A 57,671-nucleotide genomic window follows, 5' to 3' on the forward strand; every position below is an offset into this window, starting at 1 on the left:
AGTGGGATAGTTTCAGATGCAGACAAAGCACTTACGGCGTTAAGAATTTGCTCTTGGCCTTGTTTCACTGATAAGAAAGCGGGTGATAGCGTATCGCAGCACGCTGCCTCTTTCTTAGGGCTAGAGGTATCTGGGCTAACATAATTTAGGATGAACCTTGTGATGGCGTCTAAATCATTGATGCTCATTGTTGGTAGTGACACATCCAACTCACTATCACTAGCGATAGCAATAATATTCTCATCACTTGGGTGTAGCCAAGGTTTGCCGACTTCTTTACGGTTGAGCTCAATCTTAGGGAAAGCGATGTTCTTGCAACCTTCAACTAAAATCAAATCCAGCGCTTGATGATCAAAGCGCGTCAACAAGTATTCAAAATTTGCTTCAGCCTCAGGAGTTTCCGTCATCAATGCATGTCGATATCGAGAAGAGATCAACATTTGGCTCGCACCAGCTTTACGAAGGCGATAGCTGTCTTTTCCTGGTTTATCTACATCAAAGTTATGATGCGCATGCTTTAACACACCAATTCTTAGTCCGGTATCGGTTAGTTTTGGAAGTAAGGCTTCCAATAATGTTGTTTTACCAGTACCGCTATAAGCAGCGAAACCCAGAAGCGGGACATTATTAATGGATTTGATGGTCATAGAGTGCTCTTCTGTGAATGCTCAATGGTTGCTGATAGTTTCGACAGCTCTTCTGGTGTATTTAGATTAACAAAACAATCGGGATTATCTGAAAAATCAACGTACTTGGTATTGCACTCTTTGTATAACAAAATGATTTTTCTATCGCCACGCTCTAAAAATGCTTCCAATTTAGGTAGAACTCGCTTGTGAAACATGGTGAAAACAGGCTGATGAAAATCGCCATCATGTGCCACAAGAATGTCGGTCGAGTCTTCGACAGCATGACAAAAACGTTCAACAATACGTTCATCAATAAACGGACTATCACATGGGACAAAGCCAACCCAGTCAGTTGACGAAGCGGCTAAGCCAGCGTGCATTCCACCAAGAGGTCCCGGATAATCTTTATACGTATCGCTAATAACGGGAGCATATCGACCATATTGGTCTACATTGCGGTTGGCGTTAATGGTAATGGATGAAGTTTGTGTGGTGAGCCGTTGTAAAACATACTCGATTAAGGGCTTACCATTAAATTCTACTAAGCCCTTGTCATTTCCGCCCATACGAGACGCTTGGCCTCCGGCGAGGATAACCCAACTAGTCTGAGTTGGATGCAACATAATCACTCTCTTGATCGGTTTGTTTTTTATCAATAATTTGTAGCAGTGGAGATTCTATCAAGGTGCAGTCTTTTATCCACCATTGTTTTCGACACAACTTAGTTAACGCATTGGATTGATGGCTCGTAACTACAATACTAGAACCGTGCTTTAACAGATCCTCAGCCATGAAAACCAAACGTTCTATTGACTCCTGGTCAAGGGAAGCGCTTGGTTCGTCCATCAACAAAATAGAAGGTTTTAGAACCCAAGCGCGAGCCATAGCAACTCGCTGTTTTTCACCACCAGATAACACTGATACATGCTCGTCAGCGAGCGTTTCAAGCCCGACTAATCGCAACGCCGCAATCACTTCTGCGCGCTTATCATGAGCTTCAAGTCGCTTATGCTTAATGCCATACGCGACATTTTGATAGACCGAGCCATCAAAAAGGTAAGGGGATTGGTGAAGATAGATAACGTCTTTACGACCAGAACTACCAAACATGCGTGAAATGATGCTTTGGCAACTTGGAAATACTTCACCTGATGTAGGTTTTAATAAACCAGCCAAGATCTTTAGTAGTGTAGTTTTACCGACGCCATTATCGCCTTTTAAGTAGACGGCTTCGTTTGGTCCGATCGTTAACGATGGTATATGGAATAAGACACGGTCTTTGAACCGCATGGAAACCTGCTTTGCCTTAAGCTGTATTGTCATTATTGTCCCTCAAGCAGAGTCTTGAATTAATTATAGTGTTTGAAACAAAAAACGTTGAGCAAGTTAAGTTCTTAAAACGCCTTTACCACGCATTGATGACAGCATAAAGTTGAGCACTAATGCCAACACCAACAGGACTATTCCTAAGGCGACGCCTTGTGCGAAAGCTCCTTTGTGACTTTCCATAGCAATGGCGGTAGGGATATTTCTGGTAAGGCCCATGATATTGCCACCAACCATCATTGAGCAGCCCACTTCAGTTACGATTCGAGAAAAACCTGCAATCACAGCAGCCATTAACGGAAAACGCGACTCCCAAATGAGTGTCATAAGTGTTCTAAAACGAGATACACCTAGTGTTACAGAGGTTTCCATTGCTCTTCGGTCAGTGCTTTGTAACGCGCCATGCATCATTGACACCAAAACTGGAAAACAGATCAGTATTTGACCCACAATCATGGCTCGTTGAGTAAACAGCATTTCCCAGTCACCTAAAGGTCCCGAGCGTGATAGCAGCATATACAAAAGCAAGCCAATCACAACGGTGGGTATCGCTTGCATGGTGTTCACCAATGAGAGCAGAAACCACTTGCCGGGGAAATTACTGTAGGCCAGAAGATATGAGGCAATAATAGCGGGCAAAACAACCAGTGATACAGCTGATATAGATACGCTGAACGAGACGGCTACGATACGCCATAGGTCTTTATCGAGGCTAAATAGGAGGCTTAACGCCTCCATAGTGGTTTCAGTGATGCTCATTAACTGTTCGTTTTCTTCGCATCAGCTACAAACAATTGTTCGCCCATTTTACGGTAGCTATTGATCATAGATTGTCCCTTATCTGATACCAACCAATCACTCAGTACGCGAGCGCCTTTGGTATTAAGAGTAGGGTAACGTTCTGGGTTTACAATAATGACTTGGTACGGGTTGAAGAGTTGCTTGTCACCTTGGAACAAGATTTCAAGGTCTAGCTTAGCTTGATAGGCAAGCCAAGTCCCTCTGTCTGTCATTGTATAGCCTTGCATTTCTGAGGCCATATTAAGTGTTGGCCCCATACCTTGACCTACAGAACGATAGCCGCCGAAGTTAGGTTCAATCTTGGTTTGTTTCCAGATTTGCAGTTCTTTTTTATGAGTACCAGAGTCATCACCTCGAGAGATAAAAATGGCGTTAGTTTTAGCGATATGCGAGAACACTTCTTCTATGGTTTTCTGATCGTGTACGTCAGCGCTGTCTTTCTCTGGTCCTACGATTACGAAGTCGTTATACATTACGCTACGCGGTTCTATGCCATAGCCGGCATCGACAAAGTTCTGTTCCGCTTTAGGAGCGTGTGTCATCACGACATCAACATCACCATTTTCTCCCATTTTCAGAGATTTACCCGTACCAGCTGCAATAATATCAACTTGATAGCCAGTATCAGTAGTAAATTCTGGGAGTAGGTAGTCGAGAAGACCTGAGTGGTAGGTACTGGTTGTCGTTGCGAGACGGATGCGAGATTGGTCGGTATCTGTACCATCTGCATAAGCCGTTGCAGACAGTGCCGCTAGAGACACAGCAGAAACCATTAATCTTGAGAATGTCATAGTATTGTCCATTTTGGTTATTTTTATCATTAATCTACGTAAACGCATGACAGCTTGGTGAAGAACAATGCCACCAGCACGATTCATACACTAGGTACCGTCGTCATGCTTATGGTACCTGTTTCTATACGCGTGGTACCCTTAAGCAAAGACAATGCCATAATTTCCTTAGAAAAAAAGCGGCAAAGTGCGACATTTTGCTAATATTTCTCGCAGTTAAACTACAATTAGTTTGAGCTGGGACAAAATGTCTCAACTTAACCCATGATGTTTTGTAGCAGATTGGTACACTCTGTCTCAAATAGGAACGAATACATATATTTATGACTTTTTTTCAAACCTCTGAAATTACCAACCAATTGACGTCACCATATCTCGCATTCTCTGTACTTGTCGTTGATGATGAAGTCGGCATGCAAGCCATTCTTAAAAAAGCATTGAGTAAAGGGTTTGGGCAAGTCGACACTGCTGGAAGTGTTGAAGAAGCCGAACAGCTTAGGATCAACCATCACTATGATCTGATTATTCTGGATATTAACCTACCTGGTAGGTCTGGTATTGAGTGGGAAGAAGCGTTTAACGACTTAGATCGTAAAGCCGACGTGATATTTATGACTGGTTACGCCGACTTGGAGGTCGCAATCAGTGCGTTAAAATTAGGAGCGTCTGATTTTATCTTAAAGCCCTTCAACCTAGACCAAATGCTACAAGCCGTTAAACGCTGTATGGATAAGCGATTGGCTGAAAGAATTAATGTCGCTTTGAGTCATGACATTAGCCGACGTGTTAGTAAAGAAATTATCGGTCTTTCTGAAAAGACCAAGAACTTAAAACAACTCATTGGCCAATTTGCACCATCTAGAGCGTCAGTGTTGATAGAAGGTGAGTCGGGAACGGGCAAAGAGTTAGTAGCTAGAGGTATTCATACAGCCAGTAAACGCCAAGGGCCGTTTGTTGCCATAAATTGCGGTGCGCTAGCTCCAGAGCTGTTGGAAAGTGAATTGTTTGGTCACGCCGCAGGTGCTTTTACAGGTGCTAAAAAGAATCGAGAAGGGCTTTTTCGGGTAGCCAGCGGTGGAACATTATTTCTAGACGAAATAGGTGAAATGCCTCTAGCTATGCAGGCATCGCTACTGCGTGTACTGGAGCAGAGAACGGTTAGGCCTGTGGGTACAGAAAAAGAGATCAGTATTGATGTTCGAGTCGTTGCCGCAACTAATCGCAACTTACAAGAAGAGGTCGATCAAGGGAAGTTTCGACAGGATCTTTATTACCGTTTAAATGTTTTGAAAATAGAAGTGCCGGCGTTAAGAGAACGCCTTGCTGACTTATCAGACTTGGTACCTTTCTTTACTCGATCACTTGCCAAAGAGCTTGGTGTTTCAGAACCAAAATGGGCTCATGAAGATATGCACTCTATGCAAGATTACGATTGGCCAGGTAATGTGCGTGAACTTAAGAACTTGTTAGAACGCTGCATTGTTCTCAATAAACCGCCAGCTCACTACTTTAATGAGTTAAAAGGGGCACCGGTTAACACTTCTATCACTATGTCTGTGAACGATTTGACCACGATGCCCGCGAATTCGACGATTCAAGATGGCCAGTTTGGCTATCCTAATTCATGGTCTCTAAAAGATGTCGAAAAATCTCACATTCAACAAGTGGTAGAAGCACATTCCGGCAATAAATCGGCAGCGTCGCGAGATCTTGGTGTTGCACGAAAGACGTTGGAGCGTAAGTACAAAGAGTGGGACGAAGGCTGCGCAGATGAATAAATTGATGCGCCTATGGAGTAAATGGCGCTACAGAACCAAATCAATGGTTCGATACCGCCTGTTGTTTTTAACGTCAGCACCTATTTTCCTCACCCTAATCGCACTATTTGGTATAACGGCATACTGGTCTATTCACTATACATGGCAGAGTGCGCTGATCGACGTATCCGAGCGCTTGAGTATCGTTGGCGACAAAATCGATAGCTTGCAAGATGAACAATTCGACCACATCCAAGCCTTCTCTGAATCGTATGAATTTCGGACTCGCTTGAATCATATTCAAACCAATAACGAATTTGATGTGTGGGTGAGTTCCCAACGCGAGCGTTATCAACTGGACTTCTTGCGTTGGATGCCGGCCAACAAAATTAGTCAGTCAGAATACCGAAAAATGGCACAGCAACGCTCTTTCTTTGATGTGTTGTCGAGATCTGCTGCTTTTGAAATGGAACCGTCACTGGCGGAACACTCAGAAGTTTGGCAGCAAGAAAATCACGTGCTTGAGGAGCGCTCTTTGGTGAGCCGTTCTATCATCGCTGTGTTTGACGACAACAGTCACCTGTTAGGCTATTTGGATGGTGGCGTCCTGATGAACAACAACTTGGCGTTGGTGGATCGAATTCGTGACACTATTTATCCAGTGAGCAATCTTGAACGTCATATACAAGGGACGGTGACCTTGTTCTTGGACGATTTACGAATTGCGACTAATGTACCGATGGATGAGTCATACACGGGTAGACGAGCACTTGGTACCTTAGTGTCCCAAGAGGTTAGCAATGCAGTGTTAATCAAGGGAGAGAGTTGGATAGATAAAGCGTACGTTTACGACACGTGGTACATCGCTGGTTATAAGCCTATTCGTGATATCGATAATAACATTGTGGGCATTGCTTACACTGGATATCTAGTTTGGCCATTGATTAAAACTTATATCACTAATATTGGTGAGGTAAGCGTCATCATCATTGGCTTGCTATTGGTTTCGGGCTTTATTGTTTATCGTGGTGCTCGCGATCTATTTAGACCCATAGAACAGATCCACCGTGTGGTGAAAATGGTTCAGTTAGGCAAAGATGAAGAACGCATTGGTGAGTTAGGGCTGGATGATAAACACGAACTAAGTCAACTCGCTAAGCAGTTTGACAACATGCTTAATCAACTACAATTCCGTAATGAGCAGATTCAAGAAGCGGCCCATGAACTTGAAGGTAAAGTGCATTCTCGTACCGCTAGCCTAAAAGAGAAAACGGAGCAACTTGAGTTACATATCAAGCTGTTAAACCAAACTCGAAATAAACTGGTTACCAATGAAAAGCTGGCCGCTTTGGGGGAGCTAACTGCGGGCATTGCCCATGAGATTAACAACCCAACGGCAGTTATTCTGGGTAATGTTGAGCTTATGCGCTTCGAATTGGGATCCGATGTATCTCGCGTTGAAGAAGAAATTGATGTCATATTGGCTCAAATCGACCGTATTCGAAACATTACTCGAAGTCTACTGCAATACAGTCGCCAAGGTGGTGTGCAAGATGAAGTAACATGGCAGCACGTGAATCCAATTGTGGATGAAAGCGTCACTTTGGTAAGAACTGGAGCGAAGAAACGCGACGTGGAATTCATCGTAGACCTTAATGCGAAAACGCCAGTTGAAGTGAATAGACATCAACTCCTGCAAATACTAGTCAACCTACAAATGAATGCCATTCATGCTATGCAAGGTAAGGGGCGTTTAACCGTCTTAACAGAAGATTGGGTAGAAGCAGGGCAAAGCATCGGTTCGCTTATTCATGTTATCGACGAAGGTTGCGGCATTTCTGATGCCAATATCAAACGAATTTTCGATCCATTTTTCACCACTAAGCGAGATGGTACTGGATTAGGTCTTTCTGTATCTCAGAGTATTCTGAGTCAAACGGGAGGTGAGATCCGTGTGAAGTCGAAAGTTGGCGAGGGTAGCCAGTTTACACTCTATTTGCCGCAAAAAGCAGATCATCATTTACTGGTTAGCGCTTAACGTAATAAATATGAGTGGAGTATATAAAGCGTATTACCACCAAGGACGTTCCTAACGATTGCTTAAGTTCCAAAGCTAAGGGATTGGTTCCCAGATTAGACGTTCTTGCATCACAAGGGAGTAATTTAAGCTATGCCACTTACAAGGAAGTAAAGTTCATCATCTGTATAAACGTCATTCTTTCACTACCATTAAGAGGATGAGCACTTTGTCTATATGAAGAGGGAACAAAATGAAATCAATGACTTGCAGACAACTTGGTGGGGCTTGCGATGTGGTGTTTGAAGCAGAAACATTCGAACAAATTGCTGAGTTAAGTAAGCAGCACGGGATGGAAATGTATCAGAAACAAGAGCCAGCACACCTTGATGCAATGAATAAGATTCAGGCGCTGATGCAAAATCCTGAGGAAATGAAAGCGTGGTATGAAGAAAAGAAACGTGAGTTTGACGCTCTGTAATATGAGAGATGCTTGTAACTATTCACAATAGATATCTCGATGTATATCGAGATATCTTTGCAAACGGTCGATGTTAATGTGGCTTGAAGCTACATACAGATAGCGACAGTTCCAGCAACCATTAAAGTGATAATGGCATACCACACAAATTGTGTTTTCTGATCCGCTACATTGATTCGAATGTAGTTAATTTCGTCTTTTGCCATTGCTTCGAAATCACTAAAGCTAACTTGAAAGTCACGGCTTGCGTTTACAACGTCGTTTTGCAATTTGTTAAACGTCGCTTCAATAAAATTCTTTGCTTCTCCCAGTGGTGCAGAAGAAAGTGCCATGCGGTCCCATACCGCCATTCTTGATTCAAACTCACTGTCACTAACACAGTTCAGCTTTAATAAATCATGTTCACGCTTGATGCGTTCTTTACCCATTTTATCGTAATTCAGATTCTGAAATTTGTTCACGACAATTACTCCAAAGGTTTCAGATAGGTAGTAAGCGTTATCACGCCTACTACCGTAACTGCCCGGAATAGTAGATAGGTCGTTGTGGCACATCAACTTGCAGTTTTTATCTAAACGACAAATTTCATTTGCTTAGTATGATCGTGCGGACGTTGTTAGCTTGATCTGACAGCGATTTGTGGTGGGTTAATACCATGCTTTTTAAATTCTTCCATAACTCTCAGAGTAATATCAGTTTCAAATAGTTTCTCGTAAGCGGTATCAACAACATACGCCTTACAAGTCAACTGAATCGCTAGATAATTGTCAGTGATGGTCTGTTTCACTAGAACGGTAACAGGTTTAGGCAGGTGAATGTAACGACTAGAGGAGGCCGCTTCTTGAATCAAGTTTCTCGCCAAGACGATATCTTCATTCATTCCAATATAGAACGGAATCACAACTTGCATATCGAGTGCACCGTAGTTTCCGCTAACCGTCACCTCATTAAGGAACTTGTTGTTTGGAATGGTAATGATGTCATCATTTAATGTTCTCATACGCACAGAACGCAGCCCTATAGTCAAAATGTCGCCATAGTTACCTTCGAATGTGACGCGGTCACCTACTTGGAAAGGTCGGTCAATCATCACTGTTAGGCCTGCAATAAAGGAGGCTGCAAGGTCTTTCATCGCGAAACCTACCGAAACGGCAAGCGTACCACCTATAAGGGCAAGAATGTGGTCGTTAATTCTAAAGCTCAACATGAAAACTACGATACCAGCGGTCATGTAGATGAAGAATTGTAAGAAGGACTGTAGCTTTTGCAATAGCATTCGATATTGCACGAACTGACTACCAATGCTGTCCACCAAGGAGTTCATAAACTTAATCAGCAACCAAGTTGCCATTATGATGATGACACTGAGAACGACACCGGACCAACGAATCAAGGTGGCAAATTGAGTAATACTGTCCACAGAAGCTACTTCTTCATTGGCAAAGCTGACAGAAGGCAGTAATAACAAAACAATGATGTAGATAAGCTGTTTCATGTAACCTTCTATTTAACCAGCAAATGTTGGCGATCCAACACGTTAGTAATGTGTCTAAACCAGTGATCGGAAATACGAGCCTTGTCCTCTTTCCACTCTATGTAACCTCGGCTTTGAAAATAACGCAATGTGCCAATAACTTCAGAGATAGTAAGTTGGGTGCAGTCGGACACATCCTCAGGAGAAGCTGCTTCCAGTTGAACGATGGAGCGTAGTATGGCCAACATCGGTTTTGGCATTTTATCGAGTTCTTCGGATTCAGGAGCATGAAAGAGGCGGACTACTACGGCATCGGTGTCTTTATTTCGTCGTAGTGAGAACCTAAAGAAACGCAAAGCAACCGTCGGGTTGCCATCGGAGTAATGCCACAAAATACGGTAGAAACCTTGTTTCGCTCGATCTTCTTCAGACTCACTATCGTTATCCCATTGCTTAGGCACAACAAGACCTTCAAAGCCAACCTTATGCTCGGGGCCTTGGTTAATTCGGCTATCTAACAAAGCGCCAATTTGCTCTTCTGACCATTTAGGAAGAAATGCAACCCAATCGAAAAGCAGACGCTCACCTCTGGCTCTATCAACAAATCGCCAACTAGCCTTCTCAATGGAAAACACCGCTCTATGGCTCTTTTTGGAACGACGCAGTAAATTGGTAAAGCGGATGAGATCGTTGAGTCCGCCCACCTTGGGCTTTACGAGTCTTTGGCAGTTATCAATTGCGATAAGATAATTGGTATTGCTTTTACGCAAATGACTGAGGATTTTCATTTCGCTTGCGTCTTCTTCCAATCCAATGCTTACAGCAAAGTGAATTAATAGCTGGTTATAACCTGCTAGAGGGCAGTTTACATAAACTGGCTCAGCGTTTTTTACTTTATGCAATACCTGCTTCAGAAGCCTAGTTGCCCCAACACCTCGTTCGCCAGTGATGACGCATATAGCAGGGCTATTGGTGAGCAGGTATTTTGACAGTTGTTGAAATTCATCTTTGGCATATTCTACTAAAGGACTGAAATCATCGCCGGGTAGGACATAATCAAACGCAGAATCTCCTTTAATTCGAACTAGGTTACTGTCTGCACTGCTACCGGTTTGTTTTGCGACCTCTATTTTAAATAGGTAGGTGAGTCCCTGATTGAATACCGTATATTGAGATAAGAGCCCAATAAGGCGGTTTTTAAGGTGATGCAGTGCAATCCATAACGTCGCGAGTGAGGTGGCGATGAGGCCGACTATAAATATATCTTTTTTACTTGTCGCCCATGTCACCCATAGTGGCTTCTCGGAGATCTTCTCTAACGAACTAAAAACAGTATCTTTCCACATTACGATTACCGTGATGGTAATCAACGCGAACCACAAAGAAAAAAAGCTCGATATCCAGTAATAAATGGTTCCTTTGCCAAGAGTTTGAGCCGCTATTTGCAATACAAGACCCGCAACGATAAAGCTCCAAACGTAACGTCTAACAGTGGAAAGTCGTAGTGCGACGATCTCTTTACTGGTCGCGAAGCTATTGCGATGAACAAACTCCAAAATAAAGGAGATCGCAATAGAGCCTCCAAGTATCCACCAAGTAAATAACTCTAGATATGACAGTTGAGATAACGCTTCGATGCTACTAAGAACACGTAAAGAGACAGTAATAGCGATCAACCAAGCAATTGCTATACTTGCACGACCAAGATACCAGATAAATCGAACCCAAATCGGTGGCTTGCCTACCACAGATGCAACATGTGATTTTAGTTGATCAAATAATCGCCTTTGATTAGTCAGCCACCACATTAGAACGCAATAAATAAAGAATACCTTGATACCTACCCAAATAACGGGGACAGGGGAGATAAATATCTCCGTCACCAGGGTCTTCAAACTTCTTAACTGAAAGAAGATAAAGTATTCGGCGTTCAGAGTGGTAATACGCCACTCTTGTTTAAACTGAGTTACGCCATCTGGACCGAACCCGGTGAGTTGATCGAATGTCTTGTCTGAGGCGAGTTCTAACAAAGTTTGTTTACTATGGCTCAAACTGTTAAGTGTGAGATATTGCGTTTCAACGTCAAACCAATGTTCGTCAGTTACATCATCGCGAAACACCGCAAGTGCTTCATCGTAAGACAAGATTTCACGATCTTGTTGATCTAACGTATAAGCGAGTAGACGTCTTACCTTATTGTTGTCTTGAGGCGTTAAGAATAACTTCGCAGGTAACGCAGCGATTTCAGTAGCCAGTGATTGGGCGTCTTCAGAGGGGACAGGATTATCGTCATCTTGGTAATCCCATCGTGCAGAGGCTGGAAAGCTAAGGCAAAGCGTTAACACTGCTATCCAGAGAGATTTATTGATCATTATTAGCACACCACTGTTCGTAACTAGTTGTAACTATTTAAATTCTTAATTTAGTGTAGTTAGCGTCGCCACACTCTGCACGTGACAGCCGATAAAAAGATAGAGAATATTGCTTCACAGCTAAAAAGATGCACGTCTAGTCACCAGAATCCTACGCATCAATAGGGCGGGAATGCAGTTGTCACTTGCATCTGAAGGCAAGAGACTGTAGGGTTGCGCAGTTTTGTTTAATCTCAAAGGTAACGCTTGTGCTATCAACCGCAAATATCACTCAACAGTTTGGTGCTAAACCACTGTTTGAAAACATTTCTATCAAGTTTGGCGAAGGTAACCGTTATGGTCTGATCGGCGCGAATGGCTGTGGTAAGTCTACATTCATGAAAATCTTGAGCGGCGAGTTGGAGCCAACAAGCGGTAACGTTTCTTACGACCCTAACGAGCGAGTAGCAAAACTAAACCAGGACCAATTCGCCTATGAAGAGTTCACGGTTGTAGACACTGTTATTATGGGTCACAAAGAACTTTGGGCCATCAAGCAAGAACGTGACCGTATTTATTCTTTGGCTGAAATGAGCGAAGAAGAAGGGATGAAAGTTGCGGACCTTGAAGTTCAGTTTGCTGAGCTTGATGGTTATATGGCGGAAGCAAAAGCAGGAGAACTGCTACTTGCGGTTGGTATTCCTGAAGAACAACACTTTGGATTAATGAGTGAAGTTGCTCCAGGTTGGAAGTTGCGTGTTCTATTGGCGCAAGTGCTGTTTGCAGACCCACACATCATGCTACTTGACGAACCAACCAATAACTTGGATATGGATACGATTCGTTGGCTAGAGCAGGTACTTAACCAACGTAATTGCACCATGATTATCATTTCGCACGACCGTCACTTCTTAAACAGCGTGTGTACACATATGGCTGATTTGGATTACGGTGAGCTACGTGTTTATCCGGGTAACTATGATGAATACATGTTTGCAGCTACACAAGCTCGTGAACGTCTGTTAGCTGATAACGCTAAGAAGAAAGCTCAAATTGCTGATTTACAAACGTTTGTTTCTCGTTTCTCAGCTAACGCATCGAAAGCGAAGCAAGCGACTTCTCGTGCTAAGCAAATCGATAAGATTCAGTTAGAAGAAGTGAAAGCGTCAAGCCGTCAAAACCCATTTATCCGCTTTGATCAAGAAAAAGAGCTGTTCAGAAATGCTTTGAACGTGGAAAACCTATCTAATGGTTTTGAAGAGGTATTGTGGTCTGACTTTAACGCTATCTTTGAAGTTGGCGAGCGTGTTGCAATCATCGGTGAGAATGGTGTAGGTAAAACAACGCTACTTAACACGTTAGCCGGTGAACTTGAACCGAAAACGGGTGAGTTTAAATGGTCAGAAAATGCCAATATCGGTTACTACGCCCAAGACCATGCTCATGATTTTGAAGAAGACATGAACCTGACTGATTGGATGGGTCAGTGGCGACAAGAAGGCGATGATGAGCAAGTGGTACGTAGTTTCTTAGGACGGATGTTGTTTGGCCAAGATGATATTAAAAAGTCAGTAAAAGTGCTGTCTGGTGGTGAGCAAGGTCGTATGCTTCTAGGTAAACTTATGATGCATAAGCCGAACATGTTGTTGATGGATGAACCAACTAACCACATGGATATGGAATCTATCGAATCCTTAAACTTGGCATTAGAAAACTATAAAGGTACGCTGTTTTTCGTATCACATGACCGTCAGTTTGTATCGTCAATCGCGACACGTATTCTCGAAATCAAAGACAACAAGATCTCGGATTTCAAAGGCACATACGAAGAGTTCTTAAAAGCTCGCGGTGTTTAATCATCTAGAGTACTGACCTCAGAGTCGTAATTCCTAAGTAAAACAGGAACCTCTTATAGCGACATTCGAACCAAACAAAAAGGAGTCCTAGGACTCCTTTTTTTGATATCTCAAGCAACTATTATGCTTGCTCACCTTTCACATCAAACTCAATCTTCTCCGCCCCAGTAAACACTTGAAAACGTAGCCCCTTAGCTCGAGCAATGGTGGTAATACCAAATTGTTTAGCAAGGTCTAAGCCCATTTGAGTAACGCCAGAGCGAGATAACAGGACTGGAATACCCATCTGTGCCACTTTGATAACCATCTCTGAGGTCAAACGTCCTGTGGTGTAAAAAATCTTATCCTCACCGGTTTCTTGGTTTATCCACATTTCTCCGGCAAGTGTGTCTACGGCATTGTGTCGACCAACATCTTCCACGAATGACAGTACTTTATCTTGTTGGCAAATAGCACATCCGTGAACGGCCCCCGCTTTTTTGTAGGTGTCGTTGTAGTGCGTTAGTGCTTCTAAAGTCGCATAGATTTGAGACTGTTTTAGAGGCGTTTGCGGAACTTGATAACCTTCGAGCTGTTTCATCACATTGCCGTACATTGTGCCTTGACCACAACCTGAAGTGACGGTTTTTTTCTTCAACGCTTCGTCGAGGAAATCGGTATTTTCTTTGGTAATGACGGCAGCAGAGTGAGTTTCCCAGTCGATTATCAATGATTCAATGGCATCAGGGTCAGACAAGAAACCTTGGTTTTTCAGATACCCCAGAACTAATGAGTCTGGCCTTGAGCCAAGAGTCATAAGAGTGACGATCTCTTTCCAGTTCAGCATAACGGTAAGAGGTCGTTCACAGGCAATCTGTTTGGTTAGCTTTTCTCCATATTCGTCATAGACATCGACTTCAATGGTCTGTAGGGGATTTTCGCTTGTTCTAATAATGTTGGGTTTAACCACGCGTTTATCCTTTTTGTTGGTCGCTAGCATGAGGCTATTGGCTTGATTATTGCTAAGATTGATTAAGTAAGCAAATACCAAACGCTAAAATTAGGGACATGAAATGCATCCAGAATCACCTGAATCCATTCCTAACCAAGATTCTTTGGTAGACGGTCTGATTATCGAGAAAAACGAGCATCAATGGCCGCTACAAATCGATCTTTCCATCGTTGAAAAACAAGTGGGTCGCTGGACGACAACACAGCGAGAACTCGATGGATTTAAATTAGAAGTTACAGATATCAGCAAGCCTCATGCCACTTTGGAGCTTTATCGCGACGAGCGTACTGATTACCGATTTAACTTGAGCTCGCAAAATCCAATGTTGTTCGTTGTTTTAGATTCACATGAGGAAACCAGTTTAACGCCAATTATGGTTACGGCTTCACAGGCAGTTGCTGGCTCATTTATGGACGGTGATTATCTTGTGTTGTCAAAACCAATACCATTACCCATTCAAGCTTGGATGGAGGCTTTCATAGGTCGTCATGGAGAGTTATTGGAAGTGAGACGTAAAAAGCGTAAAGGAGCGGGGCGTTCAAGTGGCCAGTAGTTTTCTATCACGTTGGTCGCAGCGCAAGCTCGACGAGAATAAAGACGAATTAGAGCTCGACGCATTGCCAGAAAGCAATGAAGCTGATGCGGTCGCTGAGGGTAACGTAGAGTCAGAAGTTGAGCGAGAGCAAGCAGAACATGAAGAGTGCAGTTCGGAAGGTGAAAAGTCACTCGATTCTGAGGTTCCTGAGAAACCCGAAGAGCTTTCAGTCTCTCAATTACTGGCTAATCCAGAGGTAGATAAAGCTGTCAAAAAGGCAGCACTGCGTAAGATGTTCATGAGTCCTGAATATAATGTTGTAGATGGACTCAACGATTATGACCATGATTATTCAGCGGTAAAACCGTTGGCGTCTGATGTGGCTGAAACATTGCGTGGCTGGATAAAAAATGTGGCGGATGAGACAGATCCTCAAGAACCAGTTGCTTCAGCTCAACCTGAACAAGACCACAAAGACATCGAAACTCTACACACAGAAACTGAAGGGCAGGATGATATAGAGAAGTCTGAGGCGGATGCAGATTATTTCGACAACCAAGGTTTTGATGACCACGAACCAAATGACAAGACTTCGTAATCAATTGATTATGAGACAAAATTTACCACACAAAATATAGGTACATTTTGTCTCATAATATTTTCTCACCAAATGAGACATTTTGTCTCACGCGACATTTCTCCCTAATTTTCACAATGGTATTTAAGCTAATTTACTAATAAATCAGTAAATTTGGCTTTTGTACGAGTTGGAACAGATATTGCAAATAGTGATATATGGTTCATATAAAACCAATAGCTATGGAGCGTCAAGACTCCTGCACTGGAAGCAAGCAATGATAAAACAACTATTACAACAATCGACGACTCAAAATGGGCGCGCCAGAAGTTTCGCGTTTGAAAATACCGTTGAATTGTCGAATCTCATACCACCCACTGTGAGTTATGAAAGTCACGGTGATACATTAATCGTTGGTCCTACTGCCATCATAACAAGTACCGCTGAGCAGCTGTCTACTATGCATTCAGTCACTTTGTTATCGACAGATGGAGAACCATCGGACAACGGTAATCTCTATTACGCCGATAGTATCGAAATTTCCGGGTTTCTCGGAACCTTCAGTGTCCACATTCAAAATAATCAATCAGCGGTTAATCTTGCTGAAGTCTCCATTGGCCGTGATGTGTTTGATGTGGTTCTGGACTTATCTCTAAATGGCTGTATGTCGGAAGAAGTGCCTGTCCCGGGTTATTATCCAGTGGGGCGCGGGTATCCTAAACTTGCTGATGCTCTGGAGGAAATACCAGGGCTAATGGGTACGTTCGATAAGCCAAAGTTCTTTCGACTTAATACGGATTTGTGCGCGCATAGCTCTCGAGGCGTTAAAGGCTGCGAGCGTTGCGTGGATGCATGTCCAGCAGGTGCATTAAGTAGTGAAGGTAATGATAAGATCGGCCATAAGATCGAAATTAACCCTTACCTATGCCAAGGCGTTGGAACTTGTGCAACCGCTTGTCCAACCGAAGCCATTCACTATGCGCTGCCAACCCCTCAGGAGACGCAGAAGTTTATCGAACGAACTCTCGCTAACTACCATAACCAAGGTGGGGAGAAAGCGATTGTCCTTATCTGCAGCTCTCGCCACGAATCTTACAACGTTATGGCCTTGAATGTCCTTCCTGACAATGTAATTCCCGTTGTTGTCGAAGAATTACCTTCTGTGGGTATAGATACTTGGTTTGCAGCCTTGGTAAATGGCGCAACACAAGTGCTGTTTGCTGCTAGTAAGCATATGCCGGAAACGATTCAAACGGTGTTAAATCGCGAAGTGGGTATGGCTCAGCAACTGCTTGATAGTTTGGGTTTGGCCCGTGAAACCATCGACATTCTTTATCTTGAGTCTTTAAGAGAAGGGCTTCCGACTCTTACTGAAGAAGACCTTGGTCTTAGACTCGGTGATATTCAAGGTGATAAAAGGGCGCGTTTGTACCACGCTCTTGATGCCTTAGTAGAACAGCGCCACGTTGAACAGAGCATCTTGCCACTACCAACGACCGCACCATACGGCACTGTAGAGTGTGTCACAGACAAATGTACGTTATGTATGGCTTGTGTGGCCGTTTGCCCAACCAAAGCATTACACAACGATGGTGATCGACCAGCCTTAGACTTTATAGAACAAGATTGTATTCAGTGTGGCATGTGTGAAAAAGCCTGTCCTGAATCTGCTTTGTCGTTAACCCAACGTATCAATTGGGACAGTGAATCCCGCCGCTCAGCTGTGGCGCTTCATGAAGAAAAAGCGGCCGAATGCCTGCGCTGCGGTAAACCATTTGCTCCTCAATCCATGATAACAATGCTACAAGATAAGTTACGCGGTCACTCACATTTTGATAATGAAGAGTCACTAAGACGTATCGCTATGTGTGAAGACTGTCGAGTGGTGGATGTGTTTGAAAGCATGGCAGAAAACCCATCTGAGCAACTGAAATACTAGGAAGAAATGTCAATGGATAACGAATACAACGAGCTTAGAAGTGACATTTATTTGCTTATCTCAACGCTTTGTCGTGGAGCACCAGAACGTGAAACGATCGATTTTCTATCGTCCTTAGAGATCGAAGTTGGGATCAATCAAATGACGGCGGCTTGGGAACTGCTTTCTAAAGCAGCTCAAAAAGCTGAAGTCAGTGCTTTAGAAGATGAATATCAAGATTTGTTTATAGGAGTAGGAAGAGGTGAAGTTGTCCCTTTCGCTTCTTGGCACCTGACAGGTTCTTTGATGGAGAAGCCTTTAGCACTAATTAGACACGACCTAAATCAACTGGGTTTGGAGCGAGATGAATCCGTCAAAGAGCCGGAAGATCATATCTCAGCAATCAGTGAAGTGATGGCGTATTTGATCAGTCAAAACCAAGAAGAGCAAGCGAAGGCGTTTTTCAATAAACACCTTTCTCCTTGGTATCAAGATTTGTGTAGACAGATTGATTGCGCAAAAAGTGCGCAGTTTTACCGAGCTGTTTCTACACTTATGGAAGCGTTTTTCGATGTGGAGCAGGTGAAATATGCTGAAAGCATAAGCTCTACGCAGACGAAAATGAAGATAGACGTTAAGAACATAACCACGAAGTAATGTCCGCGAACTAGAGATGCCATCTCACGGATAGGCATCCACTCAGGGAGCAATATATGAGCAAAGCAAAACAAAACGGCGAACAGCCACAACTTAATGAAGGTCGCAGAAATCTCTTAAAGGGGTTAACGACAGCGGCTGTAGCCGGAGCCGTAATTTCTGGCACTGCGAAAGCAGCAACAAATACTGAACTTGTTGATGTTAAGCAGGATGACCAAGACAAAAGTGGTTATCGTGAAACGCAACACGTCAAAGACTATTACGACACACTCTAGGAGCATCTCATGAAATTGACCAAACGCTCCGAGAGCGTCAGCAAAAATGAAAACAAGTTAGGTCTAAGCCGCCGAGCTTTCATGCGCAATTCATCCATTGCCGCTGGTGGTTTAGCGGCAGGTGCCTATACGTTTGCACCAGGAATGATTAAAAAAGCCGAAGCGAAAGAAGTGCCAATCGATGCGAAAACAGAAGTAAAACGTACTATCTGTTCTCACTGCTCGGTAGGTTGCGGTGTATACGCAGAAGTTCAAAATGGCGTTTGGACCGGCCAAGAACCCGCTTTTGATCACCCTTTTAACGCCGGCGGTCACTGTGCGAAAGGCGCTGCTTTGCGTGAGCACGGACATGGCGAACGTCGTCTAAAATACCCGATGGTATTGGAAGGTGGTAAGTGGAAAAAGCTCTCTTGGGACGAAGCTATCGAACAGATTGGTAACAAGGTCCTTGAAATCCGCAAAGAGTCGGGCCCTGATTCGGTTTATTGGTTGGGCAGTGCTAAGCACAACAATGAACAAGCCTATATGTTCAGAAAGATGGCATCGCTTTGGGGTACGAATAACGTCGACCACCAAGCCCGTATTTGTCACTCTACAACCGTATCAGGTGTTGCAAACACTTGGGGTTACGGTGCGATGACGAACTCTTTCAATGACATGCATAACTGTAAATCTATGCTGTTCATTGGTTCTAACCCAGCAGAAGCGCACCCTGTTGCAATGCAGCACATTCTGATCGCTAAAGAAAAGAATGGATGTAAGATTGTTGTTGCGGACCCTCGTCGAACCCGCACAGCTGCAAAATCTGATCATTTTTGCTCACTGCGTCCGGGTACCGACGTAGCGTTCATCTGGGGTATTTTGTGGCATGTCTTTGAGAACAACTGGGAAGACAAAGAGTTTATTCGCCAACGTGTATTTGGTATGGACGAAATCCGTACGGAAGTCGCGAAATGGAATCCGAAAGAAGTCGAGCGTGTAACAGGTGTGAGTGAAGCAGATGTCTACAAAGCTGCGAAGATCCTGTCTGAAAACCGTCCAGGAAGCATCATCTGGTGTATGGGTGGTACTCAACATACGACGGGTAACAATAATACTCGTGCTTACTGTGTTCTGGAGTTAGCGTTAGGTAATATTGGCCGTTCTGGCGGTGGTGCTAATATCTTCCGTGGTCACGATAACGTTCAAGGTGCAACAGACCTTGGTGTGCTATCTCATACGCTACCAGGCTATTACGGTCTAGCAGACGGCTCATGGAAGCACTGGGCTAAAGTATGGGACGTTGACTACGAATGGATCAAAGAACGTTTTGACCAAAACGAGTATCGCGGCAAGAAACCGATGAACAACATGGGTATTCCTGTTTCTCGTTGGATTGATGGTGTTCTTGAAAATAAAGACAACATCGAGCAAAACGATAATATTCGCGCAATGTTCTACTGGGGTCATGCGGTTAACTCGCAAACTCGTGGTGTTGAGATGCAAAAAGCAATGCAAAAACTCGACATGATGGTTATTGTTGACCCATATCCAACACACGCTGCGGTTATGAACAACCGTACTGATGGTGTGTATCTTCTGCCAGCAACGACTCAGTTTGAAACTCACGGCTCAGTAACAGCTTCAAACCGTTCACTTCAGTGGCGTGACCAAGTCATTGAACCTTTGTTCGACTCAAAACCTGACCACGAGATCATGTACCTTCTGACTAAGAAGCTTGGTTTTGAACAGCAGTTATTCAAGAACATTAAAGTCGAAAATAACCAGCCAAACATTGAAGACATTACTCGTGAATTCAATAAAGGTATGTGGACCATTGGCTATACCGGTCAAAGCCCAGAGCGTTTGAAACTGCATCAACAAAACTGGCATACGTTCCACAAAACTTCACTGGAAGCCGAGGGCGGTCCTATCAATGGTGAAACCTACGGTCTTCCATGGCCATGTTGGGGTACACCTGAGATGAAACACCCAGGTACTCATATTCTTTATGATACTTCGAAACCTGTGGCACAAGGTGGTGGTAACTTCCGTGCTCGCTTTGGTGTGGAATTCGAAGGTAAGAGCTTGCTTGCAGAAGACAGCTACTCGCTAGGCTGTGAACTTGAGGATGGCTATCCAGAGTTCAGCGACAAGCTCATTAAACAATTGGGTTGGTGGGGCGATCTAACACCAGAAGAGCAAGCCGCTGCAGAAGGCAAGAACTGGAAGACCGACCTATCAGGTGGTATCCAGCGCGTCGCGATTAAGCATGGTTGCATGCCATTTGGTAATGCTAAAGCTCGTACAATTGTCTGGACGTTCCCTGACCGTGTTCCTTTACACCGTGAGCCGCTTTATACGCCAAGACGTGATCTTGTTGTTGACTACCCAACATGGGATGACAGCGAATCAATTTACCGTCTACCAACCATGTATAAGTCGATTCAGGATCAGGACAAATCGGAAGAGTATCCAATCGTACTCACTTCTGGGCGTCTGGTTGAATACGAAGGTGGTGGTGAAGAAACACGTTCAAACCCTTGGCTAGCTGAACTACAACGTGAAATGTTTGTTGAAGTTAACCCTAAAGATGCCAATGACATCGGTTTTAAAGATGGTGACATGGTATGGGTTGAAGGTGCAGAGAAAGGACGAATCAAAGTCAAGGCGATGGTGACACCTCGTGTGAAACCAGGCTTGGCGTTTATTCCTTTCCACTTCGGCGGTAAGTTCCAAGGTGAAGATCTTCGTTCTAAATACCCAGAAGGTTGTGACCCTTACGTCATAGGTGAAGCAGCGAATACTGCAACAACCTATGGTTATGATCCGGTGACTCAGATGCAAGAAACTAAAGTCACTCTCTGTAACATCACGAAAGCGTAAGGAGTCATAAAATGGCTAGAATGAAATTCCTATGTGACACCAAGCGTTGTATTGAATGTAACGGCTGTGTCACTGCATGTAAAAACGAAAACGATGATGCGCTTGAGTGGGGCATCCAACGTAGACGTGTTGTAACATTAAACGACGGTCTACCTGGTGAAAACTCAATTTCGGTTGCTTGTATGCACTGTACAGACGCGCCATGTATGGCGGTGTGTCCAGCAGACTGTTTTGAGCATACTGAAGATGGCATCGTGCTTCACAACAAAGACCTTTGTATCGGTTGTGGCTATTGCTTATTTGCATGTCCATTTGGTGCTCCGCAATTCCCGAAACAAGCAGCATTTGGCGAACGCGGTAAGATGGACAAATGTACATTCTGCGCTGGCGGTCCTGAAACAGAAGACAACTCTGAAGAGGAACGCGCAAAATACGGAGCTAACCGTATAGCAGAGGGCAAGCTACCAATGTGTGCTGAATTGTGCTCAACAAAAGCATTGTTAGCGGGTGATGCGGAAAAAGTGTCTGATATCTTCCGTCAACGTGTTGTAGAGCGCGGTGCTAAGAATGCTGGCTGGACTGACGGCAATGATCTGGCTTACGACGCAACGAAAAGCTAATGGAGAGCTCTATGCCTATTTTGTTTAAAGAACAAGGTTTGCTTAGAAAATTGGCTCTCTCACTGTTGCCTTTATTGGCAGCAGTGATGCTTGTACTGTCGTTTGGAGTAAGAGCAGAAGAGAGTAAAAGCAATCAAGTCGTTAGAGGTGAGATGACGCAACTCGCGGGTGCGGATTATTGGCGTCATGTGAAAGAAGGTGTGGAAGGTACAACAACGTCTGCTTCTCCTGAACATGGTGTGTTAATCAGTACACCAGGGGAAACGTGGTTTATCCTCAAAGAGAAATGGATGTCACCTGCTGCAGCTGTCGCAATCTTTGGCAGCATCAGTATGGTGGTATTGATGTACTTCTTAGTTGGCCCTTTGAAACTAAGCGGGGCTCGTACCGGCAAAAAGCTACGTCGTTGGTCAAGAATGGACCGTGCTCTCCACTGGAGTATGGCGTTTACCTTTCTTACGTTGGCATTTAGTGGCTTAATGCTTGTTTATGGCAAACACTTTATGAAGCCTTATGTACCGACCGAGCTTTGGGGTTGGACGGTGTATCTTGCTAAGCAGTATCACAACTACATGGGACCAATATTCTTTATTCTGCTATTTGCTGTTCTATTTAAATGGTGGAGAAAGTCCATCTTTAATAAGACAGACATGCAATGGTTCATGAAACTTGGTGGGATGGTTGGTAAACATAAAGGTTCGCACCCATCTGCTGGATTCTCCAATGGTGGTGAAAAAGCGATTTACTGGTTGCTTATCTTCTTTGGAGCTATCGCGGCAGTGAGTGGTCTTATTCTCGATTTCCCTATCTTTGGACAAACGAGAAAAGATATGGAGCTATCTAACTTAGTTCACATGTTCTCAGCTCTTATACTGATTTGTGGATTCGTATTCCATATCTATATCGGTCTATTCGGTATGGAAGGGGCGTTAGAAGGTATGGTTACAGGTGACGTTGACGAAACTTGGGCAAAAGAACACCATGATCTTTGGTACGAGGAAATGAAGCAAGGTCAAAGTGGTGAAGGTACAGCGACGACAAACGAAGCCAAACCTGATTCCGTCAAACCAGAGCAGAAATTAACGTAAAGGGGTAGAGGACTTTATGCACCAACATCATAAAGGTATTTGGGTGGCGTATATCTTAAGTTTGTTTACGCCGTTTACTTTGTTACTGTCTGGCGTGATTGCCATCATTTATGCAGGTTACCGTTTAGACAAAGGTGAAGATAGCGAAGTAGTAAACTCTCACTATTATGGTTTAATTCGCACGTTCTTTTTAAACCTAACTTTCTTTGTTGTTTTAATCGTAACGGTAGCAACATCGAACGGGCTATTAAAAGGTGTGACTAACTACTGGTACAAAGCCAGTTGGATAGACCAAATTGCAAATATTATTCCTTACATTGGGATGTTATTTGCTGCTGTCGCGATTGTTATGTGGATCATTCGCATGTTCATGGGAATGAGCAAGCTGAATCAAAATATCGCGATGACATTTGGTAATACCGAACAGCCTATACAACACTTACCATAACGTCGAAAAGCTCCTTTTAAGGAGCTTTTCTTTTATCCCCTATTTCTTGGTATAACAACATTGCTACATAGTAGTGCGTACCATTTTGGTGCTATTTCACTATATTGGTGCGATTTTAAAGCCCGCGCGTCCTACCTTACTGATTAGCAAACATGTATTTATCCAAATATTCAATAACTTAGTGATTATCTTGTGTTTGGACAATAAGTGGAATGCTAATTGCCTTATACAACGTTCGAGTTTAGCGCTCCCTATTTTGGTGTGCTTAAAGAATAAGAAGCACAGATATTGTGCATTACATGGATTGAATCGTTGCAAAGGAGTAATTAGTACATGACCACTTCGGTAGAGCAGGTACATGGAGCCGTACAAACACTAACGCAAAGCTCAGACACACTATTTTTACTATTGGGCGCCATCATGGTGTTTTTAATGCACGCAGGCTTTGCGTTCCTAGAAGTGGGAACCGTTCGCCATAAAAACCAAGTAAACGCTTTGGTAAAGATACTCGCCGATTTTGGTGTCTCGGCAATCGCTTACTTTTTTATCGGTTATTGGGTTGCATACGGGGGCACTTTCTTTGCAGATGCGGAGACATTGTCACAAGGCAACGGATATGAGCTAGTGAAGTTCTTTTTCTTACTGACATTTGCCGCAGCAATCCCCGCCATTGTTTCTGGTGGTATTGCTGAGCGGGCTCGTTTTTACCCAATTCTTCTTGCCACTTTTTTTACGGTTGGTATCGTCTATCCATTATTCGAAGGTATGATTTGGAACGGTAACTTCGGATTTCAAAACTGGTTAGAACAGAGCTTTGGCGCCGGATTTCATGACTTTGCTGGTTCAGTCGTTGTACATGGCGTCGGTGGTTGGATCGCGCTGGTCGCGGTTATCTTTTTAGGAATGCGCAAAGGACGAGTTCGTGCAGGCAAGCATACTAACTTCGCACCTTCTAACATTCCTTTTTTAGCGTTAGGTGCTTGGATTCTTAGTGTTGGCTGGTTTGGCTTTAACGTCATGTCAGCGCAAACTTTGGAAGGCATCAGCGGCCTTGTTGCTATGAACTCGCTGATGGCGATGGTGGGCGGTATCTTGGCGTCACTAATTGTCGGAAGAAATGACCCTGGCTTTATCCACAATGGTCCGTTAGCTGGTTTAGTGGCTATTTGTGCAGGTTCCGATTTGATGCATCCAATTGGCGCACTAGTTACTGGTTCAGTTGCAGGAGCATTGTTTGTTTGGGTGTTCACCTACTTACAGAATAAAACTAAGATCGATGATGTATTAGGCGTGTGGCCTTTGCATGGGCTTTGCGGCGTATGGGGTGGTATCGCAGCCGGTATATTTGGGCAGCAAGCTTTGGGCGGGTTAGGGGGCGTTAGTTTCGCTTCTCAGCTTATTGGCACGGTCGCGGGCGTGGTCATTGCGGTAATCGGTGCAGGGATAGTATATGGCATTCTGGATAAAGTAGCCGGATTACGACTCTCTGAAGAAGATGAATTTAACGGAGCGGATCTGGCGATCCACAGAATATCCGCCACTAACGAAGACTAAGTACATAAGAGCACCCGAAGAAATACTTGGGTGCTCATCATATTCCCACTATCTAACTTACTGAATCTAAGTAAATTTAGACTATGGTCTAATCCCCAAAACTACTGTTGTTATTGCTTCCGTGTTACTCTTATTAAAACAACGATAAGTCAGCACAAGGAGTGTTTATGAAGTTTCCCTATAAAAATGTTGTCGTTTTAACCGGGGCAGGTATTTCGGCAGAATCAGGAATACAGACTTTTCGTGCACAAGATGGACTTTGGGAAAATCATCGCATCGAAGATGTAGCGACCCCTGAAGGATTTGCGAGAAACCCAGAGTTAGTCCAAAGCTTCTACAATCAACGACGTCAGAAGCTTCAACAAACCGATATCCGACCTAATGCGGCTCATATTGCTCTTGGGGACCTAGAAAGGCAGTTAGAGGGGACAGTAACGGTTATCACACAAAACATCGATAACCTTCATGAGCGTGGCGGTAGTGAGAATATCATCCATATGCACGGAGAGTTGCTTCGTGCTCGCTGCTCTGAGTCAGGGCAGGTCGTCGAAATGGTGAATGACATCGAAACGGGTGATTTGTGCCATTGTTGCCAGATTCCATCACAAATGCGCCCTCATATAGTTTGGTTTGGCGAAATGCCGTTAAAAATGGGTGATATCTATGCGGCATTAGAAAAAGCAGACTTGTTCATATCTATAGGTACCTCTGGGGTAGTTTATCCTGCAGCAGGTTTTGTCCATGACGCAAAAATGCATGGTGCGCATACGATTGAAATTAACTTAGAACCTAGTGCGGTTCAAAGTGAGTTTGAAGAGAAGCGCTATGGCAAGGCAAGCATAGAAGTGCCAAAACTGGTCAGAGAGATTTTAGCGTTACAGACCGAGGATAAGGCAGCTTCATAAGGTCATCGATTGTCGACTTAAATAAAAATAGCCCTCGTACTTGAGGGCTATTTTATTATTCATTGAAAAAACTGTGCTTAGTTGTCTACTTTTAGCTTTTGGAAGTACTCTTCGTACAGCGCACCAGCTTCGCCAACTTCATCTTGCCATGTACCTGAATCCATCACTTCTTGTGGTGGGAACACGTTTGGATCGTTAGCAAACTCTTTTGGAAGTAGAGGATAAGCCGTCTTAACTGGAGTCGGATAGCCAATCTCTAAAGCAATTTTCGCTGCATTTTCTGGACGCAATAAGAAGTCGATCATCTTGTGTGCAGCATCAACGTTTTTGGCACCTGAAGGGATAGCAAGACTGTCCATCCAGAAAATTGCACCTTTCTCAGGCCAAACAATATCAATTGACGCACCTTCTTGACGGGCCATGTACGCTGAACCGTTCCAAAGCATACCAAGTGACACTTCACCAGCAAGGTACGGGTTAGCAGGGAAATCAGAGTTAAACACCAAAACGTTTGGTACTAGCTTTCTTAGTTCTTCATACGCTGCTTTGATTTCGTCTGGATTTGTAGTATTCGGTGAATAACCTAATTTAGTCAATGCAATATGGAATACTTCACGAGAGTCATCCATCATCATCAACTGGCCTTCCCACTGAGGATCCCAAAGGTCATCCCAAGAGCTCACTGCTGATTTATCAAGCATGTCAGTATTGATACCAATACCGGTTGCACCCCAGATATAAGGGATTGAGTATTTGTTATCTGGATCAAAAGGTTTGTCTAAATAATTAGGATCCAAATCTTTGAAGTGAGTAAGTTTTTCTTTATCAATCTCTTGAAGCATGCCTTCTTTACGCATCTTAGACACGAAGTAGGTCGATGGTACGACAAGATCGTAACCTGAACCTTGGGTCTTTAGCTTAGCGTACATGCTTTCGTTGGATTCATAAGTAGAGTAGATGACTTTGATACCAGTTTCTTTGGTAAAGTCTTCTAGTACTTCGCTAGGAATGTATTCAGACCAGTTGTAGAAGTAAAGTTCTTCGTTGGCTGCAAACGCCGGGGTAGTGAGAAGAGTCGCCGCACAAAGTGCGCCTGCATACAATTTGCTTTTCATTACTTTTCCGTTTGTATTGGTAGACAAAGAGTCTCTAGGAGACATGACAATATAGGAAAGTAGGGGTTCCTATATTACTTTGCACGCCATCATTATTTGATGTGCATCACAACATTATATCAGTCAATGATTGAATACTCTATGTAGGAATTTACAAAAATTAAACGTTTAGAATGATATAGCAGCTCAATCATGAAAAAAGGTGGCAAATGCCACCTTTTTGTCAATTTCGCTATGAGTTACTGACCAGCTTTGAGCTTCAAGAAATAATCTTCATAAACCACAGTTTTATCACCAACAGCGTCTTGCCATTCAACGCGATCTAAGTCTTCTTGCGAAGGGAATAGAGCAGGGCTGTCCTTGAACTTTTCATTTGATGCTTTAACGGCTGTTAAGTAACCAGTATCTCGAGAAATTTGTTCAGCAATTTCAGGACGCAGCAAGAAATCTATCATCTTATGAGCTGCTTCGACGTTTCTCGCTCCAGAGCTAATTGCGAAATTGTCTACCCAACCAATGCCACCTTCTTTAGGGAATACAAGCTTGATTGGAAGTCCTTCGTTTTGCGCTGCAGCGGCTGAACCGTTCCAAAGCATGCCAACACCAACTTCGCCAGACATGTATGGTGCACCTGGGTTATCAGAGTTAAATACCAATACGTTTGGCATCAGTTTTTGTAATTCGGTGTACGCCTCGTCGATCTGTGCTTTATCCGTGGTGTTACCCGAGTAACCAAGTTTACGTAAAGCAATATGGAATACTTCACGAGTATCATCCATAAGCATCAATTGACCTTCTAGCTCCGGTTTCCAAAGGTCAGCCCAGCTAGTAAACTCTTCTGGGTCATACATGTCTGTATTGACGGCTAAACCTGTAATCGCAACGACGTGTGGAATAGAGTAGTCATTGTTAGGATCGTATGGCTTATCCAAGTAGTTAGAATCTAGGTTGCTGAAATTCGACAGCTTTGATTTGTCAATTTTCTGTAGCATACCTTCATCGCGCATTTTCGCTACGAAGTAGGTTGAAGGAACAACTAAATCGTAACCCTTGTTATGCGTTTTTAGCTTTGCATATAGAGTTTCGTTCGACTCATAAGTTGAGTAGATCACTTTAATGCCAGTTTCTTTAGTAAATTGTTCTAGGATGCTGCTATTGATATACGGCCCCCAGTTCATAAATACTAATTCTTGATCATCTTTAGCACTCGCTGCTCCTGAAAGTAGAGAGAGTGCACATGCACTACCAGCTAATAAAGTAGCCCATTTTTTCATTGACGTTAGCTCCAAAACAAACGCTGCCCGAAGGCATAGATAGAAAAAGAGCAGAATGTCTCCGCCATTCTGCTCCCGCAAATAAAATAGCGATTTTACTGATTTATTTCACTTTCTCTCTAGCAAGCAGTTGCGAGGCAACAACAAGAATTAGAGAGACAATTAACATAATGGTGGCCAGTGCATTCACCTCTGGCGAAATACCCACTTTTACCATTGAGTAGATCTTTAACGGTAGGATTTCGTAAGTCGGGCCTGTTACAAACGAGCTGACAATAACGTCATCCAATGAAAGCGTAAATGACAACAACCAACCAGCGGCAACAGCAGGTTTAGCAAGAGGCAGGATTATCTGTTTCAGGATTGTCCATTCACCCGCACCTAAGTCTTTCGCAGCTTCAAGCATTTTTACATCGAATCCCTTTAGTCGGCTGTAAACAGTGACAACAACAAAAGGAAGACAGAATGTAATATGCGCAATTAACAAGCTAAAGAAGCCAAGTTGTGCTCCCAATACTAGGAAAATAGCCAACAATGAGATTGCCATAACAATGTCAGGAGACATCATGACAATGAACAGCAGTCCACTAACCGCACCTTTACCTTTAAACTGGTAACGGAAGAGGGCAACTGCGGTTAAGCTACCAATTATCGTAGCTGCAGTTGCAGAAAACACAGCCACATTAAGTGAATGCCATGCTGCCTGCATTAAGCTGTCGTTGTTGACTAAAGCGTGATACCACTTTGTTGTCCAACCTCCCCATTTCATACCAAATTTATTGGCATTGAACGAGTTGGCAATCAATACGATGATCGGTAGATATAAGAACGCATAAACTACCGACATAAAACTAAATCTAACTACGCGTCCCATTATTCTAGCTCCACTTTACGATTCAAGAGCTTGCCTGCTCGGTAGTAGGCATACAACATTACTGCCATCGCAGCGGTAAGAGCGATACTCGTCGCAGCACCAAACGGCCAATCACGTGCATTCAAAATCTGACTCTTAATAACGTTACCAATTAGCAAGTTTTTCGCACCGCCAAGTAGGTCAGCGATATAGAACATGCCAAGTGCTGGCAACAGAACTAGCAAGCAGCCACCAATAATGCCAGGCATAGTGAGCGGCAAAATAACTTTCGTTAGCGTTTGCCATTTGTTAGCACCCAAATCTTTTGCAGCCTCAATGTATGTACCATCGAGTTTTTCGATTGCGGAGTAGAGCGGCAAAATCATAAATGGCAACAGAATATATACTAGGCCGATCATCACTGCTGTTTCGGTGTACATAATGCGTAGCGGTTTGTCGATAATGTCCAATGCCAATAAGCTTTTGTTCAAGATACCTTGTGTACCGAGCACAATCTTCAAGCCGTAAGTACGGATCAAAGAGTTAGTCCAAAAAGGTACGATGACCAGGAACAACATAAACGGACGCCATTTCTCAGGCATCTTTGCGACGATATACGCGAACGGATAGCCAATGACTAAGCAAATCAAAGTTGCAACTATCGCCATGTAGAATGAATGGAACAACACCTTGGCATAAAGTGGGTCCAACAGTCTTGCGTAGTTGTCTAACGTAAACGTCATCTCAATGAGGTTGGCTTCGTCTCGGGTTAAGAAACTGGTGCCAATGATCATCACGTTAGGAATGAGTACAAACAGTACCAACCAGCTAACGATCAGAGTGATGATGGCGTTTTGTAAATTAAATCTCTTGCTCATCTTTTAGCACCACTTCCCAGCTCTCTACCCATGTTACCGCCACTTTTTGACCTAACGAGTGGTCAACATCAGGATCATCTTCGTTAAAGAATTCGCTGACCATGACACGCATACCTGATTCTAGTTCGATAACTGAATCTAAAGTCATACCTTTATAAGTACGCTCTGCAACGTGACCAACGATACCTTTATTCTCAGATTCTTTGATCTCTTCAATGCGCAAATCTTCAGGACGCAAAAGAACTTGAAGCTTTTCTCCTGCTTCAAACGCTTTGTCGTAATAGACGATGCTCTCTTGACCTTCGATCTCTGCTTTGATGCGCTTGTCATCAATTCTCTCGCGAGCAATAGCGTTAAACACGTTAATTTCGCCAATGAAGCGCGCTACGAACAGGTTTTTAGGCTCTTCATAGATTTCGCGAGGCGAACCGTCTTGTTCAATCACACCATCACGCATTACGATAATACGGTCAGACATTGACAACGCTTCTTCTTGGTCGTGGGTAACGAAAATAAAGGTAATACCTAATTGACGTTGTAGCTGTTTAAGCTCGATCTGCATTTGCTTACGCAGTTTGTAATCAAGAGCAGATAACGATTCGTCGAGAAGCAATACTTTTGGTTTGTTAACAACTGCTCGAGCTATAGCGATACGCTGTTGCTGTCCACCAGATAGCTGATGCGGCTTACGTTGTGCCATCTTTTCAAGACGTACCATTTTTAGCGCTTCGAGAACACGTGGTTCAACTTCTGCGTTAGGTACTTTCTGCATGCGCAAACCAAATGCCACGTTTTCAAACACGGTCATATGAGGGAATAGGGCATAGCTCTGAAAAACGGTGTTTACATGCCTCTGTTCAGCAGGGACGTCCGTTACATCTTGGTCAGCTAGGGTAATTCGGCCATTATCAACCGTTTCAAAACCAGCAATCATTCGAAGTACGGTAGTTTTACCACAGCCCGAAGGACCCAAAATAGTGAGAAACTCACCATGATTAACGTTTAAGTTAAGATTCGCGATGATTTCCTTACCATCGAAACTTTTACTTACACCTGATAGCTGTACTACTGGTGTTCCTACTGAATGTTTAGCGTTCAACGTCTGTTTTTCTCCACCTTGGCCGAAATTTTATAATTGGCCGGTTGCTATACACATTTAAGGCGCGCATCATAATCACCAATTGAGTGAATTCAAAGCATTTTCTTACCTCGAAACAGAAAAAATTTTGCAGGTAAAACTAAAGATTATTTACCATACTAAGTTAAGAACTTACTGAGTCGAAATTTTCGCCTTATCAAGTGGTTAATTATCATCCAAAAAGACAAGAAAGCAAGGTTATAACAGTGATAATACATTGTTGTTCCCGCTATAATGGCGCAGCCTTTTCAACGAAGAAATTACACATTCGCGATGTGGATGTAACTTGGAAATACTATGAAAAACGATTTTGAAAGAGACTTCAATCTAGGTGGAAGCATTGAGCGCGCGGTGTCCGGCCAGTATGAACTTAAAGCCGGAGCGGTGTTTCAAGAAGCTTGGAAGCAAACCACCAAGCATTTTATGTCTTTCTCTCCTGCTATTATCGCACTGATTTTTGTGCAGTTAGGAATCTTCTATATAGCGCTGCAATTGCAACTTGGCGACCCGTCAGTGATCTTACAAGCGTTCCAAGATCCATCTCTTTTGAACGAACAAATTTTTCAAGCTATATTTGTCGCCAACTTCAGCTATGAAGTAGTAAGTGCACCGGTTTATGCAGGTATCTCGTTGATGGCAATGAGCCACGCTGCTGGACTCACTACAAAGCCACGTCATATTGCAAAAGGTCTGCAGTTTACTGTCCCAGTGATTATTGCAACTCTGTTTAGCCTTGTACTACAAGGGATGGTTAGTATGATCCTGCCGTTCTTGTCTATGTATTTATCGTTAGCTTTTAGCCAATCGATTCTGCTTATTTGTGAAAAGAAAGTTCCGCCATTGCAGTCGCTTTTACTTTCATTACGAGCAGTAAATAAAAAGATATTCGTACTAGCAGGAATTTACATTCTGTTAGTATTGATGTTTATTGCTGGGGCCATGTTCTACGGAATCGGTCTAATTTTTGTGTTGCCATTCTTCTTTCATGTAAAGGGAATCCTTTACCGAGAGATGTTTGGCATCAAACTGAAAATTGTGGCGTCTCAAGATGACAGCGGCTCAAATGACGACTCGGATCATCGTGATAACGATGACAATACGCCACCACCTCCGAGAAACGATGACAAGCCAAATAAGAATCCAGAGGTATTTGATGCGTAAGTCACGCAAAATTCTTTCAATTATCGCTCTCCTGTCGGGGAGCGCTTTTTTATTTTTCTATGAAAAACAGGATGACACTGAGCAACTAGATTCGACGTTAACGCCGATTTCTGAATCCAAACCTGACACAGCTACAATTACCGATACGCGCACCAAAAAGAAAACCTTCTTTGATTACTTACGTCCGGGTGTCGAAATAGAAAATGCACGTGTACAAAAAGAGCGCAAACGATTATTGGATATGAAAACGGCTCTACAACAAGAGAATTCACTAAGCTCAGAACAAATTGAGACCGCTAAACGATTAGGAAGGCTGTATTCGCTCGAACCCACAGAAGTGACTTTAGAATGGCTTGAAGATATGTTGCACAGGGTCGATGTCCTTCCTGAAGCTCTCGTACTTACTCAAGCAGCAAATGAATCAGCTTGGGGCACTTCTCGATTTGCTAAAGAGGCCAATAACTACTTTGGTCAATGGTGCTATAGCAAAGGTTGTGGGCTGGTTCCTTTACAAAGAAGTGAAGGTAAAACACACGAAGTTGCAAAGTTTGATTCCCCGCAAGGGTCAATTCATGGTTACTTTATGAACGTTAACCGTAATCGTGCTTACCAAGAATTGAGAGAGATTCGTGCCAACATAAGAGACAAAGAGCAAGATCCGCGAACGGAAGCCGCTGCATTGGAAATGACGAACGGATTATTGCGTTACTCAGAGCGAGGTGAGGCATACGTCAAAGACCTGCAAGCAATGATTCGTCATAATGAAGAATTCTGGACACAAAAACAATAACTTATGAAAGTAATAAATCTAGCCCTGTTGGGATTGGCGGCGAGTACATTTACGCTGCCTACGTTAGCTCAAGAATACATGTTTACCTACTCAAAGCTTTATTCGCAAATGAAGAATAATGCCAAAGAAGGCCATGAAGACGTGAAAGTCGGTTTTTTCTTTGTTGATGCAGACAACAAATCACTTTGTACAATCGAAAAAGCCTGGATGGAGAAAGAAGAACATTATGAAGATCTTCAAACGAGCGCTGCGAATGAATTACTCGTTCCTCTAGACAGTAATCTAAAGCAAGCCAACCCGTTGGTATTTGTACATACGCCGCAGGACAAGCGATGTGATTTCTCTATGGTAGTACTGACCAAACAGCCTTTATCGGGAGAAGTCTCTTACAGTGAAATAAACAACTTACTGCCTCAAATGCAGACTATGTTAGAAGACTTAGGTGGCATGTTTGCAAGTTGGTTTACTCCTGACGTAGAAGGAGTGACACTTGAGTTTGCATCTGACGTATCTGGCTCAATCGCTTTTTCTAATGGTAAAGTACAACCGATCGAGAATGGAAAAGCACAAGTCAAACTAGCGGATATTGGCGAAAATGGCTATATCACGCTTCCAGCACAGACACTGCGTGTACTGCCATATCTACCAGCAGCTAAATAAGCTTCTAAACATTCAATCCTCTTTACCTGAGAGGATTGAATCCTTCTTTATGCTACAAACCCACTTGTAAATCCGCTCACTACAACTCAACTTGAAACAACCATTTAATAATGGCAAAAAAGCTCGTATAATCCACGCCCCAGATAAACCCTTGATAGGAAATCCAACCGTCGACATCTGTCGGCAATGTGAGAGCCCGCGATGACCCAAATAGATACAAGAAAAGAAACCCTAGAATTCAACAAACTTCAAAAGCGCCTTAGAAGAAATGTTGGAAACGCGATCATAGATTACAACATGATAGAAGAGAACGATGTTGTAATGGCGTGTATTAGTGGTGGTAAAGACTCATTTGCGATGCTCGATATCCTGCTTAATCTTCAAAAAGCAGCGCCTATCAAGTTTGATGTTGTGGCCGTAAACTTAGATCAAAAACAGCCAGGGTTCCCTGAGCATATTTTGCCTGACTACTTCGAGACACTAAACATTCCATATTATATTGTGGATAAAGACACCTACTCAGTAGTGAAAGAGAAGATCCCTGAAGGCAAAACAACATGTGGTTTATGCTCTCGATTACGTCGCGGCACGCTATACTCTTTCGCTGAGAAGATTGGCGCAACGAAAATAGCATTGGGTCACCATTTAGATGACATCGTAGAAACTATGTTCCTAAATATGTTCCATGGTTCCCGTCTCAAAGCAATGCCACCAAAACTGCGTTCAGATGACGGTCGTAACGTTGTTATTCGTCCGTTGACGTACTGCCGTGAGAAAGATCTGATTCGCTACGCAGAGCATAAAGAGTTTCCTATTATTCCTTGTAACCTATGTGGGTCGCAAGAAAACTTACAGCGTCAATCAATCAAAGCCATGCTGATCGATTGGGATAAGAAAACTCCAGGGCGTGTAGAGAGCATCTTCAAATCGATTCAAAACGTTAGCCCAAGCCAGTTAGCTGATCGTGAATTATTTGACTTCGTCAACCTCCCACTTGATCGTGAAGGGGAACGAGAAGCTTATGACTTTAGCGAAGCGACAGTTTCTTCAACTAATATCGATGAATCGATGTTTATTGATGTGACCAATGTTTAGTTACGAAATCTAATCAAAATAGCGCCCCTCGTCAGAGGGGCGCTTTCTTTTCTGTAGTAGGCATTCTGAATTTATATCTTTATACATTCCCAATCCAGAATCATGTTAAGGATTCAATGTCCTGTTCAAGTCTATTCCTGCCTGCATAGGGGAAACGTACTTATCAGGCTTGGCTTGGGTCTAATGGGCTGATGTAACCTTCAGGTTTCAATGCCATTACGTCACAGTTTATCTTATCAATCACATGTTCAGCCGTATTGCCGATGAACACCGCCGATAAGCCCGTACGTCCAGTAGTACCAAGTATGACCATACCTGCATCAAGCTGACGTGATACATCAGGGATGATATCTTCCGGCAAGCCTTGTTCAACAATAGTATGCTCTTCTGAATAACCGTGTTTTTGTCTTAGAGCTTTCATCGCTGTCAAATGATGGCCACGAACTGCATCGGTATAGGTTGCAGGATCGAACTCAGGAAGCTCAATAGTAATATTTGCTGGGGTGACAGGGTAGGCGTTAACCAAATAACCCGTTGCGCCAAGGCGTTCAGTTAAACTATCAAGCTGTTTGACCATACAGTCATTAAGATCGATGTGGGTTGGGTTTTCAGAGCCAACATGCACTGATGCAATAATGTTAGCGTGTTCTGGCCAGTCTGAATTTTTAACCAGTAATACAGGCACTGGGCATTTTCTTAACAAATGCCAATCTGTCGGGGTGAAAATGACAGACTCTAAGATGTCGTGCTTGCGCGTCGCTTTAATGACAATATCGTGCTTTCCTTCAAACACTTCTTCTACGATGGCGACATAAGGGCGATTGTGCCAAACCACTTTCACATCGAAATCAAAACTGTCATCGATAAACGGTTTGGCAACATTGCGCATCCACTCTTCACGTTGCTGAATCACACCGCGTCGCATTGCGTCACGCTCTTCATGCGAAAGCATGGATGTCATATCGTAGGAAAAGTCGTAGATAGATAAGAAGAACGAAATATGGCTTCTGGATTTACTCTTCTTAGCAAGTTGAACCGCACGAGCAAGGGCAGGTTGCTCATCGCTATTGAGGTTCGCAACGACGAGGATTTTACTGTAAATGCTCATAGATACTCCCTACCTATTTGGGCTATAACCTAAATTAACTTTAGCGCAAATCTATGAATTTTTTTAGAAAAATTGGAGAACAGGTAGGTAGAAATTTGAAGTGGCTCATCATAGAGCCACTTTTTGAAAGGTTGTAGAGTTCTGATAAAAACGTCAGTTTACTCTTTGGTAACGCCAGCCATTTCCATCAAAGCGTCGTGATCGATAATGGTAATGTATTTACCTTTTACACTTAATACTTCAGATTTTTGGAAGCGACCCAATAGGCGACTGATTGTTTCGACAGTCAGACCAAGGTAGTTACCAATGTCACCACGAGTCATAGTGAGACGGAATTCTCTAGGGCTAAAGCCTCGTTGAGAAAAGCGTGTCGACAAATTATATAAGAAAGCGGCTAAACGCTCCTCTGCGTTCTTTTTAGAAAGCAGTAGAATCATTTCTTGGTCGCCTTTGATCTCGTTCGACATCAAACGCATAATTTGTTGACGAAGCTTAGGCATTTTTCCTGACAAATCATCTAGAATTTCGTAAGGAATCTCGCAAACCATTGATGTTTCAAGTGCTTGTGCAAAACTAGGGTGTTCATCACCCGTAATTGCGTCAAAACCTACAAGATCACCAGCAAGGTGGAATGCTGTAATTTGCTCGTCACCTTGTTCTGTGATGGTATAGCTCTTGATTGTGCCAGAGCGAATAGCATAGAGAGACTTAAGTTCATCACCCGCTTTAAAAAGCTCTTGGCCTTTTTGAATCGGCTTTTTACGTTCAATGATTTGGTCGAGTTGATCGAGCTCAGATTCATTCAAAGTAAAGGGGATACACAGCTGACTAATACTACAATCTTGACAATGGATGGCACAGCCACCGGACTGAATACGTTTTGCTACAGGTTTTTCAGAAATCATAACAACCTTTCACTATTTGATGTACATCAAGATTTTATCATTCATTACCCCTTAAGGGTAGCTAAAAAATCAATGATAAAACAATCATCTATTAGTTTGCGTTAAAAATCATCACCGATTCATAACCTGTATACAGGCCATATACAAGTATAGAAATCGCTGCGATATTACGGAATATGAGCGAATTTTGCAGGTTTTTTAATTTTGTTGCGCTCGTTCCAACAAGTAGCATCGCTGGCAGTGTACCTAGTCCAAACGCTAACATGGTGGCGGCGCCTCCCAATGCGCTTCCAGAAACCGCTGCCCACGTTAATGTTGAATAAACAAGTCCACAAGGCAACCAGCCCCAAAGAAAACCAAAGGGGATAGCATAGCTGCTGTGCTTTAAAGGAAGTAATTGGTTTGCGAAAGGTGAAATTCGTTTCCATAACGACTGACCCAGCTTTTCAACAATTAACAAGCCATTCCACCAACGCCCTACGTAGAAGGCAAGCAACACCATAAAGGCGGCTGCAATGATGCGCAGAATAGCAAGTGCATGATTAAACTGGGAAAGCGACGCAATCCCTGCAATCGTTCCACCTACAACACTACCTATCAATGCATAACTGATCAAACGGCCAAGATTGTAATTGACGATAAGAGTGGTAGGGGTTTTATTCGGTTGTCCGATAGAAAGGAGGGAGGCTATGCCACCACACATTCCCATGCAGTGGCCGGCGCCGAGTAAGCCGATAGTAAAGGCGCCTAATAGATCCAATGTCACTCTTTTGAATCCTTCTTGGTATCCTTTTTCTGCTCTACATCTTCATCAAACAGAATATTGTGACCTTGTCTTTCAAGATCTTCAAACTGCTCACTCTTTACTGCCCATAGGAAGATACCAACTGCGACACAAACTAAGACAATAGCAATTGGGATCAATATGTAGATGCTTTCCATGTTACTTACCTTCTTCTTTGAGCAAGCGCAGCGAGTTTGAAACAACGATGATAGAACTCGCTGACATTCCTACTACTGCGATGTAAGGCGCGACAAGACCTGCAACCGCGAGAGGTAGGATGAGAAGATTATACCCTAAAGACCAAGCTAGGTTCTCTCTAATAATCTTTCTTGTTCTTATCGCTAACTCTCGAGCAGTCAAGATCTTATCAAGTCGGTCTCCTAGCAACACTAAATCTGCCGAAGCTTTAGCAACGTCCGTACCGCCACCCATAGCAATAGACAGGTGAGCGCCCGCCAGAGTTGGTGCATCATTAATACCATCGCCGATCATCATAGATACATCATTACTACCCAGAGATTTAAGATAGTCTAGCTTATCACTTGGTGAAGCACTGGCGACCACGTCATCGATACCCACTTCTTTTGCAACTACTTCGGCATTTGCCATCGTATCGCCAGTTAACAATGTGGTTTTTACACCTGCCGCACGCATCTTATCAATGAACTCAGCAGCTTCTTTTCGAATCGGATCTCGGTATATAAATGTCGCTACATGTTCACCATTGATAGACATATATACGCTGTTACGAGCATTATCGGTTCTACCAAGTACAAAAGAAGCATTGCCTATTTTTACTAAGGAATCACCGAAATACCCCGTCAGCCCAGAGCCGATAACGTTTTCGACGCTGTTCACCACTAATTCACGGTTTAAGTATGGTTTAAACGCGCGAGCAATAGGATGGTTGGCATGACTTTCAAGAGCGGCTGCTAACTCCAACGCTTGCTGCTCTGATAAATCACCAAACAAATTGGTTTTAGCAATTTCGATGTCGCCATGTGTCAACGTTCCCGTTTTATCGACAACAAGATGATTTACCTTACATAAGGTCTCAAAGACATGACCTCTACGAGACAAAATACCAAGAGTGCCCATTCTTGAACTAGAGCAAGTAATCGCTGTAGGAGTCGCCAGCGAAAGAGCACAAGGGCAGGTTGCAACAAGGACAGACAACATGATCCAGAATGCGTCGTCTGGCTTAGTCTGATGCCAATAGAACCATGTTCCTGCAGCGATAATTAATATAATTGCCACAAAATAGCGTGCAACGATATCGGCTATTTCAGCTATCTTGGGCTTAGTTAACTGCGCTTCATCTTGCAACCTCACAATGCTTGAGATCATGGAGTCAGCTTTGGTCGAGCGCACTTCTAAGTCGAAAGCTTCATCGCCATTCAACGTACCTGCATACACAAAGTCGTCTTTGCTTTTAACTACAGGCAGAGATTCACCAGTCAGCATCGACTCATCGATATGAATACGACCACTTAGCACGATCCCATCTGCTGGGATATGTTCACCTGGTAGTACTTTGATCTGGTCACCGATTTGTAGTGATTTTACTGGTACTTGGTCGCCATCTAATTTGTTGGCTATCGCAGGAACAAGCTTAAGCAGGTTACCGCTTGCTGCAGCTGCCTTACGACGAGCACGCATCTCTAGATACCGTCCAACGAGCAAGAAGAAGGTGAACATAGAGATCGATTCAAAGAACACCTCACCTTTTTCTGCCACGGTAGCAACTAAACTGGCCACGTATGCAAGAATGAGAGCGATGGAGACAGGAACATCCATCCCTAGTGTTCGACCTCTAATACTTCTCCAAGCATTGATATAAAACGGTAGGGCGGAATATAGAAGAACAGGCGTTGCGAATATCAAACTGACCCATCGGAAATAGTTTTTAAATTCCGGTTCTAAATCACCAAACACCTCTAGATACAATGCCACTGCAAGCATCATAACTTGCATGGTGGCGAGGCCAGCAATACCCAGACGATATAGATACTGCTTCATGGTAGCGTGGTAAGCAGCCTCTTGTTTATCGGCCTCAAAAGGTGCTGCTTTGTAGCCTAAAGAATGGATAGAAGAGAGCAGTTGGCTGAGTTGTGTTTTGGTTTTGTCCCACTTAAGCAGAGCACGGTTGGTGGTTGTATTAACGCGAATAGACAGCACACCAGGCTCGACAGCCATACGTTTTTCTATTAACCACGCACAAGCCGCGCAGGATACACCATCAAGTGACAATGTCACCTCTTTGGTATCTTCGTTGTTCCGTACAAATTCAGCTTGTACATCTTCATTGTCATAATGAATTAGCGACCGCAATTGTTCTGGGACGAGATCGGCTTTCTCTGCCGGTGCTGTTCGATATTGATAGTAGGAGACTAATCCGCTATCCACGATGGTTTGAGCCACGCTTTCACAGCCGGGACAACACATGTCCCGTTCTGCACCTAATATGTCTACGCTGAAGCTCGTGTTGGCTGGTACATCTTCACCGCAGTGATAACACGTCTTACACATAATCTAATCTAACAACACTACATCAGTTTCAGTTGGAAAAGTGACTCGACCTTGAACCATCCACGCTTGGTCATGTGGCTGTAGTTCAACGAACCAAGGCCCTTGCACATCATGGTCCAATATAAGGCGATAAGTGCCTTTAGCATCGGCAGTTAAGAGTTTTTCAAAGTCTCTATCCGGCAGAGTACGGTGAGTAAAAGTAGCAGTGAGAGCTGGAAAGTGGGGCAGTTGACCTTTCTGAAGCGTAATCAGAATAGTGTCTCCAGCAGACGAAACCGTAGCATTTAGCCCCAATTCTTTAGCGACATTAATCTTGGTTAGATCAACGTTAATTCCCTTGCCTTTTTTATAGTAATCCTCGGCAACCAGATTGACTTTGTTGTCTAATAACAGTGAAATTCTGTAGACAGTTGCAATCACAACGATAAGCGGCAACGCGATTAGAAACCACGGCCAGAATTGTTTATACCAAGGCTTTACCATAAAAAAGTTCTCAACAGCTAACTAAGAAAGAAATTATAATTTATCTAGAAAAGACAGCCCCTTACAAGGGGCTGTTATTGAAATGTTACTTATTTGTCGGAATTACTTAGGCTCCAAACGTACGCTGAAACCAGCTGTACTTTTTCTTCACCTAGAATGTCTTTCCATGCTGGCATAACACCAGAACGACCATTCATGACTGTTTCAGTCACAGCAGCACGAGAATCACCAAATAGCCAAACTTGGTCAGTCAGATCAGGAGCACCTACAGCAGGGTTACCCTTACCGTCTGTACCGTGACACGCTGCACAGACTACAAAACGAGCTTTGCCTGCTTCAGCTTCACGTGCGTTAACTTTACGACCTGATAGGCTCAGTGTGTAGCTGACTACTTCACGAACGCCATCTTCGCCCAATGCGTCTTTCCACGCTGGCATTTGACCGATACGACCCTGCATAACAGTAGTTACGATAGCTTCTGGTTCACCACCATATAGCCACGCATCGTCCGTTAGATTAGGGAAGCCAGTTTGACCACGCGCATCTGAGCCGTGACATTGAGAGCAGTTTTGTAGGAACAAACGTTGACCCACTTTGATTGCTTCACTGTCTGCTGCGATTTCTGGGATAGGGCGCAACGCACCATCCGAAGACTTCGCTAGACGGTTGAATGCCTCACCAAAGTGAGTTTCTGCGTCATCTAGCTCTTTTGCATACTGTACAAGAGACTTGTTGCTCTGTGCAGCGGCAATCGATGCTTTTGACTCTTCAATCGAACGTACTGTTTGGTCCGAACTTTGCCAGCCTAGAAGGCCTTTATAACTACCTAGACCCGGATATAGCGCAAGGTAGATTGCTGCAAATACGAACGTACCGACGAACAAATAAGTCCACCACTTAGGCAGTGGGTTGTTTAGTTCACGAATACCATCGTACTCGTGTCCCATATCTTCGCCTTCTTCGACACCCATTTTGTCGCGAACACACCAATACAGGATAGCTGCGCAACCAAGCAACGTGCCGACAGTGATGACAATAATCCATAGACTCCAGAATGTAGTCATTACTTAGTCACTCCTTTTTCTTCGGAGGTGGGTTTTTGCTCGTCAGCGAATACTAGGTTTGCATCTTCTTCGAATCGTGATTTACGACTTTTACCGAAAGCCCACCACACAACACCGATAAAGCTCGCGAACAAAACTATGGTCCAAATACTGTGAATAGTACCGATATCCATAAGCCCCTCCTTATTTCATCGCATGGCCTAAAGATTGAAGATAAGCAATGATGGCGTCCATCTCTGTTTTACCTTCTACGTCTTTAGATGCATTTGCGATTTGCTCGTCCGTGTATGGAACACCAAATTGATTACGGAAGATCTCAAGTTTCTTCTGCGTCAGTTTGCCATCCAGTACGTTTTCCTCAAGCCAAGGGAAGCCTGGCATGTTTGATTCTGGAACCAATTCACGAGGATCAATTAGGTGAACACGATGCCACTCATCTGAGTAACGTCCACCAACACGAGCTAGATCTGGGCCAGTACGCTTAGAACCCCATAGGAATGGGTGTTCCCATACGCTTTCACCAGCGACAGAGTAGTGACCGTAACGCTCAGTCTCTGAACGGAATGGGCGAATCATTTGGCTGTGACAAACGTTACAACCTTCACGAATATAGATATCGCGACCTTCCATTTCTAGTGCACTGTACGCACGTAGGTTTTTCACAGGTTCAGTCGTTTGCTTTTGGAAAATCAGTGGTGTGATTTCAACAAGTGCGCCCAAGCTGATTGCGAATACGATTAGGATAGCCAGTAAGCCAACGTTACGTTCAACGACTTCATGGCGATTGTTAGAGTTTGAGCTCATTTTTAATCTCCTTAAGCCGGTTGAGGGATAGCTTTCAAGCTACCTTTCGTTGCAGTGATTGTCTTATAAGCGTTGTATGCCATTAGGAACATACCTGCTAGGAAGATGAAACCACCAATGAAACGAACGGTATAGAATGGGTAAGACGCTTGTACAGATTCTACGAAGCTGTAAGTCAGCGTACCGTCTGAGTTAACTGCACGCCACATTAGACCTTGCATTACACCTGAGATCCACATTGCTACGATGTAGAGCACCGTACCAATTGTAGCCAACCAGAAGTGAGCATTAATAAGACCTACAGAGTACATGCGCTCTTGGCCGAATAGGCGAGGGATTAGGTGGTATACCGAACCGATAGATACCATCGCAACCCAACCTAGAGCACCAGAGTGTACGTGACCGATAGTCCAGTCAGTGTAGTGAGACAATGCGTTAACTGTCTTAATAGACATCATCGGGCCTTCGAACGTTGACATACCGTAGAACGACAGAGAAACGATCAAGAAACGAAGAATTGGGTCGTAACGCAGCTTATGCCAAGCACCAGACAGCGTCATGATACCGTTGATCATACCACCCCAAGAAGGCGCGAATAGAACCAAAGACATCACCATACCTAAAGACTGAGTCCAGTCAGGTAGAGCTGTATAGTGTAGGTGGTGAGGACCAGCCCAGATATACAGAGAAACAAGCGCCCAGAAGTGAACGATCGATAGACGGTAAGAGTAAACAGGACGTTCAGCTTGCTTTGGTACGAAGTAGTACATCATACCTAAGAAACCTGCCGTAAGAAGGAAACCTACCGCGTTGTGACCATACCACCATTGAACCATCGCATCGACGGCACCAGAGTACACAGAGTAAGATTTACCCATTGATACTGGAATTGCCATACTGTTCACGATATGAAGTACCGCGACGGTAATGATGAACGCTCCAAAGAACCAGTTCGCTACATAGATATGCGATGTCTTTCGCTTGATAAGTGTTCCAAAGAACACAATCGCGTAAGATACCCATACCACTGCAATAGCGATATCGATTGGCCATTCTAATTCTGCGTATTCTTTACCAGAGGTGAAACCCAACGGTAAAGTAATTGCAGCGGCTAAAATAATTGCTTGCCATCCCCAAAAGGTGAATGCGACAAGAGGGCCCCCAAATAATCTCGTTTGACACGTACGCTGCACAACATAATAAGACGTTGCAAACAGAGCACTAGTACCAAACGCAAAGATTACCGCATTAGTATGCAAAGGACGTAAACGACTGTACGTCAACCACGGCGTATCAAAGTTGAGCTGTGGCCAAACTAATTGAGCGGCAATCAAAACACCTACTGCCATACCAACAATACCCCAAAGAATCGTCACTAAAGTGAACTGGCGTACGACGGTATAGTTGTAGACTTGTTCAAGCTGCTTTTCTTGGCTCATTAACATGCTTCCAATTTTCTAATTAACTACACTTTACTTCCAACACGACACATGTCGTAATGCTACCCAACCCTTCAGAAGAACTAACGCCTAATCAAAACGTTACTCAGCTTTCGGGATTTAACAAAAAGTAGCATTTTCAGCCAACAATAATACTTCAATTAACAAATCAAAAACAGGGTAGTAACCTTATGGTTGGTCGGGTTTTTGACCATTTATTTCAAAACTTTGAAGTTTGTTACACGGAGAACACGTAAATATGCCAGCACAGAAGTTAACAAAAGGTAGGCTTGTTCAAATTATCATCATGATGGTGGTGCTAATTGCAGCATTTACATACAGAACCATTAGCCATAAGGAGTCTAGCGAGGTTGTTTGTCAATCTTCACAACCATGTGAGGTCAAATTTCAAGACAAAAATGTCCGTTTTCTGTATCAAGATTCAACAAACACGCTCGCGGTCACAAAATCAGAAGATTTAACGATTAAAGGCTCAAAAAGTGACGGTTCAGCGTTAAATGTGACCGCCACTATGAACATAAGTAAAGATGAAATGCCGGTAACATTCGTGATCTCAGACGATAGTGATAATTCTGTTAAGGTAGATATTCTGCCAAGATAGAAATTGTGTAGTAGAGATTTTAAGTTCCCATTGCGTTCATTACTTTATCAGGCGTACCGAAGTATTTCTGAGAGCCATCTTTATCCAAAAGTAAACAATGTGTTGCGCTAGAAATTAATGTAGGCGCTACGGTTGTATAGATGACAGTTTTGTCTCTTAACACACCGGCGAACAGCTGATTAATATAAGTCGCATGTTCAATTTCAACGCCTATCAGGGGCTCATCAATCAGAATGATCTTTTGACTCATATCTGCGAGCCCTATGGCCAACCTCAACCTTTGTAGTAATCCAGAAGGTAGATGAGCAAGCATCTCTGTATTTATATGTGTCTCTAGGCCTTGCTCAAAGAATTTCTCTAGCCCGAGCAAAGTAAAGGATCTCATCATTTGTTCTTTTGAAATTACGCCATTATGCAGGATGTAATTCGATTCCAGTGAACCTTCATAAAGATGGAGGTCAAATGGAATATAGCTAATGCCTTTTCTATATCGATAGTTGTTGAACTGTTTAATATTATAACCGTCCAGTAGCACACTGCCTTGATATCTAGGCTCCAAGCCAGCAATAAGAGTCAACAAGGTCGTCTTACCACAACCTGCTGGTCCTGAGATTGCAACTTTGCTCCCAGGGGTAATATGTAGGCTCAAGTTCGTCAGACCTGTCGTCGCACCTTGATAGCGATGAACCAAGCCACTCACCGCCACTTCACCATTAAACTGTCTAATTGGAGGGCTTTTCTCAATCGACGTTTTGTCATCATCAAGTGACATCAAGGCATTAATCTGTGCAGTGGAAGATTGAATAGTTTTGAATTTAGCCAAAGAGTTGTAGATCCCCATAATTGGCCCTAGAGCTTTCCAGACTAAGATAACGGTTGCTAGCATTGCGCCAGCACTTGCTGTGCCGTCAATTACCCCTATGACTGCGGTAACAATTGCTGCCGTGCCAACGGCTTGGATTAAGCCGCCACCAATAGCTTGAATCTTAGCATTTACCTTAGCGACAAATGCAGCATCGTTGGAGCTTTGCTCATGTGCGGCTCTGAATCTAGATTGAATAACTCGCAACAAAGGTAGTCCTTGTAGGGTAGTAATGCCTCTAAGGATTTCATTCCATTGATATGACACCATCGCGTTAGCACGCGAACTTTGTGACGTTGCTTGAGTATAGATATAGCGAGCGTACAAACAGAATACGATCATAACAAAGATGCCTGCGATGACAGTCAACGCAGCCGAGCCAGATAGAATAGTGATAGCGAGAATAAATAGCGCAACAAAAGGCAAGTCGAAATAGCTCAACGTAGATTCCGCGGTGACTAGCTTTCTGAATTGGTCGATATCTCGCAGCCTTGCTAATTGGGATGACACCCCAGCGCTGGAAGTCATTGAATAAGGCAGCCAAAGCAGTTTGGCGATGACATTTCTAGAGATATGGACAGCTAAATCTTGCCCTGATGTAGAAAGAATACGCATACGAACACGTCGAAATAAGAACTCGGCCATTGCGAGAAATATCGCAAACACTGTCAGCCAATACAGGGTCGACACAGAACTGGAAGAGAGCGCAAAATTATAGACACCCATAATAAAGAATGGCTGCAATGCACTGAGAATGTTAATGATCAAAGAAAGGAACACTAAGCTTTTGAATTCATTATTGTAGCGATAGAAAGTGTATTTCACCCAATTGCTTTTATCTTGAGTCTCAGGAGGCGGCTCTCGGAATAGCTTCGAGTATTCTGAGATGATGGTTAAAGAGAAGTTCAAACCATCTATAGGAATTGAGATAGTATTGTTGTTGCGATAATCGAATAACACCGCATTATTGCCTTCCACTTCAAGCAAGACCGCTGATAGCTTATCCAATTCTATGAAGCAAGGAAGCCTAGCCGCTTTGAGATCCTCAACGACGGCACGCTTAAACTCAGTCGTTCGGCACTGATAACCAAGCCTTGAGAGTGTTAATTCAAAGCCATGCTGGTCGTTATCACCGGGAGTAAAGGCATCGGATAAAATACTTGGTGTGCCTTCCCATTCTAAAGAAATCAATGTGTAAGCAAGGCCACGTAACAAAGGGGACTCTTGATATCTGAATTCAAACCCTTCAGCTTCAAAATCCTTTAGTCGCTGGGAAACATTATTGAAATCGACCAGTATCGTCATAAGTGAGCTCTCTCTTTAGAAAGTTTGATCGACTTCAACCCATACGATTCTGGTCGGATTTTATTACTTACGATAATAAGAAACTGACCAGAAGACTTAGGAACGAGCATAGACACGACTCGCTGTGCAAAGTCTGGGTCGAAAACCGTATCGATATCGTCAAGAATCACCAATTTCTTCTGACTAAGCATGGCGCGAATGATCAGCAAGGCATATTGCACTTGCCTAGATAGTGGGATAGTTTTATTTCCCTTCAGTTGGGTATAGAACCCTTGCTCTAAGGCATCGATTTCGTTTTTAACTGCAAGTCCTTTGCACAAAGTAAACGCGGCACCGTTTAACATAGGTCTAAAGCAGGTTAAGTTATCTATGATTGAGCCTTCAACAAAGCCACTGTTCCGATCGATTCGGTGAACTTGTTCGCGCCATGAATGGTAAGGTAGCTCAGACAACAATAAATCACCTATACGAATCACTGTATCGCCACATTCGTTATCGCAAGTTAGACTTCGAGTTAGATGACTTTTACCTGAACCCGAAGGACCTTGAAGTAGGATAGGCTCTCCACGATTGATAATGATTCGCTGTTTTTCATCGAGTTGAATCGTAATGTCATCAAAACTATGGGGCGCATGAACTTCATGTGATTTTTCAAAATGTTCTAATGCTAAGATCTCCGATATCTCAATGATCTGCACTCTATTTAGCTTCCAACGTCCAATAGTCCTCATTACTTGCTGATAGGGTGAGAAATAACGGTTGGTAAGCATAATGATGGCGGCCATCACGCCTTGTGTTGCCTCTAAGTTAATGACAGATATTGCAAGCAACACCACTACGACGGCTATCGATAGTTGTTGAATCAAGGTCAAGATTAGATTGAAGTGCGATTCGAGGTTTTCGTACTCAATGCTCTTTTTCTCACGTGCTTTAATCATATCGGTCATTAAACTTTCAAGCCGATATTCCATGGTTCGACTCTTGTTATCTAACGGGCTCGATACGATCTCAATGATTTTTGAGTTAGTCAGTCCTTCAATCTCTGATTTGGTTTGCTGGGCAGAAACTTTACGATTTGAAATGCGAAATGCGGCGATAGCTAGGACTAGAGAAGCGACAAAGAGCGCAATTCCAGCCCATAAATTAATGATGGTGATAACCGCTATGGTAATAACGCTAACGGCCGAATTGATAATTGCACGAACAACTTCACCACCGAAAAAATTCTTTAACTCTGGAATCGCAGCAATGCGCTCCAAATACTGGCCGGGCTCCAAGCGGCTAAACTCAGGGATTTGAGCCAGACAAATAGCTCTAAATACTTTGTTGGTAAGCCGCTGTTCGAAACTCTTCATCAAAGAAGCGGTAATGACTTCTTCTTGCATACGAAGCAAGTAATCTAAATAGATAGCCACAAGAATAATTGCGAAAAGAGCAAACAGGGTATCCGTTGCTTGATTTGGCAATACTCGGTCAAAAATGATCAAGATTGAAAATGGCAAGACTAGCGCAAAAAGCGTCGACATTATTGTCGAGAAGGTTAGATAAAATTTATCCATCCAAGATATTTTCTGAGAGAAGTACGCTGTGTCCATTCTAAGTTCTCACTTTCATAAGCCGCTAGCCATTATTCTGGCTAGTTATCTTTCAAATGCTCAGGGATAACGTCTTGATAACGAATGCTCGAAGCTTCATCCATCATTTGCATGATTTTTTCAATGGTTAAAGGCGACAAGTTACCTACAAGTCGATCGAGCTTAATAGACTCGATGACATAGTCATATTTAGCACTCTCGTAATCTCTAATACTGTTAAACAACTTACTTTCAGCAGAGAGCAAGTCTGTGATTGTTCGCGTACCTAAACTATGGGCGCGCTTAATACCTTTGTATGAGGAGTAGTTAGCTTTAATAATGGTCTCGTAAGTAAAAACTGACTGGGAAAAGTCATTCAAGTTGAGAATAGAGGTTTCCACATCATTGCGAACTGTGTTTTGACTGTCCGTTAATAGCAGTTCGTTACGCTCAATGGTCTTTTTATTTTTTTGATACGAGTAATAGTCTGAACCACCAGAGGTTATTGGCACAGAAAGCACAAGCCCAACAGATTTATCGTCCGATATCCCTGTTGAGTTCGGGTTAGTCGACAGGTCGAAGTTATTCGTATCGTTATGTCGGTAACTTGCGTTTGCCGATAGATTAGGAGCAAAGTTCGAGCCCGTTTCCTTTAAAGTCCGATAACTTCGCTCCACGGTTTTTTGGGACAAGATGATATCGTTGTTAAACTTCATCGCTTGTCCCAACAAGTCTTGTTGTTGATCTAACGGGATTTCACTAAGCAGTACTTGACCTTTTAAGTCCTGAGAGGGAATTACTGGATACTGGGTTAACAAGGCAAGACGGTTTAATATAACGTCTTTGTCTTTCTGTAAACTTCTTAGCCGGTTAACAATGCCTTCCTTTTGCGCTATCACCTCATAAACTTCACTTGCTGCGACATTACCAAGCGACACATTTCGATTCATCTGTTTGAGGCGAGCCATCGACGAATCGAGTTCAGCTTTCGTCGCTCGGATTTTCGCGCCGTTTTTTAAGAACTCGAAATACTGCTCAGTAATCTGTTGAATGACTTCTTGAGTTTTTGCCTCGTTTCTTACTTCTTCAATGCTGAAATCCAGTTTACTGGTTCCATATTCGTAGATATCGCGAAGATTAAACAAACTCTGTGTCAAAGACAGACCATAACCATGATCGTTGTAGCTTGCATTAGTATCACTTACCCCGCTTAAACGAGTCGTAGTAGAGTTCCAGGTCGTTTTTACATCCGCAGAGATCGTTGGTAAGAAACTGGAACGACTCACGTCAATATCGTAGGCACTTTCTTCAACGCCTTTACGACTGGCAATAAGAGATACGTTGTTGTTTAGCCCAATCTCTACCGCTTCCAATACGGTTGCAGAATGTACTGTCATAGTGACGGTCATGCCAACTAAAAGGCTAATTAAGCTTCTGAAATGCCACATACTTCTTAATCACCTTGATAATTTCATCACTCTTGTATGGTTTGCTAATGACATAGTCCATACCTGCTTCGATACACGCTTTGTGCTCAGCAACACTGGTAAGTGCAGTGGCTCCTATAATCGTTGAAGGTGTTGTAGAGCCATTATCACTTTCATGTTTTCTGATGAGCTTGGTCGCTTCAATGCCTCCCATGCCTGGCATTATGCAGTCCATAAAAATAATGTCAGCGCGCTGAGCTTTGACCCAATCTACCGCTTCAGTTCCATCCCCAACCGTGTCGGCTTTATATTCTTGTTTCATCAAAATTCTCTTGAGCAAGAATTGCTGCACTTTGTCATCTTCAACAATCAAGAATGAGCTATTTTCCAGTGTTTCCTCAACGGACTCTGCGTTCAACGCCTCAGTTAGGTTAGGAATAAACTCATAAGGGAGAGCAGGGGTAAAGAAGACTTTGTCTACATACTCAAAGGCACTTTGCATGCCCTCAGCATGGTGTGCCAAGAGAAACAACTTGGTCTCATTTTGTTTTAATCGGGCGCTTAGTGTTTTGGCAAACGCGTCCATTTGGATACCTTCTATCGTGTCTGAAATGAGAATCGCATCAATACTGGTGCTATTGGCTGACACTCTAAATAGGTCATTGGGATCTTCACATAGTGTCACTTGAGCTCCCTGAGAGGTAAGCAAGTTGGTTAACAGATCTAAAGAGAGCCTACCTTGGCTACAAAGAACAAAATGTCGATTGTTAAGTTGCTGTGATTTGAAGGTAAAGAAGTTCTGAGCTTCCATATCAAATTCAATGACATAACGTCTTTGTTGTCCCGATTCATACCAACGAGAATCAAAATAACTGACATTACTCAAAATAGATTCTGTCCATTCATCATTAGAAGCGGTTATATCACTGCGTTCTGACCAATGAAGTGAATCAATCTTGCTACGTTCAACATTCAAGTGAGTAAGAAAGGTAACTGATAACGACATTCGTGTTTTGTCGACGTTGTCCGAGCTTTTTATCTCTACTTGAAACAGGACTTGTTTGTCATTTTGAATTTGTACTGCGCTTGAAAGTTTGAGGAACAGAATCCAAAAAAGGCTAGTTTGGTGACCGACAATGGTATTGGGAAGGTTGGTATTGAAATCACATTCAATATCTCGCTCTTCTCGATGCAGTTTACTTTTGAGATGAACAGTCAACTCAGACAAAGTGTTAAGAAAAGAGAAATGGCTATTACCTTTGTCTCTTCCTTGGGATAACAGTCGGTTGTAATTTTCAGCGAGTTCCGACAAGGTGTCTGCAGCAGAAGTAATGTCTTGTGCCAATACCGCACGACTATCTTCTGAGTCTTGAACTAAATATTGGATACCACCTTTGATCGTACTGGTAATTCCTCGTATCTCATATCCGATTAACCCATAGAGTTGTTGATTTAGGTCCGCATCTTTTTGTTGCTGATCCATCCTTTCAAATACCAATCGAAGTTTAGAGTATATATTGCGTTCGATAGGGTCTAGGTGAGCGCTATTCAAAATATCGTCGATTGATTTGGAGTCGAGAGAATCCAACCTTGATGATAGAGATTGAAAACTCTCATTGATAGAGTGTCTGTTTCTCGCCGTCTTCTTAAGTCGATACCATCCACCTAATACAACAAAAATGGCGATTAATGCTATAGCCGGAAATAGCAGAAAGAGTTTATCAATACTAGATCTAAGCTCGTTAATGGCTTGTTGATGCTCCACATAGAAGAGGTCATCAAATCGATTACGAATCTCTACATAATCTCTACTAAGCGCTTCCCTCAGTCTTTGATAATCATCTAGTGAAGTATCGTCTATCGCTTGAAACCTCAAACTCGCAAGTTCTAGGTGACTATACTCAACAGCACCGACCAAACTGACCTGAGATTTATCACTTGAAGCTAGCGATTTAAACTCCGAAAGTGCCCCCATCAGAAGGGTTAAACTTGAGTTAACACCCTCACAACTGCCACCATTAATACATGTATCTAAGTTTAATATTGTGGTCTCTAATTGTTGGTTTAAGAGTCGACTTTGCGAAATTAACGGGGTAGTAAAGTCCTGTTTAGAAGGGTGGGACAAATAGAACTGTAACGTCAACCAAATACCGAACAAGGACAGGATCATCAACGATGCAATCCCGAGTTTAATGATTGGAAAGGTGTAAATTTGATGCCTTGGTCTCATATTGATTTCACTCCCGCTATCGCTCGTCAAACGCATCATCAATCGCGGACATGACAGGCTTCATGGCGTACTCGATTACTCGGCGGTCTCCGGTTTTTATGTCTGCGGTGAACTCCATATAAGGTGACAGGCTGTATTTAGTGCCAGAGCGCTCTAGATAATCGTGGTCAATCAGAATCTTAGCGAGATAATATTCTGATTCTTCTTCTTCGTAAGAAGATCGACTTATGGAGGTAATGGTTCCAGAAAGAAAACCGTATTTAGAAAAATTGTAAGTATCAAACTTAAGCTTTACCTGTTGACCAACTTCAACGAACCCCATCTCTTTTCTTGGGATTTTTGCTTCACCATGAAGCTGATTATTTAGCGGTGCGATATCAGCAATACTTTCACCTGGCGGAATCACTGCGGAACGGAAATTGAAATGCACTTTATCAACAACACCATCTACAGGTGCATATACGACTAATCTGTCAACTTTATCCGACAATTGTGGCCTTTGAATCCGCTTTATACTGAGCTCTTTTTCTATTTGAGTAATCTGCGCTTGATACTCTGAGTTTCGATTGGCTACCAGATCTGCAAGTTGCTTATCTAAGCGCTCCAATTGGAATCTCTCATTCATGATAGATTCGTCGAGATTCTCAATCTCACGAATCATATTCGACTCTTGTACTTGCATATTCAGGACATCGACATATGAGGCCATCTCTTCCTTGTATAAGGTCTGTTTAATCCCCAATTGCTTGCGAATTAACTTGAGTTGATTGTTGGAGCTCTGTTTTCTGCGCTTCATAGAATCCACGAGGGTTTTCTTGTGCTCTATGTCATGTTCAATAAGCGTCTCACTGGATTGATTTTTACTGTTTTCTTGAGTCCAAGCTTGCACGTTTAGGCTGACTAATTTCGGAAAATCACTAAACTCAGAAAAATCGGGCTCTTGACCTAAGATCAACCCTTGATAGCGAAGACGATCCATTTCTAATTGAGTGACTTCAGAGTCATTAGTGGACAGTAACGAATTCCGGTCTAGCGACTTTAGTTTAGCGATAGGTTGACCTTCGTAAACAACGTCTCCTGGCTTAACCAATAACTCATCAAGAATGCCACCTTCAAGATGCTGCACACGCTCGATATCGGAGTCGAGAAGCAATTCTCCCCGAGAAGAGACGACGATATCTATTCGTGCTTGTGACGCTATCACAAGTAAAACCATGGATACGAGAAACGTCAGTAGCAGAGCTTTATGAACTGGAGTCATTGCACTTTTAATCTTTACTTCATCCAAATGTGCTTCATCTGTCACTGACGAGTTTTGGATTAACGCATTTCTGATGTGCTTCTCGATACTATTCTTACTCACGATCCCACCCTTGTTTTATGCCTCGACGAAAAGGCTAGGTTGAGTTAATGCTGATTCATTTCCTTGAATGAACTAGACCGTTTGCAAAATAGCTAAGGATATAAGCGAATAATTTTCAAAGATAAATTTTCATTATGAGTACTGTGTTTGGAATCAATGAGATTTGAGCTGAACAGCTAAACTTTACTACTAATCCGGAATTCATCTACTAATCTGTTGACGAATCAACAATGGATCGTGTGTTTTGGAGGCGGCAATGGCAACGAACAATGAAAACAATCCACTTAATGATGCGGTGGAGCAAGTATCTACAGTAGATACCAATACAGACCAACAGCAAGCACAGCAAAATCAACAAAATACCATTGCCACTACTATTGCGACCGGGGCAGATAATGCCGATGCTTCGGACGAAATAAACCAAGCTCTCAGCGATAGCCCGACTAGTGCAGGAGCAGAGCAAGATGATTCTAATGCTGCATCAGAACAATCCACACAATCAGGAAATGACGGAGCTGCACAGCAACAGGACAGCCAATCAAATATTGTCGATTCACAAGATTCAAACGTTAGTGAGTCAGAACCGCAAGCCGATAATGGCGCGGCTAGTGGGGCGGGCGCGCAAGCGGTAGGTGGAGAGCAAACTCAACCTGATACTCAAGCTGGTGGTTCTTCCACTCCAAGTGATGCAGTTACACAAGCACAACAGTCCGTTTCGCCTTCGGTTCGAGCCGCTCAGGAGGAAATCAGCGATACCGCAACAACAGAAGAAACATTTGAGGTAAATGTCTTAAGCGATGAACAATTTGTTCAATCGCAACAGGATGACGCTTTTGATTCCGAGACAACTGAAACGTCATTTGAAGTCCAAGTCGATAACGTAAATGATGCCGCTGTTGTCAGTGGTATGGATTATGAAATTCAGGAAGATGGTCTTTTAACTTTTACTGATACGGATTTGCTCAACAGTGCCAGTGACATAGATGGCGATGAGCTTTTCATCGATAACGTGACTTATGAAGGTGATCAAGGTGTGCTGACTCATCTTGGTAATGGTAATTACACTTTTGCTCCCAATGAGAACTTTAATGGTGATATTTCATTAAGTTATGGTGTATCCGATGGCACAGCAATAACTACGGCATCTATCGATGTACTAGTGGAGTCAGTCAATGATCTCCCAGTCTTTGGTACCGCGTCTTACACCGTCGATGAAGACAATGTATTAATCTTTAATGAAACTCAGTTGCTCTCTAGCGCTTCCGATGTAGAGGGCGATGTGTCTTTGGTCGAGGTCAGCTACTCTGGTAATGATGGCATCTTCACCGTCAACAACGATGGAACCTGCAGTTTTGCGCCTAATGAGAATTTCAACGGAACGGTTACGCTTGATATTGTCATCGCCGATGAAGATGGCGCACAGGTCGAAGCTACGTTCGACGTAAATGTTCTTGCGGTTAATGATGCTCCAGTCAGCGGTGACATTGCTTATACGCTGGATGAAGATGGAAACATTACACTGTCACAAAACCAGCTGTTATCACAAGCCAATGATGTTGATGGTGATGACTTAACCGCGACCAATGTAACCGTAGGCGGTAATGCAAGCGTTAGCGAGAATCCAGATGGGTCGTTTACCGTTACGCCTGATGACAACTTTAACGGAGACCTCAACCTTTCCTTTGATGTCTCTGACGGACTGGAAACCATCCAAGCGGCAGGGACTCTAACGGTTAACCCTGTGAACGATTTACCAACCACTTCCGATGTCTCCTCCAACGTTGATGAAGACACTAGTATTACGGTCAATCAAGTTCAGCTTCTTGCGAATGCCGCGGACATTGATGGCGACCAGCTCACCGCTTCAAATCTGTCGGCTGCTAATGCATCGATTCAAGATAATGGTGACGGTACTTTTACCATCACACCTGATGCGAACTTCAATGGCTTAATTGATATTGCTTACGATATTAGTGACGGGTCAACACCGGTGGCTGGGAATCTTGCTCTCACCGTTGACCCAGTCAATGATGCACCGATTATTTCAGCTGATGTGCCCATTACCATTGAAGAAGACGGTTCATACACCGTGACCCAAGCTGAATTGCTTCAATTTGCCACCGACATCGAAAATGATGATATGACCGCCGTCATTGGTGAGCAGGGTGAATCGACCACCGTGTCCGGTACTGTTCTCAACGCTGAAAATGGTCAGCCCGTAGAGGGTGCAGAAGTTACGCTAAGTGATGACGTAGGGAATTCAACAACTGCGGTCACCAACGCCCAGGGTCAATATACAGTGACAGGCAATGTATTTGAGCAAGGCAGTGTCACCATTGAGCAAGAGGGTGCTATTACCAATACCTTCCTCGTTCCAGCCGGCGAAACCACCGATAGTGGCGTTATTTCGCTAAGTGAGGTATTGGAAGCTACCGACATGCGAATCGTAGTGACATGGGGTGCAACGCCAAGAGATATGGACAATCACTTGTGGCTTTATGATACCGACACCGGTGCAGAATTAGATCATATCTATTATCGCGATATGAACCATCAACTTGGCGATGGTATGGTTCAGCAGGATGTTGATGACACCAATGGCCACGGACCAGAAACCATTACTATACCTAACTATCAAGATGCCAATATGCATTATTCTGTGCATAACTACAGTAATCGCAGTTGGGATGTGGATGGGGTTGAGAATGTTCAAGTTCAGGTATTTGTCGGAGATACATTAGTTCAAACCTTCGCGCCGGAGTTGCCAGAGAACATCAGTGGTGACCATTGGCATGTGTTCGATATCGTAGATGGCATTGTCGTGCCAAGTCAGGAAGTGGGAAGTCAGAACAACTTCACCTTACCGACCAGTGAAGAAGCGGCGAACGCAGACAACGGAATTGATATTGCGTCGTTGTTTAACGTCGATGAAGGTAATACTGACAACGGCTCAGATGGTGGTGACAATGTCACAATTAGTGATATTTCCATACCAAATGGTGTGATTACCGACAATGGTGATGGCACATATACCATCACTCCGAATGCGGATTTTAACGGTGAGTTCGAAATTAACTATACCGTTGACGATGGCAATGGTGGTGTATCTCCAGCGCAACTCGACGTGACGGTGACAGCTGTCAATGATGCCGCTGTGATTTACGATCAGAGCTTTAGCATGGATGAAGATGGCACCTTAACCTTTACGGACGCTGAACTGCTGCAGGGTGCGAGTGATATTGAAGGTGATGATTTAACGGTTACCGGTGTCCACTATGAAGGTACCGACGGTGTGCTTACGTCACTAGGTAACGGTACTCACACTTTCACTCCAAATGAAAACTACAATGGCGAACTTCAATTAACTTTCGATGTGTCAGATGGCACAGATACCAGCAGTGCGGTGATAGATATAGCAGTAGCTGCCGTTAATGACGCGCCAATTGCGGGTTCTACATCCTATTCAGTCAATGAAGAAGGGGTAATTGACATCACAGTAGAGCAACTGTTGGCAAATTCGAGCGATGTTGATGGGGAAGCCATCTCACTAGATTCGGTGACGTATAGTGGCAGCGATGGTATTTTAGCCCTTCATGAAAATGGAACATACTACTTCTCGCCAAATGAAAACTTTGATGGCGAAGTCGTTTTACAAGTAGTGGTTTCTGATGAGTCAGGATTAACGTCTCCAACCGCCGCGACTATTGATGTACTCTCCGTCAATGATACTCCAGCCGTTTCAGGTCCAATTGCTTATCAAGTTAACGAAGATAATTCTATTACTTTATCTCAGGAACAGTTGCTCATCCACGCATCCGATGTTGACGGTGACCAACTCTCAGCTGAAAACCTATACCTAGAAGCATTTGGCACGGTGACTGATGATGGCAACGGAAATTTCACTATCACTCCGGCCGAGAACTTTCATGGGCCTTTGTCACTCACATTCGATGTGACTGATGGACAAGAAACCGTCGCAACCGCGTTAAACTTAACAGTTGATCCTGTAAACGACCTTGTTATTGCTCGTGATGACGTCAATTTGTCTAGTGCTGAACCTATGATCCGCTTAGACGTCGCACCAGAGCATGGGGCGGTACAATATCTCGATGAAAACGGTGATTGGGCGGATATGGTTATTGGATTGGAATATCCCGCTGACACCGAAGTTCAATTTGTACCAAATACTGTTGAGATTCAATCGGACACTCGTGATATCCGAGTGGGCAGTTTCGACAACGATCCAAACAGCCAAGGCTTTGATGGGACTGCATCGACATCCGATTGGGGTA

49 protein-coding genes and 1 pseudogene (2 of these 50 cut by a window edge) are annotated in these 57,671 nt (G+C 43.3%); 21 read left to right on the plus strand and 29 right to left on the minus strand.

Annotated elements, in window-relative coordinates; all coding sequences use genetic code 11:
* From MMA19_RS07200 to MMA19_RS07220, 5 genes are all read right to left on the minus strand, one after another.
* Window positions 1-641, minus strand: partial view of a bifunctional molybdopterin-guanine dinucleotide biosynthesis adaptor protein MobB/molybdopterin molybdotransferase MoeA gene (locus MMA19_RS07200; protein ID WP_240206168.1) — the 5' end (the start) only. Its footprint begins 1,132 nt before the window's first position; 641 of the gene's 1,773 nt are visible here — the first part of the coding sequence; the start codon lies at window positions 639-641; its stop codon lies off the left edge, out of view.
* Between the two features lie 2 nt (window positions 642-643).
* Window positions 644-1,252: a molybdenum cofactor guanylyltransferase MobA gene (mobA, locus tag MMA19_RS07205; protein ID WP_240205884.1), complete on the minus strand. Its 609-nt coding sequence runs from the start codon at window positions 1,250-1,252 to the stop codon at window positions 644-646.
* Complete coding sequence (locus MMA19_RS07210; protein WP_038222367.1) at window positions 1,230-1,952, minus strand: energy-coupling factor ABC transporter ATP-binding protein; 723 nt, start codon at window positions 1,950-1,952, stop codon at window positions 1,230-1,232. Before MMA19_RS07210 ends, mobA begins: the two co-directional genes overlap by 23 nt.
* 63 nt (window positions 1,953-2,015) lie before the next feature.
* Window positions 2,016-2,714, minus strand: coding sequence for an ABC transporter permease (locus MMA19_RS07215; RefSeq protein WP_006071480.1), 699 nt, complete (start codon window positions 2,712-2,714; stop codon window positions 2,016-2,018).
* Entirely contained in the window at window positions 2,714-3,547 is an 834-nt protein-coding gene (locus tag MMA19_RS07220) for a substrate-binding domain-containing protein (protein ID WP_253251069.1), read from the minus strand. The genes MMA19_RS07215 and MMA19_RS07220 overlap by 1 nt, the downstream gene beginning before the upstream one ends.
* A 323-nt stretch (window positions 3,548-3,870) precedes the next feature.
* Here MMA19_RS07220 and MMA19_RS07225 point away from each other — a divergent pair, with 323 nt between their 5' ends.
* From MMA19_RS07225 to MMA19_RS07235, 3 genes are all read left to right on the plus strand, one after another.
* Window positions 3,871-5,325, plus strand: coding sequence for a sigma-54 dependent transcriptional regulator (locus tag MMA19_RS07225; RefSeq protein WP_240205885.1), 1,455 nt, complete (start codon window positions 3,871-3,873; stop codon window positions 5,323-5,325).
* Window positions 5,318-7,342: a HAMP domain-containing sensor histidine kinase gene (locus tag MMA19_RS07230; RefSeq protein ID WP_236110645.1), complete on the plus strand. Its 2,025-nt coding sequence runs from the start codon at window positions 5,318-5,320 to the stop codon at window positions 7,340-7,342. Before MMA19_RS07225 ends, MMA19_RS07230 begins: the two co-directional genes overlap by 8 nt.
* A gap of 232 nt (window positions 7,343-7,574) precedes the next feature.
* Window positions 7,575-7,802 (plus strand): DUF1059 domain-containing protein, encoded by a 228-nt coding sequence (locus tag MMA19_RS07235; protein ID WP_240205886.1) that lies wholly within the window; start codon window positions 7,575-7,577, stop codon window positions 7,800-7,802.
* 89 nt (window positions 7,803-7,891) lie between these two features.
* Here the strand turns inward: MMA19_RS07235 and MMA19_RS07240 are convergent, their stop codons facing one another.
* The 3 genes from MMA19_RS07240 to MMA19_RS07250 form a co-directional block, all read right to left on the minus strand.
* On the minus strand, window positions 7,892-8,230 hold the full coding sequence (locus tag MMA19_RS07240; protein WP_038222382.1) for a hypothetical protein: 339 nt from the start codon (window positions 8,228-8,230) through the stop codon (window positions 7,892-7,894).
* A 188-nt stretch (window positions 8,231-8,418) separates the two neighbouring features.
* Window positions 8,419-9,297, minus strand: a complete 879-nt coding sequence (locus MMA19_RS07245) for a mechanosensitive ion channel domain-containing protein (RefSeq protein WP_062460461.1) — start codon at window positions 9,295-9,297, stop codon at window positions 8,419-8,421.
* A gap of 8 nt (window positions 9,298-9,305) precedes the next feature.
* On the minus strand, window positions 9,306-11,648 hold the full coding sequence (locus tag MMA19_RS07250; RefSeq protein ID WP_236110647.1) for an ATP-binding protein: 2,343 nt from the start codon (window positions 11,646-11,648) through the stop codon (window positions 9,306-9,308).
* Between the two features lie 248 nt (window positions 11,649-11,896).
* Here MMA19_RS07250 and MMA19_RS07255 point away from each other — a divergent pair, with 248 nt between their 5' ends.
* Entirely contained in the window at window positions 11,897-13,483 is a 1,587-nt protein-coding gene (locus MMA19_RS07255; RefSeq protein WP_240205887.1) for an ABC-F family ATPase, read from the plus strand.
* A 121-nt stretch (window positions 13,484-13,604) separates the two neighbouring features.
* Here the strand turns inward: MMA19_RS07255 and MMA19_RS07260 are convergent, their stop codons facing one another.
* Window positions 13,605-14,432 carry a formate dehydrogenase accessory sulfurtransferase FdhD gene (locus MMA19_RS07260; protein ID WP_038223221.1) on the minus strand — a complete coding sequence of 276 codons (828 nt, stop codon included), beginning with the start codon at window positions 14,430-14,432 and terminating at the stop codon, window positions 13,605-13,607.
* 103 nt (window positions 14,433-14,535) lie between these two features.
* On the opposite strand from MMA19_RS07260, the gene MMA19_RS07265 reads away from it, so the two are divergent.
* The 11 genes and pseudogenes from MMA19_RS07265 (at window position 14,536) to cobB (ending at window position 25,916) form a co-directional block, all read left to right on the plus strand.
* A complete protein-coding gene (locus MMA19_RS07265) occupies window positions 14,536-15,027 on the plus strand; it encodes a DUF3305 domain-containing protein (RefSeq protein ID WP_240205888.1) in 492 nt (163 codons plus the stop codon).
* Window positions 15,017-15,607: a DUF3306 domain-containing protein gene (locus MMA19_RS07270; protein ID WP_240205889.1), complete on the plus strand. Its 591-nt coding sequence runs from the start codon at window positions 15,017-15,019 to the stop codon at window positions 15,605-15,607. The genes MMA19_RS07265 and MMA19_RS07270 overlap by 11 nt, the downstream gene beginning before the upstream one ends.
* A 256-nt stretch (window positions 15,608-15,863) precedes the next feature.
* On the plus strand, window positions 15,864-17,525 hold the full coding sequence (locus MMA19_RS07275) for a 4Fe-4S dicluster domain-containing protein (RefSeq protein WP_240205890.1): 1,662 nt from the start codon (window positions 15,864-15,866) through the stop codon (window positions 17,523-17,525).
* Window positions 17,526-17,537: 12 nt separating this feature from the next.
* A complete protein-coding gene (locus MMA19_RS07280; protein ID WP_006075144.1) occupies window positions 17,538-18,161 on the plus strand; it encodes a molecular chaperone TorD family protein in 624 nt (207 codons plus the stop codon).
* A gap of 56 nt (window positions 18,162-18,217) precedes the next feature.
* Window positions 18,218-18,436 (plus strand): transcriptional initiation protein Tat, encoded by a 219-nt coding sequence (locus tag MMA19_RS07285; protein WP_006075145.1) that lies wholly within the window; start codon window positions 18,218-18,220, stop codon window positions 18,434-18,436.
* A gap of 9 nt (window positions 18,437-18,445) precedes the next feature.
* Window positions 18,446-21,301, plus strand: coding sequence for a formate dehydrogenase subunit alpha (locus tag MMA19_RS07290; protein WP_006075146.1), 2,856 nt, complete (start codon window positions 18,446-18,448; stop codon window positions 21,299-21,301).
* An 11-nt stretch (window positions 21,302-21,312) separates the two neighbouring features.
* The gene (fdh3B, locus tag MMA19_RS07295; RefSeq protein WP_006075147.1) at window positions 21,313-21,921 is read left to right on the plus strand and encodes a formate dehydrogenase FDH3 subunit beta; all 609 of its coding nucleotides are present in this window, start codon (window positions 21,313-21,315) and stop codon (window positions 21,919-21,921) included.
* Between the two features lie 11 nt (window positions 21,922-21,932).
* A pseudogene (locus MMA19_RS07300) lies at window positions 21,933-22,928 on the plus strand (formate dehydrogenase subunit gamma); the annotation flags it as partial.
* A gap of 97 nt (window positions 22,929-23,025) precedes the next feature.
* Window positions 23,026-23,457, plus strand: coding sequence for a hypothetical protein (locus tag MMA19_RS07305; protein ID WP_006075149.1), 432 nt, complete (start codon window positions 23,026-23,028; stop codon window positions 23,455-23,457).
* A gap of 333 nt (window positions 23,458-23,790) precedes the next feature.
* Window positions 23,791-25,011 (plus strand): ammonium transporter, encoded by a 1,221-nt coding sequence (locus MMA19_RS07310; RefSeq protein ID WP_088877323.1) that lies wholly within the window; start codon window positions 23,791-23,793, stop codon window positions 25,009-25,011.
* 167 nt (window positions 25,012-25,178) lie between these two features.
* Window positions 25,179-25,916: a Sir2 family NAD+-dependent deacetylase gene (gene cobB, locus MMA19_RS07315; RefSeq protein WP_006075151.1), complete on the plus strand. Its 738-nt coding sequence runs from the start codon at window positions 25,179-25,181 to the stop codon at window positions 25,914-25,916.
* 77 nt (window positions 25,917-25,993) lie between these two features.
* On the opposite strand, the gene MMA19_RS07320 is transcribed toward cobB, so the two are convergent.
* From MMA19_RS07320 to potA, 5 genes are all read right to left on the minus strand, one after another.
* Window positions 25,994-27,031: an extracellular solute-binding protein gene (locus tag MMA19_RS07320; RefSeq protein ID WP_006075152.1), complete on the minus strand. Its 1,038-nt coding sequence runs from the start codon at window positions 27,029-27,031 to the stop codon at window positions 25,994-25,996.
* Between the two features lie 239 nt (window positions 27,032-27,270).
* A complete protein-coding gene (locus MMA19_RS07325) occupies window positions 27,271-28,305 on the minus strand; it encodes an extracellular solute-binding protein (RefSeq protein WP_006075153.1) in 1,035 nt (344 codons plus the stop codon).
* A gap of 103 nt (window positions 28,306-28,408) precedes the next feature.
* Entirely contained in the window at window positions 28,409-29,179 is a 771-nt protein-coding gene (potC, locus tag MMA19_RS07330) for a spermidine/putrescine ABC transporter permease PotC (RefSeq protein ID WP_006075154.1), read from the minus strand.
* Window positions 29,179-30,036 carry a spermidine/putrescine ABC transporter permease PotB gene (gene potB, locus MMA19_RS07335; RefSeq protein WP_006075155.1) on the minus strand — a complete coding sequence of 286 codons (858 nt, stop codon included), beginning with the start codon at window positions 30,034-30,036 and terminating at the stop codon, window positions 29,179-29,181. The genes potC and potB overlap by 1 nt, the downstream gene beginning before the upstream one ends.
* Window positions 30,020-31,135 (minus strand): spermidine/putrescine ABC transporter ATP-binding protein PotA, encoded by a 1,116-nt coding sequence (gene potA, locus MMA19_RS07340; protein WP_038230549.1) that lies wholly within the window; start codon window positions 31,133-31,135, stop codon window positions 30,020-30,022. Before potA ends, potB begins: the two co-directional genes overlap by 17 nt.
* Before the next feature lie 336 nt (window positions 31,136-31,471).
* On the opposite strand from potA, the gene MMA19_RS07345 reads away from it, so the two are divergent.
* The 4 genes from MMA19_RS07345 to ttcA all read left to right on the plus strand — a co-directional run bounded on the left by MMA19_RS07345 (window position 31,472) and on the right by ttcA (window position 34,880).
* Window positions 31,472-32,335 carry a hypothetical protein gene (locus MMA19_RS07345; protein WP_006074477.1) on the plus strand — a complete coding sequence of 288 codons (864 nt, stop codon included), beginning with the start codon at window positions 31,472-31,474 and terminating at the stop codon, window positions 32,333-32,335.
* On the plus strand, window positions 32,328-33,125 hold the full coding sequence (locus tag MMA19_RS07350; protein WP_240205891.1) for a glucosaminidase domain-containing protein: 798 nt from the start codon (window positions 32,328-32,330) through the stop codon (window positions 33,123-33,125). Before MMA19_RS07345 ends, MMA19_RS07350 begins: the two co-directional genes overlap by 8 nt.
* A gap of 3 nt (window positions 33,126-33,128) precedes the next feature.
* Window positions 33,129-33,785: a DUF2987 domain-containing protein gene (locus MMA19_RS07355; protein WP_236110652.1), complete on the plus strand. Its 657-nt coding sequence runs from the start codon at window positions 33,129-33,131 to the stop codon at window positions 33,783-33,785.
* A gap of 201 nt (window positions 33,786-33,986) precedes the next feature.
* Window positions 33,987-34,880 carry a tRNA 2-thiocytidine(32) synthetase TtcA gene (gene ttcA / locus MMA19_RS07360; RefSeq protein WP_006074480.1) on the plus strand — a complete coding sequence of 298 codons (894 nt, stop codon included), beginning with the start codon at window positions 33,987-33,989 and terminating at the stop codon, window positions 34,878-34,880.
* Between the two features lie 163 nt (window positions 34,881-35,043).
* On the opposite strand, the gene uspE is transcribed toward ttcA, so the two are convergent.
* From uspE to ccoN, 10 genes are all read right to left on the minus strand, one after another.
* Window positions 35,044-35,988, minus strand: coding sequence for a universal stress protein UspE (gene uspE / locus MMA19_RS07365; protein WP_006074483.1), 945 nt, complete (start codon window positions 35,986-35,988; stop codon window positions 35,044-35,046).
* 158 nt (window positions 35,989-36,146) lie between these two features.
* Window positions 36,147-36,893: an FNR family transcription factor gene (locus MMA19_RS07370; RefSeq protein WP_006074485.1), complete on the minus strand. Its 747-nt coding sequence runs from the start codon at window positions 36,891-36,893 to the stop codon at window positions 36,147-36,149.
* A gap of 91 nt (window positions 36,894-36,984) precedes the next feature.
* Window positions 36,985-37,659, minus strand: coding sequence for a sulfite exporter TauE/SafE family protein (locus MMA19_RS07375; RefSeq protein WP_006074486.1), 675 nt, complete (start codon window positions 37,657-37,659; stop codon window positions 36,985-36,987).
* Window positions 37,656-37,835, minus strand: a complete 180-nt coding sequence (gene ccoS / locus MMA19_RS07380; protein WP_006074487.1) for a cbb3-type cytochrome oxidase assembly protein CcoS — start codon at window positions 37,833-37,835, stop codon at window positions 37,656-37,658. The genes MMA19_RS07375 and ccoS overlap by 4 nt, the downstream gene beginning before the upstream one ends.
* 1 nt (window position 37,836) lies before the next feature.
* Window positions 37,837-40,206 carry a heavy metal translocating P-type ATPase gene (locus tag MMA19_RS07385; RefSeq protein WP_240205892.1) on the minus strand — a complete coding sequence of 790 codons (2,370 nt, stop codon included), beginning with the start codon at window positions 40,204-40,206 and terminating at the stop codon, window positions 37,837-37,839.
* Between the two features lie 3 nt (window positions 40,207-40,209).
* On the minus strand, window positions 40,210-40,689 hold the full coding sequence (locus tag MMA19_RS07390) for a FixH family protein (RefSeq protein WP_006074489.1): 480 nt from the start codon (window positions 40,687-40,689) through the stop codon (window positions 40,210-40,212).
* 89 nt (window positions 40,690-40,778) lie between these two features.
* Window positions 40,779-41,753: a cytochrome-c oxidase, cbb3-type subunit III gene (gene ccoP / locus MMA19_RS07395; RefSeq protein WP_006074493.1), complete on the minus strand. Its 975-nt coding sequence runs from the start codon at window positions 41,751-41,753 to the stop codon at window positions 40,779-40,781.
* Window positions 41,753-41,926, minus strand: coding sequence for a CcoQ/FixQ family Cbb3-type cytochrome c oxidase assembly chaperone (locus tag MMA19_RS07400; protein ID WP_006074494.1), 174 nt, complete (start codon window positions 41,924-41,926; stop codon window positions 41,753-41,755). Before MMA19_RS07400 ends, ccoP begins: the two co-directional genes overlap by 1 nt.
* A 10-nt stretch (window positions 41,927-41,936) precedes the next feature.
* Window positions 41,937-42,557: a cytochrome-c oxidase, cbb3-type subunit II gene (ccoO, locus tag MMA19_RS07405; protein ID WP_006074497.1), complete on the minus strand. Its 621-nt coding sequence runs from the start codon at window positions 42,555-42,557 to the stop codon at window positions 41,937-41,939.
* An 11-nt stretch (window positions 42,558-42,568) separates the two neighbouring features.
* On the minus strand, window positions 42,569-43,996 hold the full coding sequence (gene ccoN / locus MMA19_RS07410; protein ID WP_006074498.1) for a cytochrome-c oxidase, cbb3-type subunit I: 1,428 nt from the start codon (window positions 43,994-43,996) through the stop codon (window positions 42,569-42,571).
* Between the two features lie 259 nt (window positions 43,997-44,255).
* On the opposite strand from ccoN, the gene MMA19_RS07415 reads away from it, so the two are divergent.
* Window positions 44,256-44,618, plus strand: coding sequence for a hypothetical protein (locus MMA19_RS07415; protein WP_006074499.1), 363 nt, complete (start codon window positions 44,256-44,258; stop codon window positions 44,616-44,618).
* A 19-nt stretch (window positions 44,619-44,637) separates the two neighbouring features.
* Here the strand turns inward: MMA19_RS07415 and MMA19_RS07420 are convergent, their stop codons facing one another.
* Genes MMA19_RS07420 through MMA19_RS07440 form a run of 5 tightly spaced genes read right to left on the minus strand, consistent with a single transcriptional unit; the run spans window position 44,638 to window position 53,379 of the window.
* Entirely contained in the window at window positions 44,638-46,785 is a 2,148-nt protein-coding gene (locus MMA19_RS07420) for an ATP-binding cassette domain-containing protein (protein WP_006074500.1), read from the minus strand.
* Window positions 46,782-48,380, minus strand: a complete 1,599-nt coding sequence (locus tag MMA19_RS07425) for an ABC transporter transmembrane domain-containing protein (protein ID WP_006074503.1) — start codon at window positions 48,378-48,380, stop codon at window positions 46,782-46,784. The genes MMA19_RS07420 and MMA19_RS07425 overlap by 4 nt, the downstream gene beginning before the upstream one ends.
* 41 nt (window positions 48,381-48,421) lie before the next feature.
* Window positions 48,422-49,807 (minus strand): TolC family protein, encoded by a 1,386-nt coding sequence (locus MMA19_RS07430; protein WP_240205893.1) that lies wholly within the window; start codon window positions 49,805-49,807, stop codon window positions 48,422-48,424.
* Window positions 49,782-52,016, minus strand: coding sequence for a response regulator (locus tag MMA19_RS07435; protein ID WP_164491405.1), 2,235 nt, complete (start codon window positions 52,014-52,016; stop codon window positions 49,782-49,784). Before MMA19_RS07435 ends, MMA19_RS07430 begins: the two co-directional genes overlap by 26 nt.
* 16 nt (window positions 52,017-52,032) lie before the next feature.
* Complete coding sequence (locus tag MMA19_RS07440; RefSeq protein WP_006074508.1) at window positions 52,033-53,379, minus strand: HlyD family type I secretion periplasmic adaptor subunit; 1,347 nt, start codon at window positions 53,377-53,379, stop codon at window positions 52,033-52,035.
* A 256-nt stretch (window positions 53,380-53,635) separates the two neighbouring features.
* Here MMA19_RS07440 and MMA19_RS07445 point away from each other — a divergent pair, with 256 nt between their 5' ends.
* Window positions 53,636-57,671 carry the beginning of a tandem-95 repeat protein gene (locus MMA19_RS07445; protein ID WP_240205894.1) on the plus strand. It continues 7,568 nt past the right edge of the window, so the window shows 4,036 of its 11,604 coding nt (coding positions 1-4,036); its start codon is at window positions 53,636-53,638; the stop codon falls past the right edge of the window.

This window comes from Vibrio sp. CyArs1, assembly GCF_022432925.1.
Classification (GTDB): Bacteria; Pseudomonadota; Gammaproteobacteria; order Enterobacterales; family Vibrionaceae; genus Vibrio; species Vibrio mediterranei.

What these genes read in the sequence shown, in the direction of transcription:
- MMA19_RS07235 (WP_240205886.1), top strand. Translation starts at nt 7,575, where the DNA reads ATGAAATCAATGACTTGCAGACAACTTGGTGGGGCTTGCGATGTGGTG.
- mobA (WP_240205884.1), bottom strand. Translation starts at nt 1,252, where the DNA reads ATGTTGCATCCAACTCAGACTAGTTGGGTTATCCTCGCCGGAGGCCAA.
- MMA19_RS07225 (WP_240205885.1), top strand. Translation starts at nt 3,871, where the DNA reads ATGACTTTTTTTCAAACCTCTGAAATTACCAACCAATTGACGTCACCA.
- ccoP (WP_006074493.1), bottom strand. Translation starts at nt 41,753, where the DNA reads ATGACTACATTCTGGAGTCTATGGATTATTGTCATCACTGTCGGCACG.
- MMA19_RS07390 (WP_006074489.1), bottom strand. Translation starts at nt 40,689, where the DNA reads ATGGTAAAGCCTTGGTATAAACAATTCTGGCCGTGGTTTCTAATCGCG.
- cobB (WP_006075151.1), top strand. Translation starts at nt 25,179, where the DNA reads ATGAAGTTTCCCTATAAAAATGTTGTCGTTTTAACCGGGGCAGGTATT.
- MMA19_RS07420 (WP_006074500.1), bottom strand. Translation starts at nt 46,785, where the DNA reads ATGACGATACTGGTCGATTTCAATAATGTTTCCCAGCGACTAAAGGAT.
- MMA19_RS07280 (WP_006075144.1), top strand. Translation starts at nt 17,538, where the DNA reads ATGGATAACGAATACAACGAGCTTAGAAGTGACATTTATTTGCTTATC.
- MMA19_RS07290 (WP_006075146.1), top strand. Translation starts at nt 18,446, where the DNA reads ATGAAATTGACCAAACGCTCCGAGAGCGTCAGCAAAAATGAAAACAAG.
- uspE (WP_006074483.1), bottom strand. Translation starts at nt 35,988, where the DNA reads ATGAGCATTTACAGTAAAATCCTCGTCGTTGCGAACCTCAATAGCGAT.
- MMA19_RS07220 (WP_253251069.1), bottom strand. Translation starts at nt 3,547, where the DNA reads ATGACATTCTCAAGATTAATGGTTTCTGCTGTGTCTCTAGCGGCACTG.
- MMA19_RS07430 (WP_240205893.1), bottom strand. Translation starts at nt 49,807, where the DNA reads ATGTGGCATTTCAGAAGCTTAATTAGCCTTTTAGTTGGCATGACCGTC.
- fdh3B (WP_006075147.1), top strand. Translation starts at nt 21,313, where the DNA reads ATGGCTAGAATGAAATTCCTATGTGACACCAAGCGTTGTATTGAATGT.
- ccoO (WP_006074497.1), bottom strand. Translation starts at nt 42,557, where the DNA reads ATGAGCTCAAACTCTAACAATCGCCATGAAGTCGTTGAACGTAACGTT.
- ccoN (WP_006074498.1), bottom strand. Translation starts at nt 43,996, where the DNA reads ATGAGCCAAGAAAAGCAGCTTGAACAAGTCTACAACTATACCGTCGTA.
- MMA19_RS07250 (WP_236110647.1), bottom strand. Translation starts at nt 11,648, where the DNA reads ATGATCAATAAATCTCTCTGGATAGCAGTGTTAACGCTTTGCCTTAGC.
- MMA19_RS07275 (WP_240205890.1), top strand. Translation starts at nt 15,864, where the DNA reads ATGATAAAACAACTATTACAACAATCGACGACTCAAAATGGGCGCGCC.
- MMA19_RS07435 (WP_164491405.1), bottom strand. Translation starts at nt 52,016, where the DNA reads ATGAGACCAAGGCATCAAATTTACACCTTTCCAATCATTAAACTCGGG.
- MMA19_RS07385 (WP_240205892.1), bottom strand. Translation starts at nt 40,206, where the DNA reads ATGTGTAAGACGTGTTATCACTGCGGTGAAGATGTACCAGCCAACACG.
- MMA19_RS07425 (WP_006074503.1), bottom strand. Translation starts at nt 48,380, where the DNA reads ATGGACACAGCGTACTTCTCTCAGAAAATATCTTGGATGGATAAATTT.
- MMA19_RS07210 (WP_038222367.1), bottom strand. Translation starts at nt 1,952, where the DNA reads ATGACAATACAGCTTAAGGCAAAGCAGGTTTCCATGCGGTTCAAAGAC.
- ccoS (WP_006074487.1), bottom strand. Translation starts at nt 37,835, where the DNA reads ATGGAAAGCATCTACATATTGATCCCAATTGCTATTGTCTTAGTTTGT.
- MMA19_RS07215 (WP_006071480.1), bottom strand. Translation starts at nt 2,714, where the DNA reads ATGAGCATCACTGAAACCACTATGGAGGCGTTAAGCCTCCTATTTAGC.
- MMA19_RS07370 (WP_006074485.1), bottom strand. Translation starts at nt 36,893, where the DNA reads ATGATTTCTGAAAAACCTGTAGCAAAACGTATTCAGTCCGGTGGCTGT.
- MMA19_RS07305 (WP_006075149.1), top strand. Translation starts at nt 23,026, where the DNA reads ATGCACCAACATCATAAAGGTATTTGGGTGGCGTATATCTTAAGTTTG.
- MMA19_RS07345 (WP_006074477.1), top strand. Translation starts at nt 31,472, where the DNA reads ATGAAAAACGATTTTGAAAGAGACTTCAATCTAGGTGGAAGCATTGAG.
- MMA19_RS07265 (WP_240205888.1), top strand. Translation starts at nt 14,536, where the DNA reads ATGCATCCAGAATCACCTGAATCCATTCCTAACCAAGATTCTTTGGTA.
- MMA19_RS07240 (WP_038222382.1), bottom strand. Translation starts at nt 8,230, where the DNA reads ATGGGTAAAGAACGCATCAAGCGTGAACATGATTTATTAAAGCTGAAC.
- MMA19_RS07400 (WP_006074494.1), bottom strand. Translation starts at nt 41,926, where the DNA reads ATGGATATCGGTACTATTCACAGTATTTGGACCATAGTTTTGTTCGCG.
- MMA19_RS07245 (WP_062460461.1), bottom strand. Translation starts at nt 9,297, where the DNA reads ATGAAACAGCTTATCTACATCATTGTTTTGTTATTACTGCCTTCTGTC.
- MMA19_RS07230 (WP_236110645.1), top strand. Translation starts at nt 5,318, where the DNA reads ATGAATAAATTGATGCGCCTATGGAGTAAATGGCGCTACAGAACCAAA.
- MMA19_RS07355 (WP_236110652.1), top strand. Translation starts at nt 33,129, where the DNA reads ATGAAAGTAATAAATCTAGCCCTGTTGGGATTGGCGGCGAGTACATTT.
- MMA19_RS07320 (WP_006075152.1), bottom strand. Translation starts at nt 27,031, where the DNA reads ATGAAAAGCAAATTGTATGCAGGCGCACTTTGTGCGGCGACTCTTCTC.
- MMA19_RS07310 (WP_088877323.1), top strand. Translation starts at nt 23,791, where the DNA reads ATGACCACTTCGGTAGAGCAGGTACATGGAGCCGTACAAACACTAACG.
- potB (WP_006075155.1), bottom strand. Translation starts at nt 30,036, where the DNA reads ATGAGCAAGAGATTTAATTTACAAAACGCCATCATCACTCTGATCGTT.
- ttcA (WP_006074480.1), top strand. Translation starts at nt 33,987, where the DNA reads ATGACCCAAATAGATACAAGAAAAGAAACCCTAGAATTCAACAAACTT.
- MMA19_RS07325 (WP_006075153.1), bottom strand. Translation starts at nt 28,305, where the DNA reads ATGAAAAAATGGGCTACTTTATTAGCTGGTAGTGCATGTGCACTCTCT.
- MMA19_RS07285 (WP_006075145.1), top strand. Translation starts at nt 18,218, where the DNA reads ATGAGCAAAGCAAAACAAAACGGCGAACAGCCACAACTTAATGAAGGT.
- potC (WP_006075154.1), bottom strand. Translation starts at nt 29,179, where the DNA reads ATGGGACGCGTAGTTAGATTTAGTTTTATGTCGGTAGTTTATGCGTTC.
- MMA19_RS07415 (WP_006074499.1), top strand. Translation starts at nt 44,256, where the DNA reads ATGCCAGCACAGAAGTTAACAAAAGGTAGGCTTGTTCAAATTATCATC.
- MMA19_RS07350 (WP_240205891.1), top strand. Translation starts at nt 32,328, where the DNA reads ATGCGTAAGTCACGCAAAATTCTTTCAATTATCGCTCTCCTGTCGGGG.